Annotated in this window: 41 protein-coding genes and 1 pseudogene; all 42 read left to right on the top strand. The window is 47.8% G+C overall.

Going from position 1 to position 41,911, the window contains the following annotated elements; genetic code table 11:
• The first annotated feature begins 136 nt into the window (after window positions 1-136).
• A complete protein-coding gene (hrcA, locus tag B3N34_RS01535; RefSeq protein WP_286974270.1) occupies window positions 137-1,144 on the top strand; it encodes a heat-inducible transcriptional repressor HrcA in 1,008 nt (335 codons plus the stop codon).
• Between the two features lie 25 nt (window positions 1,145-1,169).
• A complete protein-coding gene (locus B3N34_RS01540) occupies window positions 1,170-1,811 on the top strand; it encodes a nucleotide exchange factor GrpE (RefSeq protein WP_286974273.1) in 642 nt (213 codons plus the stop codon).
• Window positions 1,804-3,639: a molecular chaperone DnaK gene (dnaK, locus tag B3N34_RS01545; RefSeq protein WP_286974276.1), complete on the top strand. Its 1,836-nt coding sequence runs from the start codon at window positions 1,804-1,806 to the stop codon at window positions 3,637-3,639. The genes B3N34_RS01540 and dnaK overlap by 8 nt, the downstream gene beginning before the upstream one ends.
• Window positions 3,640-3,652: 13 nt before the next feature.
• Entirely contained in the window at window positions 3,653-4,786 is a 1,134-nt protein-coding gene (gene dnaJ / locus B3N34_RS01550) for a molecular chaperone DnaJ (protein ID WP_286974278.1), read from the top strand.
• A gap of 106 nt (window positions 4,787-4,892) precedes the next feature.
• On the top strand, window positions 4,893-5,759 hold the full coding sequence (locus B3N34_RS01555) for a 50S ribosomal protein L11 methyltransferase (RefSeq protein WP_286974281.1): 867 nt from the start codon (window positions 4,893-4,895) through the stop codon (window positions 5,757-5,759).
• Window positions 5,731-6,459 carry an RsmE family RNA methyltransferase gene (locus B3N34_RS01560; protein ID WP_286974284.1) on the top strand — a complete coding sequence of 243 codons (729 nt, stop codon included), beginning with the start codon at window positions 5,731-5,733 and terminating at the stop codon, window positions 6,457-6,459. The genes B3N34_RS01555 and B3N34_RS01560 overlap by 29 nt, the downstream gene beginning before the upstream one ends.
• Window positions 6,452-7,843 (top strand): tRNA (N(6)-L-threonylcarbamoyladenosine(37)-C(2))-methylthiotransferase MtaB, encoded by a 1,392-nt coding sequence (gene mtaB, locus B3N34_RS01565; RefSeq protein ID WP_286974287.1) that lies wholly within the window; start codon window positions 6,452-6,454, stop codon window positions 7,841-7,843. The genes B3N34_RS01560 and mtaB overlap by 8 nt, the downstream gene beginning before the upstream one ends.
• On the top strand, window positions 7,836-8,888 hold the full coding sequence (locus tag B3N34_RS01570; RefSeq protein WP_286974289.1) for a bis-aminopropyl spermidine synthase family protein: 1,053 nt from the start codon (window positions 7,836-7,838) through the stop codon (window positions 8,886-8,888). Before mtaB ends, B3N34_RS01570 begins: the two co-directional genes overlap by 8 nt.
• A 193-nt stretch (window positions 8,889-9,081) precedes the next feature.
• The gene (locus tag B3N34_RS01575; RefSeq protein ID WP_286974292.1) at window positions 9,082-9,423 is read left to right on the top strand and encodes a histidine triad nucleotide-binding protein; all 342 of its coding nucleotides are present in this window, start codon (window positions 9,082-9,084) and stop codon (window positions 9,421-9,423) included.
• A 31-nt stretch (window positions 9,424-9,454) separates the two neighbouring features.
• A complete protein-coding gene (gene rpsU / locus B3N34_RS01580) occupies window positions 9,455-9,628 on the top strand; it encodes a 30S ribosomal protein S21 (protein WP_091461990.1) in 174 nt (57 codons plus the stop codon).
• Between the two features lie 248 nt (window positions 9,629-9,876).
• Complete coding sequence (gene nrdR / locus B3N34_RS01585; RefSeq protein WP_286974296.1) at window positions 9,877-10,356, top strand: transcriptional regulator NrdR; 480 nt, start codon at window positions 9,877-9,879, stop codon at window positions 10,354-10,356.
• Window positions 10,353-12,476 (top strand): anaerobic ribonucleoside-triphosphate reductase, encoded by a 2,124-nt coding sequence (nrdD, locus tag B3N34_RS01590; protein ID WP_286974299.1) that lies wholly within the window; start codon window positions 10,353-10,355, stop codon window positions 12,474-12,476. The genes nrdR and nrdD overlap by 4 nt, the downstream gene beginning before the upstream one ends.
• The gene (locus B3N34_RS01595) at window positions 12,464-13,141 is read left to right on the top strand and encodes an anaerobic ribonucleoside-triphosphate reductase activating protein (RefSeq protein WP_286974301.1); all 678 of its coding nucleotides are present in this window, start codon (window positions 12,464-12,466) and stop codon (window positions 13,139-13,141) included. The genes nrdD and B3N34_RS01595 overlap by 13 nt, the downstream gene beginning before the upstream one ends.
• A 32-nt stretch (window positions 13,142-13,173) precedes the next feature.
• The gene (locus tag B3N34_RS01600) at window positions 13,174-14,364 is read left to right on the top strand and encodes a glycine C-acetyltransferase (protein ID WP_286974304.1); all 1,191 of its coding nucleotides are present in this window, start codon (window positions 13,174-13,176) and stop codon (window positions 14,362-14,364) included.
• Window positions 14,365-14,550: 186 nt separating this feature from the next.
• A complete protein-coding gene (locus B3N34_RS01605) occupies window positions 14,551-15,693 on the top strand; it encodes an ABC transporter substrate-binding protein (RefSeq protein WP_286974307.1) in 1,143 nt (380 codons plus the stop codon).
• A 97-nt stretch (window positions 15,694-15,790) separates the two neighbouring features.
• Entirely contained in the window at window positions 15,791-16,684 is an 894-nt protein-coding gene (locus B3N34_RS01610) for a branched-chain amino acid ABC transporter permease (protein ID WP_213697421.1), read from the top strand.
• A complete protein-coding gene (locus B3N34_RS01615) occupies window positions 16,681-17,727 on the top strand; it encodes a branched-chain amino acid ABC transporter permease (protein WP_286974313.1) in 1,047 nt (348 codons plus the stop codon). Before B3N34_RS01610 ends, B3N34_RS01615 begins: the two co-directional genes overlap by 4 nt.
• Complete coding sequence (locus B3N34_RS01620) at window positions 17,720-18,508, top strand: ABC transporter ATP-binding protein (protein ID WP_286974315.1); 789 nt, start codon at window positions 17,720-17,722, stop codon at window positions 18,506-18,508. Before B3N34_RS01615 ends, B3N34_RS01620 begins: the two co-directional genes overlap by 8 nt.
• Window positions 18,495-19,199, top strand: a complete 705-nt coding sequence (locus B3N34_RS01625) for an ABC transporter ATP-binding protein (protein WP_091462006.1) — start codon at window positions 18,495-18,497, stop codon at window positions 19,197-19,199. The genes B3N34_RS01620 and B3N34_RS01625 overlap by 14 nt, the downstream gene beginning before the upstream one ends.
• 43 nt (window positions 19,200-19,242) lie before the next feature.
• Window positions 19,243-19,764 (top strand): CDP-diacylglycerol--glycerol-3-phosphate 3-phosphatidyltransferase, encoded by a 522-nt coding sequence (gene pgsA / locus B3N34_RS01630; protein WP_286974368.1) that lies wholly within the window; start codon window positions 19,243-19,245, stop codon window positions 19,762-19,764.
• 27 nt (window positions 19,765-19,791) lie between these two features.
• Window positions 19,792-21,003 (top strand): M20 family metallo-hydrolase, encoded by a 1,212-nt coding sequence (locus tag B3N34_RS01635; protein ID WP_286974321.1) that lies wholly within the window; start codon window positions 19,792-19,794, stop codon window positions 21,001-21,003.
• 157 nt (window positions 21,004-21,160) lie between these two features.
• Entirely contained in the window at window positions 21,161-23,830 is a 2,670-nt protein-coding gene (secA, locus tag B3N34_RS01640) for a preprotein translocase subunit SecA (RefSeq protein ID WP_286974325.1), read from the top strand.
• A gap of 3 nt (window positions 23,831-23,833) precedes the next feature.
• Complete coding sequence (locus tag B3N34_RS01645; protein WP_286974328.1) at window positions 23,834-25,696, top strand: hypothetical protein; 1,863 nt, start codon at window positions 23,834-23,836, stop codon at window positions 25,694-25,696.
• Window positions 25,697-25,711: 15 nt separating this feature from the next.
• Window positions 25,712-27,388 carry an arginine--tRNA ligase gene (argS, locus tag B3N34_RS01650; protein WP_286974329.1) on the top strand — a complete coding sequence of 559 codons (1,677 nt, stop codon included), beginning with the start codon at window positions 25,712-25,714 and terminating at the stop codon, window positions 27,386-27,388.
• Window positions 27,389-27,691 (top strand): FtsB family cell division protein, encoded by a 303-nt coding sequence (locus B3N34_RS01655; protein WP_009201590.1) that lies wholly within the window; start codon window positions 27,389-27,391, stop codon window positions 27,689-27,691.
• A 135-nt stretch (window positions 27,692-27,826) separates the two neighbouring features.
• On the top strand, window positions 27,827-28,111 hold the full coding sequence (gene rpsF / locus B3N34_RS01660) for a 30S ribosomal protein S6 (RefSeq protein WP_040348191.1): 285 nt from the start codon (window positions 27,827-27,829) through the stop codon (window positions 28,109-28,111).
• 12 nt (window positions 28,112-28,123) lie between these two features.
• Entirely contained in the window at window positions 28,124-28,603 is a 480-nt protein-coding gene (locus B3N34_RS01665; RefSeq protein ID WP_286974338.1) for a single-stranded DNA-binding protein, read from the top strand.
• A gap of 30 nt (window positions 28,604-28,633) precedes the next feature.
• Entirely contained in the window at window positions 28,634-28,864 is a 231-nt protein-coding gene (rpsR, locus tag B3N34_RS01670; RefSeq protein ID WP_213697430.1) for a 30S ribosomal protein S18, read from the top strand.
• Between the two features lie 75 nt (window positions 28,865-28,939).
• Complete coding sequence (locus B3N34_RS01675) at window positions 28,940-29,896, top strand: YybS family protein (RefSeq protein ID WP_213697431.1); 957 nt, start codon at window positions 28,940-28,942, stop codon at window positions 29,894-29,896.
• Between the two features lie 6 nt (window positions 29,897-29,902).
• Window positions 29,903-30,346: a 50S ribosomal protein L9 gene (rplI, locus tag B3N34_RS01680; protein WP_286974343.1), complete on the top strand. Its 444-nt coding sequence runs from the start codon at window positions 29,903-29,905 to the stop codon at window positions 30,344-30,346.
• Window positions 30,347-30,351: 5 nt separating this feature from the next.
• Window positions 30,352-31,695 carry a replicative DNA helicase gene (gene dnaB / locus B3N34_RS01685; RefSeq protein WP_286974346.1) on the top strand — a complete coding sequence of 448 codons (1,344 nt, stop codon included), beginning with the start codon at window positions 30,352-30,354 and terminating at the stop codon, window positions 31,693-31,695.
• Window positions 31,696-31,716: 21 nt separating this feature from the next.
• Entirely contained in the window at window positions 31,717-32,715 is a 999-nt protein-coding gene (locus tag B3N34_RS01690) for a DUF72 domain-containing protein (RefSeq protein WP_286974349.1), read from the top strand.
• Window positions 32,696-33,094 carry a 6-carboxytetrahydropterin synthase QueD gene (queD, locus tag B3N34_RS01695; protein ID WP_286974352.1) on the top strand — a complete coding sequence of 133 codons (399 nt, stop codon included), beginning with the start codon at window positions 32,696-32,698 and terminating at the stop codon, window positions 33,092-33,094. The genes B3N34_RS01690 and queD overlap by 20 nt, the downstream gene beginning before the upstream one ends.
• Entirely contained in the window at window positions 33,091-34,047 is a 957-nt protein-coding gene (locus B3N34_RS01700; RefSeq protein ID WP_286974354.1) for a 2-hydroxyacid dehydrogenase, read from the top strand. Before queD ends, B3N34_RS01700 begins: the two co-directional genes overlap by 4 nt.
• Before the next feature lie 33 nt (window positions 34,048-34,080).
• The gene (locus B3N34_RS01705) at window positions 34,081-34,752 is read left to right on the top strand and encodes an HAD family hydrolase (RefSeq protein WP_286974356.1); all 672 of its coding nucleotides are present in this window, start codon (window positions 34,081-34,083) and stop codon (window positions 34,750-34,752) included.
• Window positions 34,753-34,785: 33 nt separating this feature from the next.
• Entirely contained in the window at window positions 34,786-37,008 is a 2,223-nt protein-coding gene (locus B3N34_RS01710; protein ID WP_286974358.1) for a vitamin B12-dependent ribonucleotide reductase, read from the top strand.
• Between the two features lie 12 nt (window positions 37,009-37,020).
• Window positions 37,021-37,947 (top strand): HlyD family efflux transporter periplasmic adaptor subunit, encoded by a 927-nt coding sequence (locus B3N34_RS01715; RefSeq protein ID WP_286974360.1) that lies wholly within the window; start codon window positions 37,021-37,023, stop codon window positions 37,945-37,947.
• Window positions 37,944-38,648 (top strand): YggS family pyridoxal phosphate-dependent enzyme, encoded by a 705-nt coding sequence (locus B3N34_RS01720; RefSeq protein WP_286974362.1) that lies wholly within the window; start codon window positions 37,944-37,946, stop codon window positions 38,646-38,648. Before B3N34_RS01715 ends, B3N34_RS01720 begins: the two co-directional genes overlap by 4 nt.
• A gap of 25 nt (window positions 38,649-38,673) precedes the next feature.
• Window positions 38,674-39,054: a cell division protein SepF gene (locus B3N34_RS01725; RefSeq protein ID WP_213697440.1), complete on the top strand. Its 381-nt coding sequence runs from the start codon at window positions 38,674-38,676 to the stop codon at window positions 39,052-39,054.
• Entirely contained in the window at window positions 39,047-39,511 is a 465-nt protein-coding gene (locus B3N34_RS01730) for a DivIVA domain-containing protein (RefSeq protein WP_286974364.1), read from the top strand. The genes B3N34_RS01725 and B3N34_RS01730 overlap by 8 nt, the downstream gene beginning before the upstream one ends.
• Complete coding sequence (recG, locus tag B3N34_RS01735; RefSeq protein ID WP_286974366.1) at window positions 39,498-41,588, top strand: ATP-dependent DNA helicase RecG; 2,091 nt, start codon at window positions 39,498-39,500, stop codon at window positions 41,586-41,588. The genes B3N34_RS01730 and recG overlap by 14 nt, the downstream gene beginning before the upstream one ends.
• A gap of 124 nt (window positions 41,589-41,712) precedes the next feature.
• A pseudogene (locus B3N34_RS01740) lies at window positions 41,713-41,911 on the top strand (sodium-dependent transporter); the annotation flags it as partial.

Genomic DNA, 41,911 nt, shown 5'->3' on the forward strand with positions numbered 1-41,911 from the left:
CTACAAAAACTTGACGCGGTCCTTTATTTGACCTGTCTTGACAATTCGCATATAAAGTTGCTAATCTATCTTGCGGACAATTAGCACTTAAAGGGTGTAAGTGCTAATTCGGTTCCCGGCTCCGGGGGGTGATAAGATGTTGACGGAGCGACAGTTGGAAATATTGTATTCTATAGTTCACGAATATATACGGACAGGAGAGCCCGTAGGCTCGAGGACTATATCTAAAAAATACCTTACCAATAGAAGCGCTGCGACGATCCGTAACGAAATGGCAGATTTGGAGGAAGCGGGATTTTTACACCAGCCCTATACATCGGCGGGACGTGTGCCGACGTCTAAGGCCTATAGGGTATATGTGGACATGATACTTCAGAGAGGCTCGCTCCAGGTTCCCGCAACTGCCCGAGAGAAACTCAGGTCTTTAAAGGAAGAAAAAAGAAGCATAGAGAACATGCTATCCTATCTGACTCAATTGTTGGGCAGCATTACTCATTATATATCGCTTGCAGGCATAACCGTGCTGAACGATGCAACTTTAAGCAGATTGGATCTGGTCAAAGTGGACAGTTATCACGTGCTCCTCGTTATAATACTCGAAGGCGGGCTCGTTCATCACGACATAATTAGGACGGAGCGCGATGTCTCGCAGGAAGAACTAAATGACTTGACTTCCTATCTCAACGGGGTTATAGCTGGGCGTACCTGGCTTGAAGCGCGGGATCTCATTAGAGAGAGGGTTTTCAGGGAGCTGGTTCATTATGCTGAGATATGTATGCAGACCCTGGATGAGGTTGATTATGTGTTAAAAAAGTCCCGTTACAGGTTTTTTACGGGAGGAACCAGCAACATACTGTTGCTGCCCGACTTCAGGGATACGGAGAAGCTGCGCTCCCTGCTAGTCCTCCTTGAAAATGAGGAGGAATTTGCAAAGATCGTCGATGCCTGCGCTACCGATGAACCTATTTCCGTTATAATCGGGGACGAAAATCCCGTCAATGCTATGAAAGATTGTTCTCTGGTCCTGGCCAGCGCCGAAAGCGGGGTTAAAAGGACGATTATAGGAGTTATAGGGCCGGTGAGGATGGACTACGAGAGGACGATTGGAGTGCTGGGACTTCTCTGCGAACAGCTTTTAAACTAAGATTGCAAGAAGGAGGAATTGCGAGTTGTGCCGTGAAAATTCGAAGGCAAAGCCCTGCGAAGAGGTTTCGCAGGAAAAGCTTTGCTGTAAAGATCAACACGATGAAATGGATGATATCATCGATATGGCCGATGAGGGCGACTTTAATGTAGAAGAGCTTATGAAGGAAAAGGCTGCCCTGGAAGGTGAGCTGGCCGATTTAAAGAGACAATACGATGCCTTGTACAGCGAAGCGGCTAGAATAAAAGCCGACTTTCACAATTACAAAAAAAGGACGGAGTCCAATGTCGAAAGGCTAAGGAATTCCGCTCTAACCGAGATTATGCTCGAGCTATTGCCCGTAGTCGATAATTTCGAACGGGCATTAAACTCTGAGGAGGACAAGGACACGCCCCTTTATAAAGGCGTTTCCATGATCTATCGACAGCTTTTGAGCATTATTGAAAAATTTGATATGGCTCCAATTAAGAGCATCGGGGAAGCCTTTGATCCATCTTTGCACGAAGCCGTCGCTGTAGAGGAGATATCCGATACAGAACTGGACGGAAAGATCATCAAAGAGGTCCAGCGAGGATATATCTTAAAGGGAGAAGTCATCAGACCGGCAAAGGTTATAGTTGGCAAATTGACCGATGAAACAGAAGAAGAGGTGGGTAAAGATGAGTAAAGTCGTAGGAATTGACCTGGGAACGACTAACAGCGTAGTTGCGGTTAAAGAAGGAGATAATATAACAGTTATTCCAAGTGCCGAGGGAAGCAGGCTAACGCCTTCGGTGGTAGCTTTTACCAAGGACGGAGAGCGCCTTGTTGGTCAGTTGGCCAAAAGACAGGCGGTTATAAATCCGGAACGTACTGTTATATCGATAAAAAGGAAAATGGGTAGCGATTATAAAGTCAAAATTGACGACAAAGAATACACTCCACAAGAGATCTCGGCCATGATCCTGCAGAAGCTGAAAAAGGACGCCGAGGATTATTTGGGCGAGGAGGTAACAAAGGCAGTCATAACGGTTCCGGCCTATTTTACCGATGCCCAAAGACAGGCAACTAAGGACGCAGGCAAGATCGCCGGTCTGGAGGTTCTTCGAATAATTAACGAACCCACGGCAGCCTGTTTGGCCTACGGTATGGATAAGGGCGGAGAGTTCAAGGTGCTCGTCTTCGACCTGGGGGGAGGTACCTTTGACGTCTCCATACTGGACGTAGGAGAGGGAGTTTATGAGGTCATGGCCACCAGCGGGGATAACCATTTGGGTGGCGACGACTGGGATCAGCGACTGGTGGAATGGATGATCGCCGAGTTTAAGCGTAAAGAGGGTGTTGACTTAAGCAAGGACAAGATGGCCCTTCAGAGGCTCCGTGAGGCGGCGGAAAAGGCAAAGATAGAGTTGTCTTCCATGTCAGAGACGACAATATCACTTCCCTACATCACTGCCGATCAGAATGGACCCAAACACCTGGAACTTGAAATAACCAGGGCTAAGTTCGAGGAAATGACGGGAGACCTGCTAGAAAGGGTTGTTGGTCCTGTACAAAAGGCCCTATCCGACGCCGGCCTTACTCCGGATCAGGTGGACAAAATATTGTTGGTCGGAGGTTCCACGCGCATGCCCATGGTGCAACGCAAGATAAAGGAACTTCTGGGCAAGGAGCCGACGAAGGGGATAAATCCTGACGAATGCGTGGCCGTGGGCGCGGCAATTCAAGGTGCCATATTGGCGGGCGAACATAAAGACATCGTTTTAGTGGATGTCACTCCTCTGTCCTTGGGTGTCGAAACCTTGGGAGGCGTCTTTACGAAGATCATCGAAAGAAATACGGCTATTCCCGTGTCGAAGAGCCAAATATTTACTACTGCCGTAGATAACCAGACGCAGGTAGAGATACACGTTTTGCAGGGAGAAAGGCCGATGGCAGCGGATAACGTTTCTCTGGGCAGGTTCTTCCTTGACGGCATACCTCCTGCACCTCGCGGAGTGCCTCAGATAGAGGTAACATTTAACATAGACGTCAACGGCATCCTAAATGTTACGGCCAAAGATCTCGCCACAGGAAAGGCGCAGCACATTACCATTCAGTCATCCAGGCTGTCGGAGGACGAGATAGAGCGCATGCGAAGGGAAGCGGAGGCCAACGAAGAGGCCGACAGAAGAAAAAGAGAACTTGCCGATGCGAGAAACGAAGCCGATAGTGCAGTCTATAACGCTGAAAAACTGCTCAAAGAGCTGGGAGATAAAGTAACTCAAGAAGAAAAGGACAAGGTGGGGTCCAAGATAGAAGCCGTCAGACAGGCCTTAAGCAAGGATGACGTATTGGCGATCAAGTCCGCCTGCGAGGAGCTGACGAAAGATCTCAACGAGTTGGCTGTCAGGCTCTATTCCCAGGCTTCGCAGGGAAAAGCAGGAGTTGGAACAGCCGATGAAGGCCCACAGCAGAGCGGTTCCGGTGATGGTTCGACTGTAGATGCTCAATATAAAGACAATGGACAGGCCTAAGAGGTGACCAAAATTGGCAGGTCCCTCTAAGGGGAAGGATTATTATGAAATATTAGGCATAGGACGGGATGCCTCACAAGAGGAGATAAAGAGGGCGTACAGAAAGCTCGTGCGTCAATACCATCCTGACGCCAATCCCGGGAATAAAGAGGCGGAGGAAAAGTTCAAGCTCATTAACGAAGCTTATGAGGTCTTGAGCGATCCCCAAAAAAAGGCCCAATATGATCAATTTGGCTTTGTGGGTGATGTGCCGCCTCAGGGCGGCGAGGGCCCCTGGGATTTTGGCGGATTTGGAGACCTTTTCGGAGACCTCTTTGGTGATTTTTTTGGAGGATTCGGGTCAAGGAGAGACGCCAGATCACCGCAAAGGGGCATGGATCTGGAGATGCCTCTGACCGTTACGCTGAGGGAGGCAGCTTTTGGTGCGTCTAAAGTGGTGTATATCCCCAGATGGGAGAACTGCAGGACCTGCGGCGGCAGTGGAGCGGCTCCCGGAACTTCTCCAGAACGTTGTCCCCATTGCGGTGGAAAGGGGCAGGTGGAGTCCAGGTCTAGAAGTCCCTTTGGGGAATTTGTAACCGTAAGGACCTGTCCCCATTGCGGTGGTTCGGGGTTTGTCATCAAAAACCCTTGCAAGGAATGTGGTGGCCGGGGCAAGACAAGGGTGAGGCATAAAGTGGAAGTTAACATCCCCCCCGGCATAGATACCGGCATGCGCCTCAGGATAAGGGGAGAAGGCGAGGAAGGCAGAAACGGCGGACCGCCTGGAGACCTCTATTTGGTGATAGAAGTGGAGGAGGATCCCCTCTTCAAGAGGCAGGGAGACGATCTCCATGTGAGGGTGGAGGTCCCCTTTCCCATAGCGGCCTTAGGAGGTAAGATATCCGTTCCAACTCTTGAGGGAGAAGAGGAGGTGGAGATAAATCCAGGCACACAGCCGGGCTCCATTAAAAGACTGAAGGGTCTGGGTATGCCTCGACAGAGGGGCAGCGGGAGAGGTGATCTGATAGCTCACATAAACATTGCCGTTCCCCGCAATCTCACCGACAAACAAAGGGCATTAATTGAGGCCTTGGCCATGGAGATGGACGTGCCAATAAAGGCTTCAGGGCTGTTCGATAAGATTAAGGGCCTTTTTGCCCAGTAACTTCTTCAAAGTGGACGATATATTCCGTTAAAATCGACTCAAGGGGAGCGAATGCTCCCCTTGAGTTTTCGGAAAGTGCACATTTATGACTACGGAGATGATACTTATGGGTAATAAATCCTTCTGGTGGTATATTATTTTACGATCGAAATCTGATTGCGAGGAACTCTTTTACTACATCGCCCAAATGTCTGATAGCATGGGGTCTGAAGTTTACGAAAAACAGAATTGCATCGAGGCTAAGATATATTATCGATCCGATATAAACATTGAAGATTGTGTTAGAAAAGTATCGTCGTTGCTGGAAGGATTTGAAGGGGTAGATGTCATTGAAGTGGGCGAAGCAAGATGGCACCCCTGGCTTAAGAAGCACTTGGAGGCCTTCCCTCCACTTCCCATCGGGAAGGGTTTGGTCGTATTGGCGCCGTGGCACAAAGAAGATGCCCCAAAGGACAGAGTTCACATTTATATAGAACCTGGGACTGCCTTTGGAACGGGTTATCACGCAAGCACCCAAATTGCTCTTGAGCTCCTTGAGAGAAACTTGAAGTTGGGATGGAAAGTTTTGGATGTGGGAACAGGTTCAGGCATACTTGCCTTAGCTGCCCTCAAACTTGGGGCCTCTGAGGTCGTAGCAAGGGATGTTGATCCGGCCGTTAGAGAGGAAGTCGAAAAGAACATGATTTTAAATGACATAACCTCTGGGCTTCAGTTTGAAATTGGGGATGGAGTCAAGGGATTGAAGGAGAAAGTTGATCTTATAACGGCAAATATACTATACGAGCCCTTGGTTTCTATGTTAACTTCGTTTAGTAGGTTGATCTGCGACCATGGCCTTATAATACTATCGGGTCTGCTGTTTAAGGAACGGGACTCTTTCATCGATGAAATGGCCAAGGCAGGACTTACGATGGTTGAGGAACTTTCAAAGGAGGAATGGTGGGGTGTCGTTGCCTCGCGCCAGGTTAGATAGGGCAGAAAAGATTTCCGACAATATGTGGTCCTTGGATTTGAAGGAATCCCATCATCTCGTTCACGTAAGGAGATGTCGAATTGGAGAGGAGTTCGAAGGGCTGCTGGAGGGAAGGAAACTTCTTCTTAAAATAGAAGGCTACGAGCAGGGGAGAGTAATCGCCAAGGAAACGGGCAAACTTCAGATATACGAGAGGTCAAGACAAATCTCTCTGTTGATAGCCCTTGTTAAAAACAATGCCTTCGAAGACATATTGAACCATGCCACAGAGTTAGGCGTTGCGGAAATTATTCCTATTCTTGCGGAACGATCCGTGGTGCAGCTTAAAGGACAATTAACGAAAAAGATGGAGAGGTGGCGCAGGATAATCGCTGAGGCCACCAAAATAAGCGGTATAGGTAATCCGCCACTTTTACACACTCCCTTGAAGGTTCTGGATTTAAGGGATGAGAGCTTGCCCTCGTTGCGCCTGTTGGGCGCTTTGACCGACGATGCGAAACCGCTGGGAAGCGTCAATATCAAACAACAGGAAGATGTCGTCTTTGCCGTTGGCCCCGAAGGAGACTGGACGGAAGGGGAAATGGCGTATTTTGCGAGGTTGAAATTTCTTCCCGTCTCCCTTGGTCCCAACATATTGCGTGCCAATACCGCTGCCATAGCCGGTTTGTCTTATATTATTTTATGCACAGAGGGTGTTTAGTTTGACTTCGTTAAAGGGCATCAGGGTAAAGATCAAGACATTAGGATGCAGAACGAATATCTACGAGGCAGAGGCTATCGCCGACTCCTTTCGCAGAGAGGGAGCTGTGATATCCGAAGACCTGTTCGATGTAGGCATTTTGGTAAGTTGTGCCGTGACGAAAACTGCCGAGAAAAAATGCAGACAATTTCTTCGCCAGCTGAAGAGAGAATCGCCCGACGCCCTGATCGTTTTGTGCGGTTGCTACGTGCAAGCTCTTACCGAGGAAGAGCTGTCGTCGTTGGGAGCTGATCTTTATGTGGGAAACAGGCTAAAGTCGCATCTTCCTTGGATCGTAGCCAAGATGTTTAACGATCCCACCGAGAGGCCTCTTTTTTTAAAAAGGGACGTGTTGAGCAACGACAAGTGGGATGCTTTGGAGTTATCGCGGGTTACCTTTCACACCAGGTCTTTTGTAAAGGTGCAAGACGGCTGCAATCGTTTCTGTTCTTATTGCATAGTTCCCTTTTTGAGAGGTCGTCCGACGAGCCGTAGCGTGGAGGAAGTGGCGAAAGAGGTAAATAGGTTGGTCGACCAGGGCTGTAAAGAGGTAGTGCTTACGGGGATACACCTGGGATTGTATGGATATGGATGCGATTTCGACCTTGGAGACCTGATTAATGCCTTATCGAGGATCCAAGGCTTGAGAAGGCTTCGTTTTGGTTCGATAGAGCCCTATGCTTTAAGCGACAGGCTGATCGGCGTTTTGGCTGAAAGTGATATCTTTTGCCGCCACCTTCATGTACCACTTCAAAGCGGGGACGATAGAATCTTGAGCTTGATGCAGAGGGGCTACAGGGTCGAGGATTTTATTAACATAATTCGAAAGATAAGGCGCAAACTGGGGGACGATGTTCATATAAGCACCGATATAATAGTAGGGTTCCCCGGAGAAGACGAAGATGCCTTCCAAAATACCCTAAACCTGGTTGACGCACTGGGCATGGGAAGAGTCCATGTCTTTCCCTTTTCTCCCCGCCCCGGAACGAAGGCTTACGATATGCCCGGACGACTGGAGGGACGAACGATCAAATCGAGGGTCGTAAGGGCAACCAAAATGGGAAGGCTGTCTTTGCAGCGCTATGCTCAAAGGTGGTTAAACCGAAAGGTAGACATATTGGTCGAACATAACGACGGCGAAAGAGTTAGGGGTCTTTCCAGGCATTTTTTGGAAGTAGAATCGTCGCTGGATCAGACACCGTCGCCCTCTGTCAAGGCCTTTCAAAATGGGGAAGTCGGTTTTGAGTGCGAAGTTTGTGTATTAGAGGCAAAGCATGGTATCTTATACGGTGTCTCATCCGTCGAGAGAGATCTGTCATCTGAAAGGGGAGTTTATCGTGAATAAAGACGATTTAGCGAGCATCGTAACTAAAAATACGAATATTCCATGGAACGCTCGTAATGTGGAAAGAGTTCTGTCGACTCTATTGGTGTCGAACAACTTTTGGGATATCGTTTCCTTCAGTTTTGAACCGCTGCCGGCTGTGGCGGCTGTCTTGAGGACTTTGGCCGAGGAGGGTATCGTCTCCTTTTCCGAGCTTGGGGTTGAGCTGACCGATAGGGGGCAAAGATTTATAGAAAAGGAAAAGATATCCCCCCTTCATTCTCACGCCTGTCCCCGTTGCGAAGGAAGAACAGTGGTTATGGACGAATTTAAAGAGGCCTTTGACAAGTTCGCGAAGATTCAGCTCGACAGGCCTGAAGCGATCAGAAAGTTCGATCAGGGATACGTGACGCCTGATACTACCTTCGCCCGCATAGCCCTTGCCGACAGCAGGGGCGACTTGAGGGGCAAGAGGGCTTTGGTATTGGGCGATGACGATCTCGTTGGCATAGCCCTGGGGCTTACAGGGGTGGTTGAAGATGTCGTGGTCTTGGAACTAGACGAGCGTATAATAGACTTCGAGCAAGGAGTGGCATCTCAATACAGTTTGCCTCTAAAGGCGTTAAAACATGACTTGAGGAAGCCTCTGCCCGAAGAGTTGTTGGGAAGTTTCGACGTTTTTTTCTGCGATCCCCCAGAGACGGTAGAGGCATTGGATGCTTTTGTGGGTCGGGGCGTAGTGGGGCTTAAGGGCCTTGGCGGTGCAGGCTATTTCGGTATCACTCATGCCGAAAGCTCTTTTTACAAATGGCGCTTGCTCGAGATGGCTTTGCTGCAGAGAGGCTTGGTGATCAGCGATATAATCACTGATTTTAACGTATACATGAACTGGGAATACGTCGACGAGATGTTGGCCTGGGATTTGGCGCCGGTCAAGCAGCCTCCCCATCGTAATTGGTATAAGTCATCGATGATCAGAGTGGAGGTTGTGGAGAAGGTCGAAGTGCCCAACGAAGACCTTACTGATCGCGATATCTACAACGATCCGGAAAGTTCCACTACCTAGCAAGTTTTTCTCTGTTCGATGGAGGTGTCCCTTTGGAGGGTGTTATCTTAGGAATCGACCTTGGGACGAGGTATTCTATCATGGCCGTCGTTGACAAAACAGGCCGTCCCTAAGCGTTCGAGCCTGGGCAAATTGGGTTGTAGATAAGGGAAATGTAAGGTAAAATATATCGAAAGATGCGGAGGAATGACGGGTGGCAGGTGAATGCGTTTTTTGTAAGATAGCGAGGGGCGAGATGAAAAGCGATGTGGTTTACGAGACGGCCGATGTCATGGCGATCAGGGACATAGCGCCGCAAGCGCCCCATCATTATTTGATAATTCCTAAAATGCACATACCGACCTCTCAAGATGTCAGCGACCCTACCCTGTGGGCCAACTTAATGGATGCCATCACTTCGGTTGCATCCATGATGGGTTTGAGTGAATTGGGGTACAGGGTTGTAATAAATTGTGGGAGCCAAGCGTATCAGAGCATATTTCATCTTCACCTCCATCTTCTATCAGGACGTAAATTCGGATGGCCCCCCGGGTAGTTTTGTTTTGGTGGCGAAAGGGGGGATAAAGATGACTACGGTTTACAGACGAGAAAACGAGTCCATAGATGATACTTTACGTCGCTTTAAAAAAGAAGTAAAAAAGGTTGGAGTTCTTCGAGATGCCAGGAAGCATGAGCATTACGAAAAGCCCAGCGAAATCAGGAAGAAAAAGAAGTCAAGCCCCAAAAGACGCAGGCCATAAGTTCTGATTAAGTTAAGCATTGAATAAAATCAAAAAAATCAAAAGAGGAAGGCCTAATTGCCTTCCTCTTTTGATTTTATCTCATAGGAAGCAGTGATTGCTCCCCACTTTGTTCTTTAAAAGATGATGCAAATAGACCAAGCCTTAGGGGCAATTTTGATCTTCCAGACCTCGTAGTTTTTTAAAAAAACCATTACACTATATATAGAGATATTCAATAATATAAACCATATAGGTAGGGTGTCTCGATGCGTTGTCCTAAATGCAACTATGAAGACAGCAGGGTCATAGAGACTAGATCGGTAGAAAATGGCGGGGTTATACGGAGAAGAAGGGAGTGCCCTGGTTGCGGGAATCGCTTTACCACTTACGAAAGGGTCGAGAAGAATAAAGTGCTTCTGGTGGTGAAGAAGGACGGTCGAAGGGAGGTTTTCGACAAACAAAAGGTTTTAAGGGGCATGGTGCGCGCCTGCGAGAAACTTCCCGTTTCGCTCGAAACGCTGGAAAACGCCGCTTCGTCAATAGAAGAAGAGCTTTTCGGCATGGGCGTCGGTGAGGTGCCGAGCTCCTTGATTGGCGATATGGTTGCCAATTCTCTAAAAGAAATCGATCATGTTGCTTACGTCAGGTTTGCCTCCGTGTACCGCGAGTTTACCGATCTGCAAAATTTTATCGAGGAGATATCTAAGCTTTTGGGAAAAGAAGGAGGAGGGAAAGATAGACGATGACTTTAATCGTTAGGTCAGATCATAGCAGGAACATAGGATACGGAAAGCAGCAATTTCTCTTCGATCAGGGGGAGTCTACCGATTTAGCTTTGATGGTAGAGACTCATTCCAAGGACGAGAGATGCCTCTGGGATGCTGCCAGGATAAGGGACGCACTTATCAGGGAGGCGGGTGTAGATCCGGACACAGCTACTGCCATAGCGGCGGAGATAGAAGAAGAGGTCTTGCGTTGCGGCAAGGATAAGCTTAATACCTCGATCATAAGGGAGATGGCAAATGTAAAGCTCTTCCAAAGGGGATTGGACGTTTCCTTGGTTGATCATTCGAGGGTTGGGATACCCATTTACGATCTGGAGGCCATGATGTTTTCTCCAAACAAAGAAAACAGCAACACCGCCTATAACCCCGAGTCCATAAACCTGACCATTGCCGAAAGGATAATAAAGGATTACGCCCTTAGCAAGCTCTTTTCTTCGGACGTGGCGTCAGCTCATTTGGCCGGAGATATTCATCTTCATGATCTTGGGATGGTGATAAGGCCTTACTGTAGCGGGCAAAGTCCTGCCTACGTTGCCAAGTTCGGATTGAACCTTCCCTCTATAACGAGCGTTTCTTCGCCGGCAAAACACCCCGACGTTTTTCTGGCACATATTTTGAAAATGACGTCGGTACTGCAAAACAACTTCGCCGGTGCCATTGGCTGGGATGCCATGAATATGTTTTTCGCTCCCTACCTTGAGGGGTTGAGCGACGAGGATATACGACAGCTCGCTCAGATGTTGATATTCGAGTTTAATCAGCTGGCAGGCGGGAGGGGCGGACAGGTTGCCTTTACCGACATCAATCTGTACTACGAAACGCCTAAGCACTTCCGCGATGTGCCTGCCATTGGGCCTGGGGGAGAGTATACTGGAAAGACCTATGGCGACTACGCCTCCCTTTCCAAGCGCTTTTTGAAGGCTTTATTTGAAGTTTATCTGGAAGGGGACAGTCGGGGGCAGCCTTTCTTTTTCCCAAAACCCCTTCTCCACATCACGGACGCATTTTTCGAGGAAGAGGGATGGGAGGAGATGTTAGAGCTAGCCTCTCTTGTAGCCGCAGAGAAGGGAAATACCTATTTCGTGTTTGATCGGGGAGGGGTTACGAAGCTTAGCGAATGTTGTCGTTTATCCTTTGAACTTACCGAGGAGGATTTGCTGGAAGCCAAGACCCCCTGGAGGATGCGATATTCGGCATTGCAGAACGTTACCATAAACCTGCCCCGCATCGCCTACCGGTCTCAAGGAGACACGAGGACCTTCTTTGGTTTATTAGAGGAGTTTATGGAGCTTGCCCTAAAGGCACACGTCCAAAAGAGAAACTTCATCAAGAATTTGCTCGATTTAAAGGATAAAGGTCCTTTGTCGCTTTTGAGCGTGGCCTACGATGGCGAGAGCTATTTGAGGATGGAAAAGGCAAGCCACTTGATCGGATTGCTTGGGCTTAACGAGACGGTACAGGTCTTGGCGGGTAAACAGCTTCACGAAGGCAAGACGGCAGAAGAATTGGGCCTTGCCATAGTTAAATTTATGGAGCTTAAATGTCAGGAGTTGACCGAAAGGGCAGGTTTTAAGGTGGTGCTTGAGCAGACTCCGGCCGAAAGCACGGCCCACAGATTTGCCAGACTCGATCTAAAAGAATTCCCAGCGGCCAGGGAAGTGGTAAAGGGTAACCTGGAAACCAACGAGGTCTTTTACACCAACAGTACGCACATTCCTTATGATGCTCCCGTTGATCCCATAGACAGGGTCGTGAAGGAAGGTCGTTTCCATCCCCTGATCAAGGCCGGCGCTATAACACATGTGTGGATGGGAGAGCATAAACCCGACGAACGAGCGTTGGCGTCCTTTGTGCGCAAAATTTATGAGCATTCTGAAAATGCCCAGGTGACCTTTAGTCCCGAGTTCACCATATGTAACGACTGCGGCAAAGTGGGGCGAGGCTTGCAATCATCTTGTGTCAGATGCCAGTCCTCTAATGTGGACGGCGTGACTAGGATAACGGGGTACTTTACTAAGATATCTTCCTGGAATGCCGGCAAAAGGGCCGAGCTGGCGGGGAGGAAGAGATGGGCAATATAGGTGAAATAGGGAACTATATCCCCTCATCTTTCATAGATTGGAATAGCCGCGTGTCGGCTGTCATTTTTCTGACGGGATGTAATTTCAGGTGTCCTTTTTGTCATAATGGCCTTCTGGTAAATGAGCAAGTGCCAGCTTTAAACGACATAAAAGTCATCGAGCACATAAAGTCTAGGAGAAGTTTTTTAGATGGAGTTGTGATTAGCGGCGGCGAACCGACTCTTGATATTAAAAGATTAAAGAAGATATTGTTTCAATTGAAAGAAGTAGGGTTGCCCGTAAAGCTAGATACTAATGGCAGTAACCCTCTTGCCTTGGAGATGCTGATATCGGAAGGGTTGATCGATGCAGTTGCCATGGACATTAAGGGGCCATGGGAAAAGTACGATATGCTGTGCGGTTGTATTGTTGACAAAGAATCTATAAAAAGATCGATCGATCTGCTCATTCCATCTGAAATCGAAGTGGAGTTTCGCACCACCTTCGTGCCCGCTCTCATGGACTACGAGGATCTTTTTAAGATAGAAAGCTTCTTACGCGGCAAGGCTCCGTGGATCATGCAATGCTTTAAACCGGAAAACGCCATGGACGAGGCTTTGAGAAATACCAAGGGGCCTTCGCGTGAAATTTTGCGCGAAAAGTTTCCCGGTGCTATCATTAGATAGAAAACAACAATCTCAAGGAGGGGTTCGAAAGCATGGCTTCCAATTCAAATAAGATGAGTTTTGTGACGGAGGAGCTAAAGCGCCTTAAAAACGAAGGGCTGTATGTGAATATCAGGGTAATAGAAAGCCCTCAGGGACCTTGGGTTCAGATTGAGGGAAGACGGGTTTTAAATTTGTGTTCCAACAACTATCTGGGACTTTGCAACGACCCCAGGTTATGTGCGAAGGCAAAGGAATACATAGATAAGTACGGAGTGGGTCCCGGAGCTGTTCGTACGATAGCAGGTACCATGTCGATACATGTAGAGCTGGAGAAAAAGCTAGCCGCCTTTAAAGGTGCAGAAGCAGCCCTTGTGGTCCAATCCGGTTTTTGTGCCAACCTTTCGGCCATTCCTCCTCTCGTGGGAAAGGGCGATTTGATCTTCAGCGATGAACTGAATCACGCCTCCATAATAGATGGTTGCAGGCTCAGCAGGGCCGAGATCATCCGATATTCTCACTGCGATATGAGGGATCTTGAGGCGAAGTTAAAGGAGTATGCCGATAGAGATTGCCGCAAGCTGGTCGTAACCGACGGTGTCTTCTCCATGGATGGTGACATAGCTCCGCTTCCTGAGATTGTCGAGGTTGCAGAAAAATACGGAGCCATGGTAATGGTCGATGATGCTCATGGCGAAGGGGTTTTGGGACGTGGAGGCAGAGGTATTGTCGATCATTTCGGCCTTGGTGACAGAGTTGACGTGGAAGTGGGCACCCTCTCCAAGGCCTTTGGGGTCGTGGGGGGATTTGTGGCGGGAAGCAAGGAGCTTGTAGAGTATCTGCGTCAAAAGGCTCGTCCAAACCTTTTCAGCAGTGCTCTTACCGTTCCCGATGTTGCTGCCAACATTGCGGCCGTTGACATCTTGGAGAAAAGCGACGATCTGGTAAAGAGGCTTTGGGAGAATGGCGACTACCTCAAGACGTCTTTAAAGGAAAAAGGTTTTGATGTGGGCAGATCCCAGACACCCATCACTCCTGTCATGATAGGTGATGCAAGTAAGGCAAAGGAGTTCAGCCTTAGACTCTTTGAGGAAGGCATCTTTATACAGTCTATTGCCTTTCCGACCGTTCCCGTCGGGACGGCGAGGCTCAGAGCCATGGTCTCTGCTGCTCATACAAGAGAAGACTTGGATTTTGCCGTAGATAAGTTCGCGAAAGTCGGAAAGGCGCTGGGCATAATTTAAATTCCTTCAAAACCGTTTTAAACTCGTAACAAAAGGGGCCTTCGCATGAAAGAGAAGGCCCCTTTTGATTTTTACCTCCTCGAATAGCAGAGATATTACTTTCCCTGGGTTGTATTTTTGTATATAATTATGATGTTTGCGAATGTTTTTTGAGTTTACATTTTAACAGTTGGAGGAGGGGTTTAGATGAAAGGCGTTGGGCGTATTTTAGTTGCAGGCTTGATTTTGCTTTTGTTGGGAACGGGTGCCTATGCCGCAGAAGATGTCATCAAAATCGGAGTATATGAGCCTTTGACGGGTCAAAATGCCTTTGGTGGTCAGCTCACTGTTGAGGGTATTCAGCTCGCCCACGAACAGGCCCCGGAGGTATTGGGCAAGAAGGTTGAGCTCGTCATCGTGGACAACAAGTCCGACAAGGTTGAAGCCGCTAATGCCGTTAAAAGGCTCATCGAGAGGGATAAGGTCGTGGCTATAATCGGTAGCTACGGTTCTTCTCTCAGCATGGCCGGAGGTGAGGTTTCCGAGCAATATGGTATACCATGTATCACCGATTCGGCTACGAATCCCTTGGTAACCCAGGGCAAGAAATATTATTTCCGCATGTGTTTTATCGATCCCTTTCAAGGGTCGGCTGCGGCCAAATACGCTTACGAGCAGCTGGGTGTCAGGAAGGCAGCCATACTAAAGGACGTTGCCCAGGACTATTGCGTTGGCCTTGCGGCCTTCTTTAGGAGGGCTTTCTTGGACCTTGGCGGCGAGGTGGTAGCCGATCTTAACTATCAATCGGGAGACCAGGACTTCACTGCCCAGCTTACAGAGATAATAAGCAAAGGGCCGGAGCTTCTTTACATACCTTCCTACTTTGCCGAGGGTGCCATAATAATGAAACAGGCAAGAGAACTTGGCGGAAACTTCCATATCATGGGCGGGGATGCCATGGACAACCCCGACATGATAAAGATTGGCGGAGAAGCCGTCGAGGGATTCATATATACGACTTTCCCCTATGCTCCGGAAATGCCCGACATGAATCCAATAGCCCAGGAATTTACCAAGGCCTTCAGGGAAAAGTTCAAAAAGGAACCAAATGCCAATGCGGCATTAGGGTATGATTGCTATATGCTGTTAATAGATTGCATACAAAGGGCCGGTAAGGCAGACCCAGATGCAATCAGAGATCAGCTCGAAATGACAAAGGATTGGGTGGGCGTTACGGGTTCAACGACGATCGACGAAAGTCACAATGCCATAAAGGCTGTCGGAATAAAGATGGTAAAGGATGGGCAGCAAGTTTACGTCGCGACAGTTCAGCCCGAAGGCAGCAAGTAAAAGGGGAAGCTCTTTTTAAGGTGTGGTGATAATTGAGCAAATTAGGGGGAGTATTGTCTCCCCCTAATTTTTAAGACCGTCAAAGAGGGGGAATGACATGTCTTATCAAATGTTTATCCAACACTTTTTGAACGCCGTTACCCTTGGAAGTCTTTATGCCTTGATAGCAATCGGTTATTCGATGGTTTATGGCATTTTGAGGCTGATAAACTTCGCCCATGGAGAGATATTCATGCTGGGGGCCTATTTCGTTTTTTGGGGGACTACCCTTCTGCACCTCCCCTGGTTGGTGGCTGTCCCTACTGCAATTGCGGTTACAGCCCTCTGCGGTGTTTTGGTAGACAGGTGCGCCTACAGACCCTTAAGGGATGCACCTAGAATTTCTGCTTTGATCAGTGCTATCGGAGTTTCCTTCTTCTTGCAAAACTTCGCAATAGTGGTCTTTTCTGCCATACCCAGACCCGTCTATCGGCCGGGATGGCTGGTAACGCCAATATTGATACAGGGAGTGCATTTTTTACCCCTCACCATGGTGGTTCCCTTTATATCCTTTGTTTTAATGTTGGTGGTGCTTTATATCGTGTACAAAACTAAGCCGGGGTTAGCGATGCGCGCCATATCCAAAGATATCGAAACGAGTCGTTTGATGGGCGTCTCAGTGGACCAGATAGTAGCCATCACCTTTATGATCGGTTCGGCTTTGGCGGCAGCATCGGGCATTATGTGGTCTTTGAGGTATCCTCAGGTGCATCCGATGATGGGCATGATCCCCGGCTTTAAGGCCTTTATAGCGGCTGTGGTTGGAGGCATCGGCTCCATACAGGGGGCTGTCATCGGAGGCATGTTGCTTGGATTTATAGAGATAATGATAGTTGCCTTTTTCCCCAACCTATCGGGTTTTAAAGATGCTTTTGCTTTCGTGTTGCTCATATTTCTCTTGCTCCTGAGGCCTACGGGCATCATGGGTGAACGACTGGAGGAAAAGGTATGATGTCTTCCAGGAGAAACTTAATTTTAAATATTTTGGCGGTCCTCTGTTTCGGCATGTTTTTGTGGTGGGCGGAAGGCCACCTCAGCGGCTATCAAATTCAAATCATAAACTTGATAGCCATAAATACCATCTTGGCGTTGGGCCTTAATTTGATCTATGGTTTTGGCGGTATGTTTTCCTTGGGACACGCGGGGTTCATGGCCATTGGCGCTTATACCTGTGCACTTTTAATATTGCCTCCCTTGCAGAAGGAAATGATTTTCATACTTCAGCCTCTGAGATGGCCCTTTTCGGTGCTTCACGCTCCCTTTTTGGTTGCCGTCGTGTTGGGTGGAGTGATGGCCGCAGTCTTTGGAATATTGGTGGGAATTCCCATTTTAAGGCTCGGCGGAGATTATCTTGGCATAGCGACTTTAGGTTTTGCCGAGATAGTAAGGGTTGTTGCCAACAACATTCCGAGCATTACCAACGGAGCTCTTGGATTGAAGGGAATTCCTCCCTATGCCAATATATGGTGGAATTACGGTTTCCTCTTAGTAGTATTATACTCTATGGTTAGGTTGGTCAACAGTAATTACGGCAATGTCTTAAAGGCCATAAGGGACGACGAGATGGCAGCGAAGGCCATGGGAATTGACGTATTCAGATACAAGATTCAGGCCTTTGCAATGGGTACTTTTCTTGCCGGCATAGGAGGGGCTTTGCAGGCCAGCTTCATCACGACCATTGATCCCAGGATGTACATGTTTACGATGACCTTTAACGTTCTAATGATGGTTGTGGCCGGCGGTCTCGGTTCAATAACGGGAACATGCATAGCAAGCGCAATAATAACCATATTGTTGGAGTGGTTGAGGATAGTAGAAAGCCCCATGGACTTTGGGCCCATACATATACCGGGAATTCCGGGCATGAGGATGGTCATCTTTTCCTTGGCGCTTATATTCATAATACTCTTCAGGCGAGAAGGCATAATGGGCATGAAAGAGTTAACTTGGGATGCGATATTTGGTCGTATGGGGAGGGCAGGAAAAGATGAATGATTATATTATGAGGCTGGAAGGCATGACTATGCGATTTGGCGGCTTAACGGCCGTTAAAGACATATCACTAAATGTGCCTAAAGGCTCCATCGTAGGCCTTATAGGACCTAATGGGGCTGGAAAGACTACAGTATTTAACGTAATAACGGGATTTTACAAGCCCACGTCGGGAAAGGTCTTTTTCAAGGACAAGAACATCTCGGGGAAACAACCCCATGAAGTGTGTTCTCTCGGCATTGCGAGAACTTTTCAAAACATTAGGTTATTTGGAAATGAGACGGTGCTGCAAAACGTGATGATAGCATGTAATGTTAGACTGCCTATAAGGTGGTGGGAACCTCCTTTGCTCTTGCCCTCGGTTTTTAAGAAGGAGCGCACCATCAAGGATAAGGCCATGGATTTATTGTGCAAGGTTGGGCTTGAGGATTTGGCCGACGAAGCGGCAACCTCTCTTCCTTACGGTCAGCAGAGACGATTGGAGATAGCTCGCGCTCTTGCTACGGATCCCGAGCTGCTCCTTCTTGACGAACCGGCTGCCGGCATGAATCCTAGAGAAACGCATGCATTGATGGAGTTCATCAAAAATATCAGAGATCTCTTCGGCTTGACCATCATGTTGATAGAACATGATATGCGCGTCGTTATGGGCATTTGTGAGCATATATGGGTTTTGGACTATGGCGTTCTTATAGCGGAAGGCCCTCCCTCTTTCATCCAATCCGACAAAAAGGTCATTGAAGCTTACCTTGGAGAGGAGTATGCTCGTTATGTTAACGGTTAAGGACCTTCACGTTTACTACGGAGGAATTCATGCCATAAAGGGCATTTCCATCGAGGTCCCGCAGGGAGTTATCATTACCTTGATTGGAGCTAACGGAGCTGGTAAAAGCAGCACTTTGAGATCTATAGCGGGATTGGTAAGGCAAAAGAACGGGATAATATCTTATAATGACGAGGATATCTCGAGATTATCTCCTGAAAAAATAGTGGAAAAGGGCATCGTTTTGGTTCCCGAGGGCAGAAAGATCTTTCCGAACCTGACTGTTATGGAAAATTTGATGCTGGGAGCTTACTTGAGAAAGGATGAAGAGGGAATAAAAAGGGATCTAGAGTGGGTATTTGAACTTTTCCCGAGGCTTAAAGAGAGGACTTGGCAAAAGGGAGGGACTCTATCAGGAGGGGAACAGCAGATGCTTGCCCTCGGCAGGGCGCTCATGGGCAATCCGCAACTTGTCATGATGGATGAACCCTCCTTGGGACTTGCGCCCATCTTGGTGAAGGAAGTGTTTGATATAATAAAAGAGATCAATGCTCAGGGCAAGACCATACTTCTCGTCGAGCAAAACGCCTTTGCCGCGTTAAATATAGCTCATTACGCTTACGTCTTGGAAGTAGGCCAAATAGTTCTCCAAGGTCCAGGCGAGGAGTTGATAAAAAATCCACAAGTGAGGGAGGCATATTTAGGTGTCTGAAGGGCCTGTTCGAGGTGGCAACTTAAAGGGAGGCGTTACCAAGATGGGCAGCATAAATCTTCCGAATGCGTTAAGTCTTTCGAGGGTCTTTTTGGTTCCCTTGATGCTGGTATTCTTGAGTCTGGGGATCAAGTACGGCGATATATTGGCCGGCGTGGTATTCATGGTGGCCGCCTTCACCGACATGGCCGATGGATATATCGCCAGAAAGCATGGCATGGTCACGAATTTGGGCAAGTTTATAGACCCTCTGGCGGATAAAATTTTGGTGATGGCAGCGTTAGTTGCCTTAGTGGAGCTTCAAAGGCTGCCGGCATGGATAGTGGTGGTCATCCTGTCCAGGGAGTTCATAGTTACGGGATTAAGGATGGTCGCCGCGGCTGACGGCGAAGTCATTGCTGCTTCTAAGGGCGGCAAAGCCAAGACTGTGAGTCAGATCATAGCAATATTTATGATCATGTTCGGTTTGCCAGGCGGCATGGTCATGATGTGGGTAGCGATGATACTGACGATCTGGTCAGGGATGGATTACTTAATTAAAGGCAGGGAATTTCTTTTTAAGTGATGCAAAAGTTAAGGAGGATATGTTTTGATGAAAGACCTCTTTGATGTTTTGGATTCTATGGAGGAGGATATGACTCGCCTCCTCTGCGATTTGGTGTCTATACCCGCCGTTTCTCCGGAGAGCGGAGGTAAAGGCGAGGCCGAGAAGGCAGCCTTTTTAAGCCAGTATATAAGAAAAATTGGATTGGGTTCTCCCGAACGTTTTGACGCGAGTGATCCCGATGCGGAGGGAGGATTAAGGCCAAATATAGTCGTCAGAATCCCAGGAACATCGAAAGAGCGCCTATGGATAGTTGCCCATATGGACGTAGTTCCCGAAGGAGACCGGTCTCTATGGGATACCGATCCCTTTGTTCCCGTCGTTAAAGACGGCAAAGTCTATGGTAGAGGGGCCAATGACAATGGTCAAGAGATCGTCGCTTCCCTCTTTGCGGCATATGCTCTAAAGAAATTGGGTTTAAAGCCTGCAAGAGAAGTGTGTCTCTGTTATGTGGCCGATGAGGAGTTGGGAAGTAAGCACGGCATACAATACTTGCTCAATAATGACCTCTTTTTGCCCGAGGATATGGTAGTCGTACCCGATGGGGGAACTGAACGTGGAGATTTCATAGAAGTAGCCGAGAAGTCGATACTGTGGTTCGAGGTTAAGGTCCTGGGCAAACAAGTTCATGCAAGCAAACCCCATGAGGGATTGAACGCTTGCAGGATAGCCAATGAGCTGGCTGTGGAGTTGGATAGAGCTTTGCATTCTGCTTTCCCGGAACAGAATGACATTTTCGCCCCCCCAATTTCTACCTTCGAACCTACGAAAAGGGATGTAAATGTAGCTAACGTCAATACCGTGCCCGGAAGGGAAACCTTTGCCTTCGATTGCAGGATCTTGCCTGACACTTCTTTGGACGATGTATTGAAGGTCATAGATGAGGTATGCAGGCGAAAATCCGGCGTAAGCGGAGCTGTAATAGAATATCGAATTCTCCAAAGAAACGATGCCGCCCCTCCGACGGATGCCGAAGCTCCCGTGGTGCAGCTGTTGAAAAGAGCTGTCAACGATGTTTTGGGGGTAGATCCTGTCGTTGGAGGAATAGGAGGCGGTACCTGCGCAGCCTTTTTCAGGTCTCAGGGTATTCCTGCAGCCGTATGGGCCCAAGAGGTCGATACAGCCCATATGCCAAACGAATATGCTGTAATAGAACACATGACAAACGAAGCGAAGGTCTTCGCTCATCTGATGCTTTAAGCTCTTTGATCGGCCCGTTGCCGGCCGAATATAAGCCTTATCAGTATGCAGGGGATTTTGCTGCTTAAGTCGAAAGGCGGATCCCCTTATTTGCGTTTCTGGGTTATAAAAGTGATATTATTCTACGAATTTCAGGTTCTTTATGAGGTGAATAGGTATGTTAAACGGTTTAAAAAAGATTTTGGGATTGGACGCCAACGACAGGGCGTTGAAAAGATATTCCCAAACAGTAAATGAGATAAATGCTCTTGAAGAAGAAATTGCTGTTTTAAGCGACGATGACCTCGCGAGGGAAATTGCGGAGATGCGCCGAAGGGTTGTCGAGGAAGGGCAACCTCTCGACGAAGTTATGTGCCGAGTATTTGCAATAGTCAGAGAAGCTGCGAAGAGGACTTTAGGGATGAGGCATTTCGACATGCAGGTCATGGGAGCGATTGCCTTGCACGAGGGAAAGATAGCGGAGATGAAGACGGGCGAAGGAAAGACGTTGGTTGCCACAATGCCCGTCGTATTGAACGCTTTGAAGGGCAAAGGCGTTCATGTCGTGACGGTAAACGATTACTTGGCTAAACGTGATGCCGAGTGGATGGGCAAAGTATATCGCTTCCTCGGGTTGTCTGCCGGGGTAATTTACCCCTTTATGAGCATTGAAGAAAGAAGAGAAGCCTACGAAGCGGATATCACTTACGGTACCAACAGCGAATTCGGCTTCGATTATTTGAGGGACAACATGGCAATATTGCCCTCGCAGCTGGTGCAAAGAGGGCACCACTATGCAATAGTGGACGAGGTCGATTCCATTTTGATAGATGAGGCCAGAACTCCTCTTATAATATCAGGCCCATCAGAGGAGTCTGTTGAACCCTATAAAGTTGCCGACAAGATAGCGAAGTCCTTGACCGTTAACGAGGATTTCGAGATAGATGAAAAGGAAAAGAATGTGGCTTTGACCGAGGTGGGAATTAAGCGATGCGAAAAAATTCTGGGCATCGAAGATATATATGCTGAGGTGGAAACCTCGGAGTTGCTTCATAAGATTGTGCAGGCCCTTAAGGCCAGATATCTTTTTAAGCGCGACGTCCATTACGTCATAAAGGACGGAGAAGTTGTGATCGTCGACGAGTTCACGGGGAGGTTGATGTACGGGCGGCGCTATTCCGATGGCCTGCATCAAGCAATCGAAGCCAAGGAGGGCGTCCGAATAGGAAGGGAAAATCAAACCCTTGCGACCATTACACTGCAAAACTACTTCAGGATGTATGAAAAATTGGCCGGCATGACAGGGACCGCCGCCACCGAGGCCGAGGAGTTCAATGAGATTTATGGCCTGGAAGTCGTCGTAATCCCAACCCATAAGCCGATGATCCGCCGCGATTTCCCCGATATCATTTACAGAAGCAAACGGGAAAAATTTGCAGCTGTCGCTGATGAGATCAAAGAATGCTACGAAAAGCGACAGCCCGTGTTGATCGGCACGACATCGATAGAGAATTCAGAAAAACTAAGCAAATTGCTTTCCGCACGCCACGTCCCTCATCAGGTCTTGAACGCAAAATATCATGAAAAGGAAGCAAAGATCATTGCCCAAGCCGGCCGTGTGGGTGCTGTCACGGTTGCCACAAATATGGCCGGAAGGGGGACGGATATCCTTCTCGGCGGCAATCCAGAATTTCTCGCTCTGGAAGAGGCGGAAAAGAGGGGCGTAGATGTGGAAGGTGACAGGAAAGCCTATGAGGCCATATTAGAAGAATATAAAAGTCTATGCGACGAGGAGCATAAAAAAGTTGTATCCCTGGGAGGACTGCACGTCATTGGTACTGAACGGCACGAATCCAGAAGGATAGATAATCAGTTGAGAGGGCGAAGCGGCCGCCAAGGCGACCCGGGATCGTCGAGGTTTTATCTTTCCCTGGAGGATGATTTGCTTCGTCTCTTTGGATCGGACAGGATACAGGGCATAATGGAAAAGCTGGGCATGCAGGAAGGCGAGGCCATCGATCATCCTCTTTTGAGCAGGGCCATAGAATCGGCCCAGAAAAAGGTCGAACAATATCACTTCGACATCAGAAAACAATTATTACAATATGATAGCGTTATGAATCAACAAAGAATAGCCATATACGACGAGAGGAGACGAATTCTCTTCGCTGACGATTTGATCGAACATACGTGGCAAATAATAACGGATACTTTAGACGAAATACTCGAGTCATATTACCCTGAAGGACAGGAAGCAGATCAGAGAGGAGCCGTTTTAAAGGTTAAAGCCCTTTTCAACGGGAGAGTTGCTGAATGCCTGACTGGCGTGGACGATCGCTCCCTTTTGCCCGAGGCCAGGGAAAAGATGGTTTCCCTTTTAAGAGACGAGTTCGAGGCAAAACTTGAGGAGCTGGGAAGGGAGACGGCCAATACGATATTTAAGATGATCCTGCTGCACGTTGTCGACTCCCACTGGAAAGAACATCTGCTGGCAATGGACGATCTGAGGCGCGGTATAGGGCTTCGTGCCTTAGGTCAAAAGGATCCGTTGTTAGAATATCAGTTCGAATCATACAACTTATTTCAGCAGATGCTCGGCAGCATTCGCGAGGGTGTTGCCCGTTTGGCTCTAAAGGTTTCGGTGGCACGTGAGGGGAAGACTCCTCAGCCTCAAAGTAGAAGAGAAATCAGGGATCTCGCTTTGGTAGGGTCTGCCAGCAAAGCAAGCAGCGAAAGAAACTTTGAACCTACGCAAGGTCCAAGGCGAACCCAAAAAGTGGGGCGAAACGACCCCTGCCCCTGCGGTAGTGGCAAGAAGTACAAATACTGTTGCGGAAGGAATGCATAGTTCATGTTCTTTGCCATGAGGATCGAAAAAGCTTTCTTTATTAAAACTGCAATTTTGCTGTCTATAATGCTTTTTTTCTTTGCAGCTCCTGCCGTGGCCTTTGCGGGAGACGAGGATAATTTGAAGCTTATTCGGGAATATGTCAAGCAGGTTCCTCCTCTGACTGCATACGGCAAAGATACCAAGGCAATGGTATGGCAGAGAAGCCACGAATATAAACTGCTTGCCGACGGAAGCATGCTGGTCCGGACAAAATGGCTCATATACTCTGAGTCCCCACTATCGGAAAGCTGGAGAAATTGGAAGTTTCCCTTCGTTGGCGACGAAAGGGTAACGATCGACGAGGCCAAGATTTACGATCCCGTTAGCTTCGAACTCTATGCCCCTTTGTCCCCGAAAAAGGCAGAAAGCGGGGGCTTATCCTGGTACGAGATAAACGTCCCTCCTTTGGACATCCCAAACGTTCTGGTCATTTCCTACCAAAAGGAATACCCAGGCAGATGGAACGTCGATGATGCAATACCTATAGGTCTCGATCTTCCGCAATGGAGGGTCGAAATAGCGGTATCCGTTCCCCACGGCTCCAGCTTGACATGGACAGCGCCTGAGGATCGGCAAGTTTCCCGCAGACTTGCAAGGGGAGTGGAAGACACGTATACCTGGGAATTTATAAACCAATTTCCTGAGGGGATAAATGCACTGGAGGAAGGAAACGATAACTTTCTCATCTTCAGTATGCGCAGCGGTTGGCTCAACGCTATTAAGCCGCTTGAGGATTGGGCATCGGGCTTGAAGTCAATTGTTCCTGAGGCTGTCGGGAAATTTATTGACAACAACAAACAAAGCGCTGGCATGGAGATATTGCAATGGGTTGGAAGAGAAGATCTTTTGCTGCAGGATTTCAAATTGTCCGATGTAAGAAGGAGTCCTGTAGCTATTCCCGAGGAAGGCCCCTGGACGCCATGGGAAAGGACAGTTCTTGCAGCCCATTGGCTTTCCATGGCGGGTTGGGATGTGCGAATCAATTGGCTGCCCTTCGTCGTTCCCGAAGAGGACGTTCCAGGAACGCCGAAAATGATATCTCGTCCAATTCTGGAAGCGAGAACTCCCGGAAGTAGCGCCTATAAGGTTTACGATTTGGGATCTTCCACGATAGGGGGTACCACGGTACCAGATTCTCTGTGGGGAGAGACTCTTTGCTTCTACGATGGCAATGGCGTGCAGTTGAAACAAATCGATCGCGGAAGCGTCGGCGATCATCGGTTGCGAGTAAAATGGAATCTGGAATTGACGGAATTGGGAGAGGCCAAAGGTACGCTTGAATTGAACCTCAACGGAGGCTGGCCTTACGTCGTTTTTGGTGGGAAAAGTCTCTTTTTAGACTTGTCGTCTTCCATGCGCGTATATCCGACTCAAATCGTAGTGAGGTGGAACGAGGGGGAGATATCGGAAAGACAGGGGGGCGTGAGGATTGTGTATCCCGTGTCGGGTATATTGGGGATCCCCAGCGACAGCCAAATGCTTTTGAGGTTCCCGATGACGGCCTTCAATTTTCTTGAAGCTTTGGGGTCAATGGATGTAGGGTCGACATTGAGGTTCCCCTTTTTGGTCGAAGGCATTGTAACGCTTAGGTTGCCCCAGGGTTTTGAGGCCTTCTCGATGCCTTCGTTGCAGTCTAAAAAAGACGGCAAAATTCAATGGGAACAGAAAATCGACGAAAAAAGTCGTGGTAGAATTGTGGAGGCGAACTGGCGTTTATTGGTTAATGAAACATCAATAAACGAAGAAACTTTTTTGACATTGCGTGCAGGCTTTAAAGCCTTGCAACAGTGGAACAATTTGGCTATTCCTATCCGCAAGAAATGATGGAGGGTTGGTTTCATGATTGACATAGAATCCCACATTAAGGACCTTTTGAATGATGCCATAATTTCGGCTGCGAAAGACAAAAACCTAGTTTACCCTGAGGGCCTGGAGATAATCATAGAAAGGCCACGTCGCGAAAATCAAGGCGATTACGCCACAAATGTTGCTATGCTAATGGCTCGCCACTGGGAAATGAAGCCCAGAGACATCGCTCAAGTAATCATTTCCCATTTAAAGGAAAGCGAATACGTCGAAAAGGTCGAATTAGCAGGACCGGGTTTCATAAATTTCTTCCTGTCGGGCCTTTGGATGTCAGAACTTATCAGGGAAATAATCGCAAAAGGGGATGATTACGGCAAAAGGGACTTGGGGGAGGGCAAGCGCGCTCAAGTCGAATTTGTAAGCGCAAATCCAACGGGACCTTTGCACATAGGCCACGGCCGCGGAGCTGCCGTGGGGGATGTTATGGCCAACATACTTTCCTTTGCGGGATGGTATGTGGAAAGGGAATATTACATTAACGATGCTGGTCTTCAAATGAAGTTGCTCGGGAGATCGGTTCAGGCCCGTTACTTTGAGTTGCTTGGAAGGTCGGAGGCTGCCCCCTTCCCTGAGGACGGGTACAAAGGGGACTATATTCACGAGATAGCTCAGGAGATCATAGACAGAGAAGGAGATAAATTTCTAGGCCTGCCCATCGAGGAGACATTGGATTATTTTAAGGATTATGCCGTGAAGGTGATCTTAAATGGAATTAAGAAGGACCTGGAGGACTTTAGAGTACTCTTCGACATTTGGTTTTCCGAAAAAACGCTTCATGAACGGGGCCTCATTCGCGAAATGGTCGATTTTTTGATGAAACGGGGGCTTGCCTACGAAAAAGAGGGGGCCATATGGTATAGATCGACTCAATTTGGCGATGAGAAAGATAGGGTGCTGATCAGGTCAAATGGAGAACCTACGTATTTTGCTTCCGATGTCGCTTATCATAAGGATAAATTCGACAGAGGATTTGATCTTGTCATCGACGTCTGGGGAGCGGACCACCACGGATATGTTCCGCGCATGAAAGCTGCAATTCAGGCCCTGGGAAGATCGCCTGATGACCTTCAAGTTTTATTAATACAATTCGTTAGTTTAATTAAACAGGGCAGGATGGTCTCCATGTCCACCAGAGCGGGGGAGTTCGTAACCCTCCGGGAGATGATGGATGAAGTGGGAGTAGATGCGATGCGATATTTCTTCCTAATGAGGAAGTGCGATTCCCATCTCGATTTCGATATAGATTTGGCGAAGAGCGCTTCGACGGATAACCCCGTCTATTACGTCCAATACGCCAGTGCCAGGTTGCATAGCATATTTAAAGAGGCGTCCTCTAGAGGCATAGAGTTGCCTGCTCCGGAGAAAGTCGACATCTCTTTGTTGAAGACGGAGGAGGAAAAGGCTCTAATTAAATGTCTTGGCAAATTTCCCGAGGAAGTTGCCAAGGCGGCAAAGGAGCTTTCACCCCACTTGATCGTTTTTTACGCCTATGAATTGGCCAAGGCCTTTCATTCTTTTTATAACGCCCACAGGGTTTTGGGCGAGGAAAAATCTTTGTCGGATGCCAGGCTGATTTTGGTGCGTGCAGTACAGGTGGTGTTGCTGAATGTCTTGGGGTTGTTGAAAATTAACGCTCCGGAAGTGATGTAAGTGCCTAAGCTCAGGTGGATAGTTATTTCTCTTTGTTCAATTCTCCTGTTTTTAATGCTCTTTAACGGTTACCTGCGGGAGCTTAAAAAGTTGAACGAGCTATCCAACCGCATAGACGAGCACGTTCAAACCCTGGTAAGGTTGAAGCTGGATATCGAGGATAAAAACGAGAAAATAAACTATTACAATACTCCCGATGGAATTGCCAAGTTAGCGCGGCAGGAGTTCAATCTCGTGCTTCCTGGAGAAAAGATCTATATTTTAGAATATTATACTCCCGAGGAAGGACCTCAAAAAAAATAACAGCAATCTTTTTGGTCTGTTTAGAAGAGATGTTGTTAAATTTAGCGTTTATGTTTATAATGCTTTGTCGTTGGTGTATCCCTGTCCCCTTTTCGGTGAGGGGATCTTTTAAGGCCAAAGGGAGGAGGTGTAGAAATGCGACCCTATGAATTAATGGTGCTCATTCACCCCGATGTCGAAGAAGTCAAGGCTCAGGTCGATGAAATTTCCGAGGTAATCAAAGGTTTGGGCGGAGAGTTCCACAAATCCGACATATGGGGCAAGAGGAGGCTGGCCTATCCTGTGGAAAAACAGGTGGAAGGCTATTATGCTTTGATCGAATTTGACCTGGAGCCTTCTCAAATAGGTGAAGTCGATCGCTTGCTGAAATTGCGCGATCAGGTTTTGAGGCATTTGATTGTTCGCCTCGACGAGAAGTAGGAGAAGGTTAAGATGGTTAGAGGATATAACAGGATTATATTGATGGGCAATCTCGCCCGCGATCCCGAGATGAGGTATACGGCCTCGAAACAGGCAGTGGCAAGGCTGACCGTCGCTGTAGGGCGTACCTGGAGGGATCACGAAGGAAATCAACAGGAGCATACTGATTTCATCCCCGTAGTTGTCTGGGGAAATCAGGCAGAAAATTGCGAGAAATACCTGCGAAAGGGTCGCCCAGTATTGATTGAGGGCAGGCTTCAGATCAGAAATTACGAGACCCAGGGTGGGGATAAGCGCTGGGTCACCGAAGTGGTGGCTCAAAACGTAGTGTTCCTCGGCAGCGGCTCTCGCGATTCACAAGATTACAGTTTCAAAGGATATCAGGAACCCTCTTCTACTATCGGAAGCCTGAGGGACGAATTTCCCGACGAATTTCCAACTGACATATCGGAGGTGGAGGACGGCGGAGAAGAGGCCGATATCCCATTCTAGTTTATTTATTTAAGAAGGAGGTCGATAGCCATGGCGGATTTTAAACGTCGCAAACGTCGTCCAAAGGTATGTACCTTTTGCTCGAACAAGATAGAATATGTTGACTATAAAAATATTGAGCAGCTTAAGAGATTCTTGACCGAAAGAGGCAAAATATTGCCCCATAGAGTCACGGGAAATTGCGCTAAACATCAAAGACAACTTGCCAGAGCCATTAAGAGGGCAAGGTTTATGGCTCTGTTGCCTTTCACTGTGGAATAGCGTCGTATTAACGTTTAATAATATGTTTTGGGGAGAGAATGCGCTCTCCCCCTTTTTTTACCGGGAGGTATTTTAATGCAAGATACCAGAAGTCTAGTCGAGTCATCTCTGTTGGTGGCGCTATCGGTCGTCCTTTTTTTGGCAAGCCACTTCTTGCCCCTAGTGGGCATTGTAATTTCCTTCTTCTGCCCTGTGCCGCTTGTGATCTTGGGGCTAAAAGTCCCAGCCGAGAAGGCACTATTGGGGGCTTTTGTCGCCGCTGTATTGATCACAATGTTCATGGGACTGTTGGGAGGTGTCTTCTTTCTCTTCGGTTTTGCCATCATGGGTGTTGCTCTTGGGATGTTCGGTCGGCGTATTCAAAAGGCATCTGATATTGTCTTTTACGGATTTCTTGTTTCGCTGTCTTGCAAACTGGTCCTTATGGCTTTGGTAAAGCTTCTGACGGGAATCAACCCTTTTGCGATAGATCCCGATCTTATCACGAAAAGCCTGGATAACGCTTTGGCGGTCTTTTCCAATGGCTATGGAGAAGCCTTTTTGGAAAGCATGAAGGCGCAAGCAGAGACCATGAGTCGATTAATGGTCCATATCTTGCCTGCGATCCTTATTGCTGCCTCTTTCTTCGACTGTGCCGTAAGTTTCGTCATAAGCGAAAAAGTTGCCAGAAGATTTAAGGTTCTCTCCTTGCCTCCGATACCGTCTTTCGGTACCTGGCGATTTCCCAGGAGTGTTTTGCTCGCCTTTTTTGCATCCTTCATCCTTTCATTTTTTGCGGGCAAGGGTAATAATATTGATATGCTAGCCGTGCTGAGCTTGAACTTAAAAGTTCTCTCCATGATGATTTTTTTGATCCAAGGGTTGGCAACCCTATGGTATTTATTGGCAAATTTTTTAAACATCAACGCAAGAAAATGGCTCGGGGTTATGATCCTAGCGTTTTCCTTGTTGGTGCCCATATTATCTACAATTGTGATAATGCTGGGTTTCTTTGATATGCTGATAGATCTGCGAGTAAAAATTCGGAGGTGAATTGCTTTGCAGGTAATTCTTAAGCAGGATGTTGATAAATTGGGAAAAAGGGGAGATCTGATAAAGGTGTCGGACGGATACGCTAGAAACTATCTGATACCTCGCGGTTTGGCCGAGGAAGCCACGCCCGAAAAAATTAAAAAACTAGAGGAGTTTAAAAAGATAGAAGAAAAAAGGGCAAAAAAACTGGAGGAAGAAGCTCAAGAAAAGGCTAAAATGCTGCAGGGCAAGCAAGTCATTGTACGTGTCAGTGCAGGCGAAAAGGGGAAGCTCTTTGGAAGTGTCACCAATGCCCACATAAGCGAAGCCATACAGGAGCAGTTAGGAGTTGAAGTTGATAAAAAACTTGTTAAGCTGGAAAACCCCATTAAAGAATTGGGGGTCTATCCAGTTAAAATAAAACTCCATCCCAATGTGGAAATCGACATGACGGTTAAAGTGGAGGCGTGAGAAGTTTGAGTCAGGCGCTCGACAGAGTTATGCCACACAATTTGGATGCCGAAAGGGCCGTCTTGGGCTCCTGTCTCTTGGATAAAGACGCTGCCCTCTATGTCGTAGAGACGCTGCGCAAGGAAGACTTCTACGACGCGGTCCATCAACTGGCGTTCGAGGTAATCGCCGACATGATGCAAAAAGACAAGGCTGTCGACCCTCTGACCTTTATGGAGGAAGCTAATAAGCGAGGCCTTCTCGAAAGGTTGGGAGGACAGCCTTTTGTGGCCTCTCTGATCGATACAGTTCCCACTACGGCAAACGTCGAGTATCACGCTAGGATTGTCCGGGATAAATCGGTGCATCGTAAGATGATACAAGTGGGAACCTATATAACGAAGCTGGGCTATGCCGAAGAGGTGGAAGTGGATGAGGTTTTGGACGAGGCCGAAAGGGCCGTTTTCGATGTGGCAACCCACGGAAATTTGGTTGTTTTCAAGAGGATAGGAGATATATTAAACGCAACCTTTCGATACCTCGAAGAACAATTTTTAAAGGGCAAGGTCGTCACAGGAATTCCTTCGGGTTATATAGATTTTGACCGTGTCACCGGAGGTTTTCAGCCGGGATCTTTGACGATTTTGGCAGCCAGGCCTTCGATGGGTAAGACTGCTTTGGCTTTAAACATCGCTCAGCACGTGGCTATCGAACAGGAAACGCCTGTTTTGATTTTTAGCCTGGAGATGGGGGCGGAACAGCTTTTGCAGAGGCTTCTTGCCGCTGAGGCCAGAGTTAACATTCACGATATGCGAACGGGGACATTCCCTCAAGGGGATTGGGATATTCTGTCCGATGCAGCGGGAAAGTTGGCTACGGCGCCAATTTACATCGATGACAGCTCCTTTTTGTCCACCCTGGACCTGAGGGCAAGAGCAAGAAGATTTAAGGCGCAACATGACAATTTGGGCTTGATAATAGTCGATTATCTCCAGTTGATGAGTTTAGCCAGAAGAGTTGAGAACAAACAGCAGGAGGTAGCCGAAATCTCTCGGTCCTTAAAGGGCGTAGCGAGGGAGTTGAACGTACCCGTTTTAGCCCTTTCGCAACTTTCTCGAGCCGTGGAGCAGAGGCAGGACAAAAAGCCTCAACTTGCCGACTTAAGAGACAGCGGTGCCATAGAGCAGGATGCGGACTTGGTTGTCTTTCTTTACAGGAAAGGATATTACGAGGCCGACAAAGAGGAGAACAACGTTGCGGAACTGATAGTGGCTAAACACAGAAATGGCCCCACGGGCACTATACAGCTGCTGTTCTTGAAAGAATATACGCGATTTGAGAATTTGGCCTCATGGAGCTTGCCTAAATGATTTGAGGAGGGAAGTAGGGGCATGGATGTAGATTTCAGGATTGGCACCTGTTCCTGGGCTGACAAGTCGCTTCTCTCGAGCGGCTGGTATCCGAAGGGCTGTAAAAAAAGCAAGGACAGGCTGAGACATTATTCCTCCTTCTTTGATACCGTGGAGGCCGACTCCTTCTTTTATTCATTGCCTGACCCAGCGGTCATCTATTCTTGGATGGCCGCGACACCGCACGATTTCCTCTTTAATGTGAAGGCCTTTGCCCTCTTCACGAATCATGCCCTTTCGGTTAAAAATCTGCCCCCTTGGTGCAGGGAAAAGCTTGACGACAGATCGAATGAAGGCTTTCAAGCCTCGCGAATTACCCTTTGGGACCTCGACAGAAAGTCGAGAGCACGGCTTTTCGATCAATTTGTCTTTCTGATATCGATCTTAAAATCTACCAAAAGGTTAGGTTACGTGCTTTTCCAGTTCTCTCCAAAAACTAGATATCACGAGCGGTGGCTTGCATACATAAAGAGATTGCGCGAACTGCTGCCTTCCTATCCTATAGCTGTCGAAGTGAGACACATCTCGTGGTTTGAAGGGGATGGAAAGGCCAAGTTTTTGGACCTGCTCGGCGAGGAGAATATGGCTTACGTGGCTGTCGATGAACCCGAGCTTTCCTGGACTGTGCCGAAAGACTGGTACATAACCTCTTCATGGGGCAGCGTCATAAGGTTTCACGGGAGGAATGCTTTGGCATGGAAGAAGGGTTCGACGGTTTTGGAAAAATACAGATATAAGTATACAGAGGAAGAGCTAAAGGGATGGCATAATGCTGCTTTGAGCATAAAGCTGCCGGGCAGGGTTTTTATGATGTTTAACAACTGTTACAGGGATTACGCAGTCCAGAATGCCCTTTGGATGAAAAAAATGTTGGGATTGACTAAGGATGAAGCGCCGTTACAAATGAGCCTGCTTGAAGGCTTGGAGGCGCCCTTGGGCAGTGAGAATACAGGAGGGGATAATGGTGATATTAAAACGTGAGTTCAGTTTCGATGCCGCCCATTATTTGCCGGATTATCACGGCAAGTGCGAGAGGTTGCACGGACATACCTATAAAGCTGCAATTTTTGTCGAAGGACCTCCCGATGAAGAGGGGATGGTCATGGATTTTGTCGAGCTCAAGGGTTTGGTCGAAGAGAGGATTCTGTCGAAACTGGATCATTCCTGTCTTAACGATGTGATAAAAAGACCCTCGGCGGAATATATAGCTCTCTGGATATGGGGGGAAATGGAGTCCCACATTAATGTGGGCAAGAGGCGGTTGAAATACGTTCAAGTATGGGAAAGTCCGGGAAGTTCAGTGATCATAGATGAAAATGACTTCGAGAATTTTCGCGGTATTCTGGAGGTCGTATCATGAGGGTGCTTTTTTCGAATAAAGGTTTCGAGCGCCTCAGGGAGATAATAGAAACTCTCTTCGAAAATCACGAGGTTCGTTACGCCGATATACTTGAGGAGCCGGATTCCTTGGGGTGGGCCGAAGTGCTAGTGAAGGGAACGGAGCCCTTCACAGCAGAGATGCTAGCCCATGCTCACAATATGAAGATGCTTTGTCAATGGGGGGTTGGTTTAGAAGGCATAGACATCGAGGCTTGCACTTCTAGGGGAATCTACGTGTGTAACGTCCCTTCCGGCAACACGGGCAATGCCGAAGGGGTTGCCGAGATTGCCCTTTTGCACATGCTGCTTTTGGCAAAAGGATACAACAAGTCACAGGAGAATTTGAGGAAGGGAAAGCTCTTTTCCCCAAGGGGCTTGACGATATGGAGGAAAAGAGTTTGTATAGTTGGCCTGGGAAATGTAGGAATGACCCTGGCCAAACGTTTGAGTTCCTTCGATGTCGCTATGGTTGGCGTTAACAGATCGTGGAAAGATATATTTTCCTCTCTTTTTCTTGAGCGATTTTACACGTTGGATAAGTTGAGCGATGCCGTAAGGGGTTGTCGCTTCGTTGTAATAACCGTGACCCTGACTCCTCAGACGAAGGGGTTGATTGGCGAAAAGGTGTTGGGGAGTATGGACGAAGATGCCTTTTTAATAAATGTAGCCCGCGCAGATGTTGTGGAAAGAAAAGCCTTGGAAAGGGCCTTGATGGAAAAGAGGATTGCGGGATGCGGTTTGGACGTCTTTTGGCAGGAACCTCCGAATCAGGAGGACCCTTTGTTAAATATGCCAAATGTCTACGTTACCCCGCACATAGGGGGAACCAATGACGAAGCATTAAAAGGTATACCTGCTTACATAGCTCAAAACGTGGATAGGCTTTCGAAGGGAGAATTGCCCCTATCTTGCGTGAATATTAAGTCTCACTAGAACATCATTCGATAATCTCCTGGAGGTGTTTTTATGAAAGTCAGAGCTCTTTTGTTCGATTTCGACATGACATTGGTCGATACTAGCCATGCCATCGCCTACGCCATGAATTATTTTGCCAGGATAATGGGATTGAGAGCCGTAAGTTACGAAGAGGTGTTGTCTACGATAGGAATTCCCATGGAAAAGTCTTTGCGCTGTCTGTGGAATGAATTCAGGCCAGAGTGGCTCGACATTTATTCAAAGGAATGCAGACCTCTGGAATATGAACGAATGAAGCTTTTCCCGGGAACCGAGGAAGTCTTGCAGGCCCTAAGGAATAGAGGTTTAATGTTGGCCATTACGTCGAACAGGAGAAAGGCCAAAAAAGCTGTCAGGCATTTGGGCATTGATAAATATTTCGATATCGTTTTAGGGTTGGAAGATGTAGATAGAGCTAAACCTGATCCTTACATTTTGTTCAAGGCTGTAGAAAGTCTTGGTGTCGATAAAGATGAAGCGATATACGTTGGGGATACGGTGATCGATATGGAAACGGCAAATAATGCCGATATCATGGGGATTGGACTTGCAACGGGGCCAAACTCGGCTGAGGATTTGAAGAAAGCAGGGGCTCTAATGGTCTTATCCGACATAAAGGAGATCCCAAATATACTGACCTGTGACGGCTTCTTGATCGTAGATGAAGCAAAGGTGGGCAATTAGTTTAAAGTTTTTTTAGGGAAGGGTGATTTAGACATGTCCAGCGGAGCGCGTATAAAACCTTCTTTTTCTGAAAATGCGACTAAGGTATTAGAGCGTAGATATTTATTGAAAGACGAGAAAGGAAATCTCATAGAGACGCCGGAGGATATGCTATGGCGCGTAGCGAGCGCTATAGCAAAGGCAGAAAGAGCATTTGGCGATGAGGAATCGGAGGAGGAGTGGGCCAATAAATTTTATGAAATGATGGCCAGTCTGGATTTCTTGCCCAATTCTCCAACGCTTATGAATGCAGGGACGCCCACTGCACAGCTGTCGGCCTGCTTTGTCCTTCCCGTGGGAGACAGTATGGATGAGATATTCGATGCCCTCAAGTATACGGCCCTCGTCCATAAATCAGGGGGAGGGACGGGCTTTAATTTTTCGTCTCTTCGTCCCTATGGTGATATCGTAAAGAGCACCAAGGGAGTCGCTTCAGGCCCGGTATCCTTTATGGAGCTTTTTGACCATACTACCGATGTGGTAAAGCAAGGAGGGATGAGGCGGGGCGCCAATATGGGGATCTTAAACGCCGATCATCCCGATGTCATTAAATTCGTTAAGGCAAAGATCGAAGAGGGGAAGTTGAAGAACTTCAATATTTCGGTGGGAACCACGCAAAAATTCATGGAAGCCGTATTAAATGATGAGGAGTGGGAGCTGGTAAACCCGCGGACTGGAGAAGTTGTCGATAAAGTTGGGGCACGAAATCTCTTTGATTTGCTCTGCGAGATGGCCTGGAAGACAGGCGACCCCGGGATAATATTTTTGGACAAAATTGAAGCTTCAAACCCTACTCCCAATTTGGGAAGCATCACTGCTACAAATCCCTGCGGCGAACAGCCCCTTTTGCCCTTTGAATCATGCAACCTGGGAAGCATTAACTTGTCTAATATGGTTCTGCCTAAGGGGGAAATCGACTGGAGCAAACTGGAAAGAACGGTGCGCATTGCCGTACGTTTTCTCGATGACGTGATAGAGGTCAACCAGTTTCCCATAAAAGAGATTGCCGATATGACCATGTCGACGAGAAAAATCGGATTGGGAGTTATGGGCTGGGCTGACGTCCTATTGAAGCTGCGCATTCCTTACAATAGCGATGATGCATTAAACCTTGCCCGTAAAGTAATGTCTTTCATCACAAAGATCGGGCACGAAGAGAGCACACGCTTAGCTGAAACTAGAGGACCCTTTCCGGCCTGGATGGGGAGCAGATGGGAAGAAAAGGGAATGTTAATGAGAAATGCTACGGTGACGACCATTGCTCCTACGGGGACCATATCCCTCGTGGCCGAGGTATCGAGCGGTGTAGAGCCCGTCTTTGCGCTTGCCTTCAGGCGTAAGGCCTTTGAGGGCGAAGCTAATTTGACTTACGTAAATGAAATTTTGCTGGATGCTCTTAGAGAGGAAGGACTTTATTCGGAAGCTTTGATCGAACTGATTTTGGAAAGAGGATCTTTAAAGGAACTCGATCTTCCCGACAGCTTAAAGAAAGTTTTTGTTACTGCCCACGATATTTCTCCTGAATGGCACGTGAGGATGCAGGCAGCATTTCAGGAATACACGGATAACGCCGTTAGCAAGACCATTAACATGCCCCACGAGGCTTCCATAGAGGATGTCAAGAAGGCATATTTGTTGGCCTATGAGCTGGGATGCAAGGGAATAACAATATTCAGGGACAGGTGCAAGGAGGACCAGGTGCTTTACATAGGCACCGACAAAGGGCCATCCTCCGAGGGGAAAGAGGGACCGAAGGGCTTGGCGGGCAAAGGTTACGTAAAACCAAGGAGGCGACCGCCCCTTCTTTCGGGCAGGACGGTAAAGATAGGTACAAGTTACGGGAATCTTTATCTTACTTTGAACTTTATAGATGGACAGCCCTTTGAAGTTTTCGCCACTTTGGGAAAGTCGGGCAAGGACACTCAGGCCCACACTGAAGCTTTGGGGAGACTGATATCCCTTGCGCTTAGGAGCGATATACCCATAGACGAGATCATAAAACAACTAAAGGGCATTGGAGGAAGCAGCCCCTTTCTCGAAGGAGATGCCCTAATTTTGAGTTTGCCCGACGCAATCGCGAGAGGATTGGAGATGGCCCTCGGTAAGGCCGTCGAAGTAAACGAGGGAGGGGATATGTGTCCCGTATGCGGGGCTCCTTTAATTCATGCCGAAGGGTGCGAGCGCTGCACCGGTTGCGATTACAGTAAGTGTTCTTAAGAGCATGTCGAGATGAAAGAGGGCAAAAGCGCTAGTCAAACCGTATATGCGATATGGTGCGTAATTTTGGTCTCATTGGCCGCAACATTCTTTTTGGCCTGGCAAAATCACCATTACTATACGCACCCCAGTGTAGTGGCGGCACAATCTGCCCTGTATATAGACGAATATCCTGTAGAAGGATGGTTGTTGTGGCAAGAAGAGGTGATCTCTGCTCCTTTGGACGGGACTCTAAAGTTCGTAAACGGAGGCAAGGTGGCAAGAGTCGCCAAAGGCGAAGCGATCGCAGTCGTTCAGAGCAAGGATCGGAGGGTAATTTGGGCGCCTAAGGCCGGATACTTCGTTCCGGCGCTGGACGGACAGGAGGGTAAGTGGAGTTTTGGTCGCCTATGGCTGGATTACGACGATTTGCCAAAAGAAGTAAGGGCAAATCCTGTGCCGCAAGGGGTTGACGTAAAAAGGGGCTCGCCGATCGGAAAGATCATACCATTGCCGCAGGCTTTGCGTTGCGTTTTTTACACATACCTGACTCCCAAAATTAAAGAAAATTTGGAGAGAAACTTTCTGTGGATCAGGTTTGATGAGCGGGATATACCCCTTAAAGTGGAGGTATTGGCTAAAGAAATTATTGGACTTAAAGCCAGGGTCAACATTTCCCTCATGCCCTATTTTCCAGCCCATTTGACCGTAGATCGCAAGCTCAGATTTATGATCTACGAGGGAAGAAGACAGGGAGTATTGGTGCCGGAGGAAAGCGTAATTTTCAAAGAGGGCAAACAGGGGGTATACGTTGTCTCCAAGGGTATGGTTGTTTTAAGAGAAATAAGTGGAGTGCCCACGGAAGATAAAATGTATTTCGTCGATGATGGATTATTGCCAGGGGAAATAGTCGTGTTGAAGGGCGATAAAGCCAGAGAGGGGAGGGTCTTCCTTTGGTGAATTTATCGGACATACAAAAAAATCTCGAATCGGTAAAAGAACGAATCGCTAAAACAGCCGAAAGCGTTGGCAGGATGCCCGATCAAATTAAATTGATAGCAGTCACGAAAAATCAGCCCCTGGAAGCTATGTTACAAGCTTCTAGGAGCGGTCTGATAGATGGCATCGGGGAGAACAGGGTTCAGGAGGCGAAGGACAAGAAGGAGCGCTGGCCATCGGATTTGAAGCTACCCTGGCATATGATAGGACACTTGCAACGCAATAAAGCTAAACTGGCAATTCAATTATTTGATATAATACAAAGCATCGATAACATGGATCTTGCGGCAGTTTTAGAAAAAAGGCTGGCTGCACTGAAAAAGAACATGGAAGTGCTTATAGAAGTCAACATATCGGGGGAAATTTCGAAATATGGCGTCGATCCCAAAGATGTTTCCTCCATGGCAGAATATATTTTAAGAAATTGCCCCAGTTTAAAACTGGTGGGCCTAATGGGCATAGGACCTTTGGCCAAAGACAGAGAAAAAATAATATCATCCTTTGTCCTGCTTCGTCGTCTTAAAGAAAAAACGGAGAAAGATATCGGCCTTCAATTATACGAATTATCTATGGGCATGAGCGACGATTTCGAGCTTGCCATAAAGGAGGGGAGCACTATGGTGCGCATAGGACGTGCCATATTCGGCCCCAGAGTGGACTAATAAATCTTTACTGGAGGAGAGGGGAATGCTCGAAAGATTTCTTGCTTTGTTGGGCATTTCGGAGCAAAAGGACGAAGATCTCTTAGAAGAGGAGTTGGAGGAAGAGGGCAGGGCTTCGGGCTCTCAATATGGCGAGGTAGCCTTAATATATTGCAAAGGGTCCAAATGCGTCGAACGCAGGGAAGATTTGGCCGAAGCCCTTCATGGCGGTAAGATAGTAGTGATCGACTTGAAGGGGGTCGAGAAGGCAGAAGGACAAAGCGCTCTGGATTTCATTTGCGGTGTGGCATACGCCATGAGGGGTGTGGTTATGAGGATTGCTCCTGCGGTTTTTTTGGCCACTCCAAAGCGAAACCTTGTCGATCTATGGGAGGAGGAAAGGGTAGAGGCCAAAGATCATGAATGAAGTTTTATCAGCCCTTGACGTCATTAACAAGGATTTCAAAAGGTCTCTGCGCGGTTATGACCCTGCAGAGGTCGATGACTTTCTGGATCTGGTCGCCGAGAGCCTTCACTTTTATGCTGAAAAGTGCCAGGAACAGGAGCGCAAGATCGGACAGCTGGAGAGGCAGTTGGAGGACTACAGGAATTTAAGGGATTCTCTCCAAGAGGCGTTGCTCATGGCCCAACAAAGCGCCGACGAGAAAGTTGAGGCAGCGAAAAGGGAGGCCGAAGCTATAGTCTCTGAGGCTAGGGCCAAATCCGAAAGGATGCTTGAGGAGACGTCCCAGCTTTTAAATCAATATAAAATGGAGATCGAAAGGATGAAGAAGCTCAAGGTAGCCTTTGTAGCTGAGTTTAAGGCTATAATAAATAAGTATACTGAGATGATAGAGGCTGAAATGTCAGATGTCGAAGGCTAGTCCTGCAGAAGAAGAGCTCTTGTGCAAGAGCGCCAGGTTTTTGAAGGGTGTAGGCCCTAAAAGGGCGTCGCTTTTGTCCAAATTGGGGGTAGAAACCGTCGAGGACCTTTTGTATTTTTTCCCCCGGCGTTACGAGGACAGAAGGCAAATAACGCCCATCAAATTGCTCGAGCCTGATTCCTATGCCGCCTTGCTCGTCAGAGTGGTTGGAGTGGAAAAAAAGATCACAAAAAAGCGCAACCTCAATCTTACTGTTGCCACAGTGACCGATGGTACGGAGATCGCACAAGCTCTTTGGTTTAACAAGAGGGGGTTGGAAAATATCCTTTCGATGGGCACGTTGGTCGCGCTTTTCGGAAAAATTAAGGAAAATTACGGGATGTTGCAGATATTAAATCCCGAATTTGAGATAATCGAAGAAGATACTCTTCCTGAAGAAATGGGAAAGATAGTCCCCATATATCCTCTCACGGAGGGATTGAGCCAGAGATGGCTTAGGCTTTTGATAAGAAGAACTCTTTCAGAGTATCTGTCCTATGTGGAGGAGTTCCTGCCTGAGGATATTGTTTTACGTTACGGATTTCCACCGATAAAGAAGGCCATCCTCGGATATCACTATCCTGATGACGAGAGAGACTGGAAATCATGCAGAAGGAGGCTTGCTTTCGACGAGCTTTTTTTACTTCAATTAGGAGTGGCCATTAAGAGACGACAGATGGAAGAAGAAACCTCTGCGCCCGAACTTAGTTGTGGCGGGCCCCTTCAGATGAAGTTCGTCGAAAATTGTCTAAACTTTAAACTCACCTCTGCACAGGAAATGGTTTTAGGAGATATATGTGTAGATATCTTCAGAAAAATTCCTATGAATCGTCTCTTGCAAGGCGACGTAGGTTCGGGAAAGACGGTCATAGCTGTGTTGGCCATGCTTGCCGCTGTAGATACGGGATATCAGGCAGCGATGATGGTTCCCACGGAAGTATTGGCAAACCAACATTATGCGAAAGTAACAAATTGGCTGTCAAAGTTGAATGTCGAGGTCACCTTGCTAACCAGCTCCCTGACTCCCCAGGAGAGGGCCAAAAGGTACGAAGATATAAAGTCCGGAAGATCCAGGATAGTAATAGGGACTCACTCTTTGATCCAGGAGGGGGTAGAATTCCGAGAGCTTGGCCTGGTGGTAATAGACGAACAACATCGTTTCGGCGTGCTTCAGCGTCGAACTTTAATGGATAAGGGCAGCTATCCCCACACTTTAGTGATGACGGCTACGCCAATTCCCCGCACCCTGGCCCTGACCGTTTACGGCGATCTTTCGCTTTCGATAATCGATGAGCTGCCTCCGGGCAGAACCCCAGTGCGTACTCAGTGGATAGGAAAGGGTAAGCTAAAGGAGCTCTATGAATTCGTCAAAGAAAAACTCTTAGCGGGCAATCAGGCCTATTGGGTCTGCCCTTTAATAGATGAAAGCGAATCCATAGATGCGACCTCTGTCCAGAAACGTTATCGATCTTTATGTGAAATATTTAGCGACTTTAAAGTAGGCTTGCTCCACGGTCGCCTTGGCTCTCCGGACAAAGACGAAACCTATCGTGCTTTTCTCCGCGGTGACTTAGATATATTGGTTGCCACAAGCGTTATAGAAGTGGGCATCGACGTGGCGAGGGCCAATATAATGGTCATAGAGGACGCTTACAGATTCGGCCTGTCTCAGCTTCATCAGCTTCGCGGAAGGGTAGGAAGGGGCGGCGGCCAGGGTTATTGTTTTCTATTGGGAGAAGCCCCGACGCCCGAGGCGAGGAAGAGATTTAAGGTTATGTGCTCAACCTCCGATGGGTTCGTTATAGCCGAGGAAGATTTGAAACTCAGGGGACCGGGTGCTTTTTGTGGCGTACGTCAGCACGGCATAACGGACTTCAGGGTAGCTGACCTCGTCAATGACGTTGATTTGTTGGATATAGCTCGCGAAGAAGCGCAAGTTTTAGTGGAAAACGACCCCTCCTTGGACAAATATCCCAAGCTTAGAGCACGGCTGATTTCAACGCTTGGTGAGACCCTTTCCCTTGCAATTACCGGATAGCTTATTACTGGTTCTTTAATTAACATACGCTTTACCGATTAGGGTTGTTGGTTCTTTAGCCCCAATTTACTTTATATCTAATATGCGATAAAATGATATACACAATAAAAAGGAGGTGGTTAAAGTGGCCGAGAGGGAACAGTTGGCCTCAAGGCTGGGTTTTATTTTGGTATCTGCCGGTTGTGCCATAGGGCTGGGGAACGTTTGGCGATTTCCCTATATTACGGGACGATACGGTGGAGCGGCTTTTGTTATAGTTTATCTTATTTTTTTGGCCATAATGGGCCTTCCCATCATGGTCTGCGAATACGCCATGGGGAGGG

It is taken from the genome of Acetomicrobium sp. UBA5826, assembly GCF_002433005.1.
In the GTDB taxonomy this organism is placed as follows: domain Bacteria; phylum Synergistota; class Synergistia; order Synergistales; family Acetomicrobiaceae; genus Acetomicrobium.

Excerpts from the sequence above, each read along its gene's own strand:
- B3N34_RS01595 (WP_286974301.1), top strand. The coding sequence starts at position 12,464 with ATGGGCAATATAGGTGAAATAGGGAACTATATCCCCTCATCTTTCATA.
- dnaK (WP_286974276.1), top strand. The coding sequence starts at position 1,804 with ATGAGTAAAGTCGTAGGAATTGACCTGGGAACGACTAACAGCGTAGTT.
- B3N34_RS01710 (WP_286974358.1), top strand. The coding sequence starts at position 34,786 with ATGTCCAGCGGAGCGCGTATAAAACCTTCTTTTTCTGAAAATGCGACT.
- B3N34_RS01635 (WP_286974321.1), top strand. The coding sequence starts at position 19,792 with ATGAAAGACCTCTTTGATGTTTTGGATTCTATGGAGGAGGATATGACT.
- B3N34_RS01600 (WP_286974304.1), top strand. The coding sequence starts at position 13,174 with ATGGCTTCCAATTCAAATAAGATGAGTTTTGTGACGGAGGAGCTAAAG.
- recG (WP_286974366.1), top strand. The coding sequence starts at position 39,498 with ATGTCGAAGGCTAGTCCTGCAGAAGAAGAGCTCTTGTGCAAGAGCGCC.
- secA (WP_286974325.1), top strand. The coding sequence starts at position 21,161 with ATGTTAAACGGTTTAAAAAAGATTTTGGGATTGGACGCCAACGACAGG.
- B3N34_RS01665 (WP_286974338.1), top strand. The coding sequence starts at position 28,124 with ATGGTTAGAGGATATAACAGGATTATATTGATGGGCAATCTCGCCCGC.
- B3N34_RS01605 (WP_286974307.1), top strand. The coding sequence starts at position 14,551 with ATGAAAGGCGTTGGGCGTATTTTAGTTGCAGGCTTGATTTTGCTTTTG.
- B3N34_RS01620 (WP_286974315.1), top strand. The coding sequence starts at position 17,720 with ATGAATGATTATATTATGAGGCTGGAAGGCATGACTATGCGATTTGGC.
- B3N34_RS01715 (WP_286974360.1), top strand. The coding sequence starts at position 37,021 with ATGAAAGAGGGCAAAAGCGCTAGTCAAACCGTATATGCGATATGGTGC.
- pgsA (WP_286974368.1), top strand. The coding sequence starts at position 19,243 with ATGGGCAGCATAAATCTTCCGAATGCGTTAAGTCTTTCGAGGGTCTTT.
- B3N34_RS01625 (WP_091462006.1), top strand. The coding sequence starts at position 18,495 with ATGTTAACGGTTAAGGACCTTCACGTTTACTACGGAGGAATTCATGCC.
- B3N34_RS01705 (WP_286974356.1), top strand. The coding sequence starts at position 34,081 with ATGAAAGTCAGAGCTCTTTTGTTCGATTTCGACATGACATTGGTCGAT.
- B3N34_RS01645 (WP_286974328.1), top strand. The coding sequence starts at position 23,834 with ATGTTCTTTGCCATGAGGATCGAAAAAGCTTTCTTTATTAAAACTGCA.
- nrdD (WP_286974299.1), top strand. The coding sequence starts at position 10,353 with ATGACTTTAATCGTTAGGTCAGATCATAGCAGGAACATAGGATACGGA.
- B3N34_RS01615 (WP_286974313.1), top strand. The coding sequence starts at position 16,681 with ATGATGTCTTCCAGGAGAAACTTAATTTTAAATATTTTGGCGGTCCTC.
- hrcA (WP_286974270.1), top strand. The coding sequence starts at position 137 with ATGTTGACGGAGCGACAGTTGGAAATATTGTATTCTATAGTTCACGAA.
- rpsU (WP_091461990.1), top strand. The coding sequence starts at position 9,455 with ATGACTACGGTTTACAGACGAGAAAACGAGTCCATAGATGATACTTTA.
- B3N34_RS01700 (WP_286974354.1), top strand. The coding sequence starts at position 33,091 with ATGAGGGTGCTTTTTTCGAATAAAGGTTTCGAGCGCCTCAGGGAGATA.
- B3N34_RS01675 (WP_213697431.1), top strand. The coding sequence starts at position 28,940 with ATGCAAGATACCAGAAGTCTAGTCGAGTCATCTCTGTTGGTGGCGCTA.
- rpsF (WP_040348191.1), top strand. The coding sequence starts at position 27,827 with ATGCGACCCTATGAATTAATGGTGCTCATTCACCCCGATGTCGAAGAA.
- queD (WP_286974352.1), top strand. The coding sequence starts at position 32,696 with ATGGTGATATTAAAACGTGAGTTCAGTTTCGATGCCGCCCATTATTTG.
- B3N34_RS01690 (WP_286974349.1), top strand. The coding sequence starts at position 31,717 with ATGGATGTAGATTTCAGGATTGGCACCTGTTCCTGGGCTGACAAGTCG.
- B3N34_RS01610 (WP_213697421.1), top strand. The coding sequence starts at position 15,791 with ATGTCTTATCAAATGTTTATCCAACACTTTTTGAACGCCGTTACCCTT.
- nrdR (WP_286974296.1), top strand. The coding sequence starts at position 9,877 with ATGCGTTGTCCTAAATGCAACTATGAAGACAGCAGGGTCATAGAGACT.
- B3N34_RS01725 (WP_213697440.1), top strand. The coding sequence starts at position 38,674 with ATGCTCGAAAGATTTCTTGCTTTGTTGGGCATTTCGGAGCAAAAGGAC.
- B3N34_RS01730 (WP_286974364.1), top strand. The coding sequence starts at position 39,047 with ATGAATGAAGTTTTATCAGCCCTTGACGTCATTAACAAGGATTTCAAA.
- B3N34_RS01555 (WP_286974281.1), top strand. The coding sequence starts at position 4,893 with ATGGGTAATAAATCCTTCTGGTGGTATATTATTTTACGATCGAAATCT.
- rpsR (WP_213697430.1), top strand. The coding sequence starts at position 28,634 with ATGGCGGATTTTAAACGTCGCAAACGTCGTCCAAAGGTATGTACCTTT.
- argS (WP_286974329.1), top strand. The coding sequence starts at position 25,712 with ATGATTGACATAGAATCCCACATTAAGGACCTTTTGAATGATGCCATA.